66 protein-coding genes, 1 riboswitch and 1 other annotated feature (2 of these 68 running past the window's edge) are annotated in these 56712 nt (G+C 42.1%); of the genes, 59 read left to right on the forward strand and 7 right to left on the reverse strand.

Going from position 1 to position 56712, the window contains the following annotated elements; translation table 11 throughout:
• The 3 genes from spo0A to H9647_RS07795 all read left to right on the forward strand — a co-directional run.
• Positions 1-342: the end of a sporulation transcription factor Spo0A gene (gene spo0A, locus H9647_RS07785; RefSeq protein ID WP_191799171.1), read on the forward strand. Its footprint begins 468 nt before the window's first position; 342 of the gene's 810 nt are visible here — the last part of the coding sequence; its start codon lies beyond the left edge, outside the window; it ends in the stop codon at positions 340-342.
• Between the two features lie 122 nt (positions 343-464).
• Positions 465-743 carry a hypothetical protein gene (locus H9647_RS07790; RefSeq protein ID WP_191799172.1) on the forward strand — a complete coding sequence of 93 codons (279 nt, stop codon included), beginning with the start codon at positions 465-467 and terminating at the stop codon, positions 741-743.
• A 111-nt stretch (positions 744-854) separates the two neighbouring features.
• Positions 855-1334 (forward strand): hypothetical protein, encoded by a 480-nt coding sequence (locus tag H9647_RS07795; RefSeq protein WP_160033417.1) that lies wholly within the window; start codon positions 855-857, stop codon positions 1332-1334.
• A 93-nt stretch (positions 1335-1427) separates the two neighbouring features.
• Here H9647_RS07795 and H9647_RS07800 read toward each other — a convergent pair whose 3' ends face one another.
• Positions 1428-2024, reverse strand: coding sequence for a thymidine kinase (locus tag H9647_RS07800; RefSeq protein WP_191799173.1), 597 nt, complete (start codon positions 2022-2024; stop codon positions 1428-1430).
• Positions 2025-2175: 151 nt separating this feature from the next.
• Here H9647_RS07800 and H9647_RS07805 point away from each other — a divergent pair, with 151 nt between their 5' ends.
• Entirely contained in the window at positions 2176-2421 is a 246-nt protein-coding gene (locus H9647_RS07805; RefSeq protein WP_191799174.1) for a hypothetical protein, read from the forward strand.
• A gap of 47 nt (positions 2422-2468) precedes the next feature.
• Here the strand turns inward: H9647_RS07805 and H9647_RS07810 are convergent, their stop codons facing one another.
• Together H9647_RS07810 and H9647_RS07815 are read right to left on the reverse strand one after the other, a co-directional pair.
• A complete protein-coding gene (locus H9647_RS07810; RefSeq protein ID WP_191799175.1) occupies positions 2469-2843 on the reverse strand; it encodes a potassium channel family protein in 375 nt (124 codons plus the stop codon).
• 93 nt (positions 2844-2936) lie between these two features.
• Positions 2937-3221 (reverse strand): DUF2627 domain-containing protein, encoded by a 285-nt coding sequence (locus tag H9647_RS07815; RefSeq protein ID WP_191799176.1) that lies wholly within the window; start codon positions 3219-3221, stop codon positions 2937-2939.
• A gap of 161 nt (positions 3222-3382) precedes the next feature.
• On the opposite strand from H9647_RS07815, the gene lpdA reads away from it, so the two are divergent.
• The 5 genes from lpdA (at position 3383) to lipB (ending at position 9166) form a co-directional block, all read left to right on the forward strand.
• Complete coding sequence (gene lpdA, locus H9647_RS07820; protein ID WP_191799177.1) at positions 3383-4804, forward strand: dihydrolipoyl dehydrogenase; 1422 nt, start codon at positions 3383-3385, stop codon at positions 4802-4804.
• A gap of 205 nt (positions 4805-5009) precedes the next feature.
• Entirely contained in the window at positions 5010-6026 is a 1017-nt protein-coding gene (locus tag H9647_RS07825; protein ID WP_191799457.1) for a thiamine pyrophosphate-dependent dehydrogenase E1 component subunit alpha, read from the forward strand.
• Positions 6026-7012, forward strand: coding sequence for an alpha-ketoacid dehydrogenase subunit beta (locus H9647_RS07830; RefSeq protein WP_191799178.1), 987 nt, complete (start codon positions 6026-6028; stop codon positions 7010-7012). The genes H9647_RS07825 and H9647_RS07830 overlap by 1 nt, the downstream gene beginning before the upstream one ends.
• A gap of 47 nt (positions 7013-7059) precedes the next feature.
• Positions 7060-8421, forward strand: a complete 1362-nt coding sequence (locus H9647_RS07835) for a dihydrolipoamide acetyltransferase family protein (protein WP_191799179.1) — start codon at positions 7060-7062, stop codon at positions 8419-8421.
• A 46-nt stretch (positions 8422-8467) separates the two neighbouring features.
• Positions 8468-9166, forward strand: a complete 699-nt coding sequence (gene lipB, locus H9647_RS07840) for a lipoyl(octanoyl) transferase LipB (protein WP_191799180.1) — start codon at positions 8468-8470, stop codon at positions 9164-9166.
• 93 nt (positions 9167-9259) lie between these two features.
• On the opposite strand, the gene prli42 is transcribed toward lipB, so the two are convergent.
• Positions 9260-9361, reverse strand: coding sequence for a stressosome-associated protein Prli42 (prli42, locus tag H9647_RS07845; RefSeq protein ID WP_160033399.1), 102 nt, complete (start codon positions 9359-9361; stop codon positions 9260-9262).
• A gap of 86 nt (positions 9362-9447) precedes the next feature.
• Here prli42 and H9647_RS07850 point away from each other — a divergent pair, with 86 nt between their 5' ends.
• Positions 9448-10575: a M20/M25/M40 family metallo-hydrolase gene (locus H9647_RS07850; protein WP_404822595.1), complete on the forward strand. Its 1128-nt coding sequence runs from the start codon at positions 9448-9450 to the stop codon at positions 10573-10575.
• A gap of 82 nt (positions 10576-10657) precedes the next feature.
• Here H9647_RS07850 and H9647_RS07855 read toward each other — a convergent pair whose 3' ends face one another.
• Positions 10658-10822 (reverse strand): Z-ring formation inhibitor MciZ, encoded by a 165-nt coding sequence (locus H9647_RS07855; RefSeq protein WP_191799182.1) that lies wholly within the window; start codon positions 10820-10822, stop codon positions 10658-10660.
• Positions 10823-10920: 98 nt separating this feature from the next.
• On the opposite strand from H9647_RS07855, the gene H9647_RS07860 reads away from it, so the two are divergent.
• From H9647_RS07860 to H9647_RS07905, 10 genes are all read left to right on the forward strand, one after another.
• Complete coding sequence (locus tag H9647_RS07860) at positions 10921-11520, forward strand: NUDIX domain-containing protein (protein ID WP_191799183.1); 600 nt, start codon at positions 10921-10923, stop codon at positions 11518-11520.
• A 1-nt stretch (position 11521) separates the two neighbouring features.
• Positions 11522-12730 (forward strand): endonuclease Q family protein, encoded by a 1209-nt coding sequence (locus tag H9647_RS07865; protein ID WP_191799184.1) that lies wholly within the window; start codon positions 11522-11524, stop codon positions 12728-12730.
• A gap of 77 nt (positions 12731-12807) precedes the next feature.
• Entirely contained in the window at positions 12808-13434 is a 627-nt protein-coding gene (spoIIM, locus tag H9647_RS07870; RefSeq protein WP_191799185.1) for a stage II sporulation protein M, read from the forward strand.
• A 119-nt stretch (positions 13435-13553) separates the two neighbouring features.
• A complete protein-coding gene (gene fur, locus H9647_RS07875; RefSeq protein WP_160033389.1) occupies positions 13554-14015 on the forward strand; it encodes a ferric iron uptake transcriptional regulator in 462 nt (153 codons plus the stop codon).
• Positions 14016-14265: 250 nt separating this feature from the next.
• Positions 14266-14508: a DUF4227 family protein gene (locus H9647_RS07880; RefSeq protein ID WP_191799186.1), complete on the forward strand. Its 243-nt coding sequence runs from the start codon at positions 14266-14268 to the stop codon at positions 14506-14508.
• 54 nt (positions 14509-14562) lie between these two features.
• Complete coding sequence (gene xerD, locus H9647_RS07885) at positions 14563-15468, forward strand: site-specific tyrosine recombinase XerD (protein WP_191799187.1); 906 nt, start codon at positions 14563-14565, stop codon at positions 15466-15468.
• A gap of 63 nt (positions 15469-15531) precedes the next feature.
• Positions 15532-16725, forward strand: coding sequence for a phosphopentomutase (deoB, locus tag H9647_RS07890; RefSeq protein WP_191799188.1), 1194 nt, complete (start codon positions 15532-15534; stop codon positions 16723-16725).
• Positions 16726-16742: 17 nt separating this feature from the next.
• Positions 16743-17567, forward strand: a complete 825-nt coding sequence (locus H9647_RS07895; protein ID WP_191799189.1) for a purine-nucleoside phosphorylase — start codon at positions 16743-16745, stop codon at positions 17565-17567.
• A gap of 51 nt (positions 17568-17618) precedes the next feature.
• Complete coding sequence (locus H9647_RS07900) at positions 17619-18485, forward strand: purine-nucleoside phosphorylase (RefSeq protein ID WP_191799190.1); 867 nt, start codon at positions 17619-17621, stop codon at positions 18483-18485.
• A gap of 53 nt (positions 18486-18538) precedes the next feature.
• On the forward strand, positions 18539-19873 hold the full coding sequence (locus H9647_RS07905; RefSeq protein WP_191799191.1) for a pyrimidine-nucleoside phosphorylase: 1335 nt from the start codon (positions 18539-18541) through the stop codon (positions 19871-19873).
• Between the two features lie 86 nt (positions 19874-19959).
• Here H9647_RS07905 and H9647_RS07910 read toward each other — a convergent pair whose 3' ends face one another.
• A complete protein-coding gene (locus H9647_RS07910) occupies positions 19960-20958 on the reverse strand; it encodes a cation diffusion facilitator family transporter (RefSeq protein ID WP_191799192.1) in 999 nt (332 codons plus the stop codon).
• 240 nt (positions 20959-21198) lie between these two features.
• Between H9647_RS07910 and H9647_RS07915 the strand changes: the two genes are divergently transcribed.
• The 27 genes from H9647_RS07915 to H9647_RS08045 all read left to right on the forward strand — a co-directional run bounded on the left by H9647_RS07915 (position 21199) and on the right by H9647_RS08045 (position 45869).
• Positions 21199-22383: a D-alanyl-D-alanine carboxypeptidase family protein gene (locus tag H9647_RS07915; protein ID WP_191799193.1), complete on the forward strand. Its 1185-nt coding sequence runs from the start codon at positions 21199-21201 to the stop codon at positions 22381-22383.
• A 113-nt stretch (positions 22384-22496) separates the two neighbouring features.
• Positions 22497-22850, forward strand: coding sequence for an anti-sigma F factor antagonist (spoIIAA, locus tag H9647_RS07920; protein WP_191799194.1), 354 nt, complete (start codon positions 22497-22499; stop codon positions 22848-22850).
• Positions 22847-23299, forward strand: coding sequence for an anti-sigma F factor (gene spoIIAB, locus H9647_RS07925; RefSeq protein ID WP_191799195.1), 453 nt, complete (start codon positions 22847-22849; stop codon positions 23297-23299). Before spoIIAA ends, spoIIAB begins: the two co-directional genes overlap by 4 nt.
• 11 nt (positions 23300-23310) lie before the next feature.
• Complete coding sequence (gene sigF, locus H9647_RS07930; protein WP_191799196.1) at positions 23311-24066, forward strand: RNA polymerase sporulation sigma factor SigF; 756 nt, start codon at positions 23311-23313, stop codon at positions 24064-24066.
• Between the two features lie 220 nt (positions 24067-24286).
• Positions 24287-24946: a stage V sporulation protein AA gene (locus tag H9647_RS07935; protein WP_191799197.1), complete on the forward strand. Its 660-nt coding sequence runs from the start codon at positions 24287-24289 to the stop codon at positions 24944-24946.
• Positions 24943-25365 (forward strand): stage V sporulation protein AB, encoded by a 423-nt coding sequence (locus H9647_RS07940; RefSeq protein WP_191799198.1) that lies wholly within the window; start codon positions 24943-24945, stop codon positions 25363-25365. Before H9647_RS07935 ends, H9647_RS07940 begins: the two co-directional genes overlap by 4 nt.
• Before the next feature lie 14 nt (positions 25366-25379).
• Positions 25380-26960, forward strand: a complete 1581-nt coding sequence (locus H9647_RS07945) for a spore germination protein (protein ID WP_191799199.1) — start codon at positions 25380-25382, stop codon at positions 26958-26960.
• A 127-nt stretch (positions 26961-27087) separates the two neighbouring features.
• Complete coding sequence (gene lysA / locus H9647_RS07950; RefSeq protein WP_191799200.1) at positions 27088-28419, forward strand: diaminopimelate decarboxylase; 1332 nt, start codon at positions 27088-27090, stop codon at positions 28417-28419.
• A 145-nt stretch (positions 28420-28564) separates the two neighbouring features.
• Positions 28565-29056, forward strand: a complete 492-nt coding sequence (locus tag H9647_RS07955; protein ID WP_225229126.1) for a nucleoside 2-deoxyribosyltransferase — start codon at positions 28565-28567, stop codon at positions 29054-29056.
• A 123-nt stretch (positions 29057-29179) separates the two neighbouring features.
• Positions 29180-29620: a peptidylprolyl isomerase gene (locus tag H9647_RS07960; protein WP_191799201.1), complete on the forward strand. Its 441-nt coding sequence runs from the start codon at positions 29180-29182 to the stop codon at positions 29618-29620.
• Positions 29621-29748: 128 nt separating this feature from the next.
• Positions 29749-29914: riboswitch (FMN riboswitch) on the forward strand.
• A gap of 246 nt (positions 29915-30160) precedes the next feature.
• Positions 30161-31276, forward strand: a complete 1116-nt coding sequence (gene ribD / locus H9647_RS07965) for a bifunctional diaminohydroxyphosphoribosylaminopyrimidine deaminase/5-amino-6-(5-phosphoribosylamino)uracil reductase RibD (RefSeq protein WP_191799202.1) — start codon at positions 30161-30163, stop codon at positions 31274-31276.
• A gap of 6 nt (positions 31277-31282) precedes the next feature.
• Entirely contained in the window at positions 31283-31951 is a 669-nt protein-coding gene (gene ribE, locus H9647_RS07970; RefSeq protein ID WP_191799203.1) for a riboflavin synthase, read from the forward strand.
• A 54-nt stretch (positions 31952-32005) separates the two neighbouring features.
• A complete protein-coding gene (locus H9647_RS07975) occupies positions 32006-33247 on the forward strand; it encodes a bifunctional 3,4-dihydroxy-2-butanone-4-phosphate synthase/GTP cyclohydrolase II (RefSeq protein WP_191799204.1) in 1242 nt (413 codons plus the stop codon).
• 25 nt (positions 33248-33272) lie between these two features.
• On the forward strand, positions 33273-33740 hold the full coding sequence (gene ribH / locus H9647_RS07980) for a 6,7-dimethyl-8-ribityllumazine synthase (protein ID WP_191799205.1): 468 nt from the start codon (positions 33273-33275) through the stop codon (positions 33738-33740).
• A gap of 95 nt (positions 33741-33835) precedes the next feature.
• Positions 33836-34645 carry a segregation and condensation protein A gene (locus tag H9647_RS07985; RefSeq protein ID WP_191799206.1) on the forward strand — a complete coding sequence of 270 codons (810 nt, stop codon included), beginning with the start codon at positions 33836-33838 and terminating at the stop codon, positions 34643-34645.
• Positions 34614-35219, forward strand: coding sequence for an SMC-Scp complex subunit ScpB (scpB, locus tag H9647_RS07990; RefSeq protein ID WP_191799207.1), 606 nt, complete (start codon positions 34614-34616; stop codon positions 35217-35219). The genes H9647_RS07985 and scpB overlap by 32 nt, the downstream gene beginning before the upstream one ends.
• Positions 35220-35356: 137 nt before the next feature.
• On the forward strand, positions 35357-36040 hold the full coding sequence (locus H9647_RS26125; RefSeq protein WP_191799208.1) for a DUF2953 domain-containing protein: 684 nt from the start codon (positions 35357-35359) through the stop codon (positions 36038-36040).
• 105 nt (positions 36041-36145) lie between these two features.
• Complete coding sequence (gene ytfJ, locus H9647_RS08000) at positions 36146-36583, forward strand: GerW family sporulation protein (RefSeq protein ID WP_191799209.1); 438 nt, start codon at positions 36146-36148, stop codon at positions 36581-36583.
• A 147-nt stretch (positions 36584-36730) separates the two neighbouring features.
• Positions 36731-37930: a D-alanyl-D-alanine carboxypeptidase family protein gene (locus tag H9647_RS08005; protein ID WP_191799210.1), complete on the forward strand. Its 1200-nt coding sequence runs from the start codon at positions 36731-36733 to the stop codon at positions 37928-37930.
• Between the two features lie 27 nt (positions 37931-37957).
• Positions 37958-38599 (forward strand): nucleoside recognition domain-containing protein, encoded by a 642-nt coding sequence (locus H9647_RS08010; RefSeq protein WP_191799211.1) that lies wholly within the window; start codon positions 37958-37960, stop codon positions 38597-38599.
• Between the two features lie 4 nt (positions 38600-38603).
• Positions 38604-39137 carry a spore maturation protein gene (locus H9647_RS08015; protein ID WP_191799212.1) on the forward strand — a complete coding sequence of 178 codons (534 nt, stop codon included), beginning with the start codon at positions 38604-38606 and terminating at the stop codon, positions 39135-39137.
• Between the two features lie 118 nt (positions 39138-39255).
• Entirely contained in the window at positions 39256-40002 is a 747-nt protein-coding gene (locus H9647_RS08020) for a pseudouridine synthase (RefSeq protein ID WP_191799213.1), read from the forward strand.
• A gap of 115 nt (positions 40003-40117) precedes the next feature.
• A complete protein-coding gene (locus tag H9647_RS08025) occupies positions 40118-40645 on the forward strand; it encodes a redoxin domain-containing protein (protein ID WP_191799214.1) in 528 nt (175 codons plus the stop codon).
• Between the two features lie 23 nt (positions 40646-40668).
• The gene (resB, locus tag H9647_RS08030) at positions 40669-42345 is read left to right on the forward strand and encodes a cytochrome c biogenesis protein ResB (protein ID WP_191799215.1); all 1677 of its coding nucleotides are present in this window, start codon (positions 40669-40671) and stop codon (positions 42343-42345) included.
• A gap of 2 nt (positions 42346-42347) precedes the next feature.
• Positions 42348-43607 (forward strand): cytochrome c biogenesis protein CcsA, encoded by a 1260-nt coding sequence (ccsA, locus tag H9647_RS08035; RefSeq protein ID WP_225229186.1) that lies wholly within the window; start codon positions 42348-42350, stop codon positions 43605-43607.
• Between the two features lie 79 nt (positions 43608-43686).
• Positions 43687-44403, forward strand: a complete 717-nt coding sequence (locus tag H9647_RS08040; protein WP_191799217.1) for a response regulator transcription factor — start codon at positions 43687-43689, stop codon at positions 44401-44403.
• Positions 44403-45869 (forward strand): ATP-binding protein, encoded by a 1467-nt coding sequence (locus tag H9647_RS08045; RefSeq protein ID WP_191799218.1) that lies wholly within the window; start codon positions 44403-44405, stop codon positions 45867-45869. The genes H9647_RS08040 and H9647_RS08045 overlap by 1 nt, the downstream gene beginning before the upstream one ends.
• Positions 45870-46045: 176 nt before the next feature.
• Here the strand turns inward: H9647_RS08045 and serA are convergent, their stop codons facing one another.
• Positions 46046-47641: a phosphoglycerate dehydrogenase gene (gene serA / locus H9647_RS08050; protein WP_191799219.1), complete on the reverse strand. Its 1596-nt coding sequence runs from the start codon at positions 47639-47641 to the stop codon at positions 46046-46048.
• Between the two features lie 201 nt (positions 47642-47842).
• Positions 47843-48077, reverse strand: a binding site (T-box leader).
• 230 nt (positions 48078-48307) lie between these two features.
• Between serA and H9647_RS08055 the strand changes: the two genes are divergently transcribed.
• The 12 genes from H9647_RS08055 to rpsA form a co-directional block, all read left to right on the forward strand.
• A complete protein-coding gene (locus H9647_RS08055) occupies positions 48308-48901 on the forward strand; it encodes a CPBP family intramembrane glutamic endopeptidase (protein ID WP_191799220.1) in 594 nt (197 codons plus the stop codon).
• Complete coding sequence (locus tag H9647_RS08060; protein ID WP_191799221.1) at positions 48898-49320, forward strand: hypothetical protein; 423 nt, start codon at positions 48898-48900, stop codon at positions 49318-49320. The genes H9647_RS08055 and H9647_RS08060 overlap by 4 nt, the downstream gene beginning before the upstream one ends.
• Positions 49321-49440: 120 nt before the next feature.
• Positions 49441-49800, forward strand: a complete 360-nt coding sequence (locus H9647_RS08065) for a hypothetical protein (RefSeq protein ID WP_191799222.1) — start codon at positions 49441-49443, stop codon at positions 49798-49800.
• Between the two features lie 193 nt (positions 49801-49993).
• Positions 49994-50611, forward strand: a complete 618-nt coding sequence (locus H9647_RS08070; protein ID WP_191799223.1) for a genetic competence negative regulator — start codon at positions 49994-49996, stop codon at positions 50609-50611.
• 47 nt (positions 50612-50658) lie between these two features.
• On the forward strand, positions 50659-51363 hold the full coding sequence (gene prsW, locus H9647_RS08075) for a glutamic-type intramembrane protease PrsW (RefSeq protein WP_191799224.1): 705 nt from the start codon (positions 50659-50661) through the stop codon (positions 51361-51363).
• Positions 51364-51471: 108 nt separating this feature from the next.
• Positions 51472-51621, forward strand: a complete 150-nt coding sequence (locus tag H9647_RS08080) for a hypothetical protein (RefSeq protein ID WP_191799225.1) — start codon at positions 51472-51474, stop codon at positions 51619-51621.
• Between the two features lie 80 nt (positions 51622-51701).
• Positions 51702-53057: a germination protein YpeB gene (gene ypeB / locus H9647_RS08085; RefSeq protein ID WP_191799226.1), complete on the forward strand. Its 1356-nt coding sequence runs from the start codon at positions 51702-51704 to the stop codon at positions 53055-53057.
• Between the two features lie 129 nt (positions 53058-53186).
• Positions 53187-53843, forward strand: coding sequence for a flagellar brake protein (locus tag H9647_RS08090; RefSeq protein WP_191799227.1), 657 nt, complete (start codon positions 53187-53189; stop codon positions 53841-53843).
• Positions 53844-53930: 87 nt separating this feature from the next.
• A complete protein-coding gene (locus tag H9647_RS08095) occupies positions 53931-54164 on the forward strand; it encodes a DUF5359 family protein (protein ID WP_191799228.1) in 234 nt (77 codons plus the stop codon).
• 97 nt (positions 54165-54261) lie between these two features.
• A complete protein-coding gene (cmk, locus tag H9647_RS08100; protein ID WP_404822596.1) occupies positions 54262-54966 on the forward strand; it encodes a (d)CMP kinase in 705 nt (234 codons plus the stop codon).
• The gene (locus H9647_RS08105) at positions 54963-55553 is read left to right on the forward strand and encodes a lysophospholipid acyltransferase family protein (protein ID WP_191799229.1); all 591 of its coding nucleotides are present in this window, start codon (positions 54963-54965) and stop codon (positions 55551-55553) included. Before cmk ends, H9647_RS08105 begins: the two co-directional genes overlap by 4 nt.
• A 118-nt stretch (positions 55554-55671) precedes the next feature.
• Positions 55672-56712 carry the 5' portion of a 30S ribosomal protein S1 gene (rpsA, locus tag H9647_RS08110; protein ID WP_191799230.1) on the forward strand. Its footprint extends 189 nt past the window's final position, so 1041 of the gene's 1230 nt are visible here — the first part of the coding sequence; it begins with the start codon at positions 55672-55674; the stop codon falls past the right edge of the window.

Genomic DNA, 56712 nt, shown 5'->3' on the forward strand with positions numbered 1-56712 from the left:
GCAAGTATTACTTCCATTATTCACGAAATTGGTGTACCTGCCCATATTAAGGGGTACCAATATCTGCGTGAAGCGATCACTATGGTATACAACAACATCGAAATACTCGGAGCTATTACCAAAACATTATATCCGGCCATCGCGGAGAAGTTCAAAACAACTCCATCAAGGGTTGAACGTGCGATTCGCCATGCTATTGAAGTTGCTTGGACTCGGGGTAATATCGATTCGATCAGTCATTTGTTTGGATACACGATTAACATCAGCAAATCAAAACCTACAAATAGTGAGTTTATTGCTATGGTTGCAGATAAGTTGCGGATCGAAAATAAAGTATCCTAATGATGAATTGGAATTGGTCTGTTAACACGTATGGACAAAGCCCTTCGAACCTTATAAAAAAATGCGCTTACCGGAAGAGAAGGTAGGCGCTTTTTCGGGAATGATGAAAGGGGAAGAGACCTATGTTATGGTTAGCGATCATAGGTATTGTAGCTTTATTCTTTATTTGGTTGACTTATAAACGATTTCGCATAGGTAAAGCAGAAAAAACTTCCAATGTGGTCTATTTGGATCATTATCGCAAAATGAATCAAAATAAGACGATGAAAAAAGTCCAGAAGTGTGAAAAATGCAATAAGTATAAAAGACTTCATTTTTATGCAAGTCCTTCTGGAAAAATTACAGGTTTATGCAAAGAATGTGAAGTTAATAATAAAAGTAATCAGATGCTTAGAATATAACCAAAATCCATAGTTTACGACAAGTCCCACTTTTGGTGATAATTACATGCGAATAGCCTTTGCTTTCGTTAAAGAGTTGTAGTACATTAGCAGAGAATAAGGAGGTTTCTAATGTACTCAAGCAAACAAGACGACACACTATATATTATGACATACACACTGAACAGTGGTGTTAAGGGGACAGTTCCATTGTCCAATAAACAGATTCAGGAATGGATCCATTGTTACAGGAACGATACGAAGTTTATTGCAGAGATCGGTAAAGAATTCTTTGGATTAAATCCTTCACTTGTCTCTGACTTTAAAGTTCAAAATCAGTTCTCTGACTATCAGAATGTAATCGTGCCTGTTCAACAACAAGATAATATGGATCGTCTATCAACCGCATATCGTGCCAATGAAATTTTAATGAAAATTGATTGCAAATGTGGAACTGCTTATGTTACCGAGTCTCCGTATAAACGAACAAAGTGGTATTGCACCAAGTGCAAGGAAATTGTATTCTTGGACCCGAAAAAAGGAATGGTAGAGACATCCCGCGGTGATGCTTACTATATGACTAATAAGTATTTTGTTACACGGGAACAATAATGAATAGAATGATGTGCACAGCTACCGCTTTGTCGACAGCTGAAAAATAAAGGAGTGCCGGGTGTATACCGGACACTCCTTTATTTAATTTCCTTAATCACATTTCACTTTGTGAGGAGGAACAAAACATTTGCGGCATCTTGGTTCGTATGCCTCTGAGTCTCCGATCATAACGACAGGACCTAGGGTGACCGGCTCCCCATTGACGATACGCTGGGTAAATGCTGCATCAGGGCTTCCGCATACAGCGCAGAAGGCAGATAGTTTTTCAATATCATCGGACATGGCAAGCAAACCGCCAACAAAACCGAATTCTTTACCGCGGTAATCCATATTTAAACCATCGACGATGACGTGTTTCCCGCAATAAGCGAGTTCTTCGGCAATATCCATAATTTCTCTGCTGAAGAACTGTACTTCATCGAAAGCAACAACATCTGCATCTTTTGTTTGTTCAAGAATTTGTTCCACAATTTGCGGAGTAAGTTGTTTTGGAATGGGGATTGCAGGTAATTTGTAACCGATCCGACTAACGATTTCGTCGATTTCAAATCGGTCATCTTCAACAGGTTTATAGGCAACGACCTTCCGGCGTCCATATTTCATTAATTTTTGACAGCGTCTGATCAGTTCCCCTGATTTTTCACTGAACATGGGTCCGGTAATAACAGTAATACGACCTTTTGACACAGCGATATCTTCCTCTCTTTAGCACAATCCGCTCTAAAACTTTTGGTTTCCCCAAAAGAGCCATTATAGAGTAACATAAATAAAAGCACAGAAGCCACTATTTTGTTAGATCATGGAGTGTAAAATTATGCACAATTTCTTCTAACATGATATGGTTGATAATGATGAGGTGATAATGATGAATAATGATGAAAAATATAGTGCTTGGCAAAAGAAGTTTGAGTTACTGCAAGAAAAGGGAACACTTAGTCCAGATGCAGAAAAATTCATATCTGATTTACTAGCTGAATTCTCCGCTGTACAAGCACAGAATCAACGGTTGAAAAAACAAATATTGCAAAAAGCAACAGGGGATTCGAGAATGTCAACGAAACTTAGAGATGCCCTGTATGAATAAGCAGAAAATAAAAAGCCTTCTTAATTGTTAAGAAGGCATAAGATTTATTATTGTTCAAATTGGTCTACAGATACTGCTTCTTTAGGTCTTTCATCGCTTAACTTTTCCGGAAAAACGATCCCGAGTGTAATTCTAGCGATCATGGCAATCGTAATACCAATCCCTGCAAACATGTAAATGATCGTAAACAATTTGCCAAAAGTCGTAACTGGAGCGAGCGTAGGATGACCGATGGTTGTTAAAGTAACTGCAGAAAAGTAGAGTGCATCAATATAACTCATATTCTCTACACTGGAATAAAAAAGAGTTCCTGAGAGCAGGGTAGCTAAGGTCAAGGTTAAAAGAGCAAGAAATCTCTTATCTTTAAAACCATGGAATAATCCTTTGAGTAATCGTTTGAGTGTAAGTAAAAATGAAATCATGGTCAGAAGCCCCTATCTTCGAAAAAGATATATAAGAGTAACATTATATTGAATCCAGCCGTAAAGGTAAAGTTTCTCATAAGGGGCGTCTGGCTATGCATCCATATCTGGTTTTTGTTTGAAACGAGGTCCGACATAATTACGTTTTCGATCACGAAACAGAATCCAGCCGCCAAGGAAAGCCATGCACGTGGCGAATAGAAGAATGCCTAAGCTGAAGTGAAGCCATTCAAAGCGCGGGACGGTTACAAGATCATCACCATGAGCAGCATAATAATGAAACAACGAATCTTTGATCATTAAAAAACCTTTCATGGCTCCAAGACCAGGAATAACGAGGATGACAATGGCAAGAAAGCGGGAAAGCATAAGCTTCATCGTGCAAAAACCCCTTCTCATACGCATGTAGTATTTCTATATGATACCTTGTCTTCTAGTTACTGTCTATTAGATGGGCTTGTTTTGTGATTCCAGAGAAGTGAGAGTACAATAGAACATAAATTAATAACAACGTGGAAGAATTGGGGGAATGATTTTTTATGGCAATAGAATGTGATGTTGCAATCTTGGGCGGGGGAACAGGTGGCTATGTGGCTGCGATCCGGGCTGCGCAATTAGGTAAATCTGTCGTTATTGTAGAAAAAGATAAACTTGGCGGAACGTGTCTTCACCGCGGTTGTATTCCAAGCAAGGCACTGCTTCGAAGTGCAGAAGTATATGCAGATATTAAAGATAGCGTAAGTTACGGTATTGAAACTTCGGGGGCGACGTTAGTATTCCCTAAAGTTCAAGAAAGAAAAGAAGCCATCGTTGAGCAGCTCCATCAGGGTGTTCAGTATTTGATGCGTAAAAATAAGATCACCGTTTTGCATGGAAAAGGAAGAGTCATTGGTCCTTCGATTTTTTCTCCAAAAAGCGGAGCTCTTGCTGTAGAACTTGATAATGGAGAGATGGAAAATGTAGTGTCGGCAAATCTGATTATTGCTACAGGAACTCGTCCTAGAACGCTGCCTGGACTCGAACCTGAAGGCGATAAGATTATGACAAGCGACGAGGCTCTTCGAATGGACGACCTGCCGGATTCCATCATTATTGTTGGCGGCGGAGTTATTGGAGTAGAATGGGCATCCATGCTATCTGATTTTAATGTAAAAGTGACTCTTGTTGAGGCAGCAGATCACATTCTTCCCCAAGAAGATCAAGAGATTGCTGCTGAAATGAAACGATTGCTTGTCAAACGAGGAGTAGAGGTAAGAACAGGTTCCCAGGTCATGACGGATACATATATAGACCATGGTGATTCACTTTCGATTGATATACAGTCGAGTGCGGGAAGCGAAACTTTATCCGCTTCGAAAATATTAATCTCGGTCGGTCGAGTAGCAAATGTCGAGAATATTGGCATTGAGAACACGGATATAAAATTATCAAATGGATTCATTGAGGTGAATAAGCAGTTACAGACCGCTGTTCCTCATATTTATGCGATCGGCGATTGTATCGGAGGCCTCCAGCTTGCCCATGTTGCTTCCCATGAAGGAATCCGTGCCGTACATCATATGTCAGGCGAAACCGTACATGCGACTCCGGATCAATTTATTCCAAGAGCCATCTATTCTAGACCTGAAGCAGCGAGTGTTGGATATACAGAAAAGCAAGCTAGAGAACTTGGTTATAAGGTGAAGATTGGGAAGTTTCCTTTTCAAGCGATTGGCAAAGCCTTGGTACACGGACATCAAGAAGGCTTTGTGAAAGTAATTGCGGATGAGGACACCAATGATATTTTGGGAGTTCATATGATTGGAACTCATGTTACAGATCTGATCAGTGAAGCAGCGCTTGCTCAGCTATTAGATGCAACTCCTTGGGAAATAGGACAGCTTGTGCATCCTCATCCCTCTTTATCGGAGATTATGGGAGAAGCAATGCTTGCCGTAGACGGTAATGCAATCGGAATGTAAATGCCTGCTTTACCCGTTATCTAGTAAGTGGATATGAAACATGACACTTATCATGAATGTGGTTTATCTCTTTTCTTTTTGCAAATAAAACGAGTATAATGAGCTTAAGCCAAGTCTTAGTACCAGGTTATAAGACAAGACAACAATACCTAAGACGCTTGAGCTACTCTAAAAGGAGGGTTCGCTAGTTTTGAACTTAAATAATATGACTTCTAAACAGTACAAACATAATGAGCTTGGTCTATCTGATGGTCAGGTTATTGATATGTACAAATATATGCTCCTGGCCCGTAAATTTGATGAACGCTGTATGCTTTTACAAAGAGCGGGAAAAATCAATTTCCACGTTTCCGGTATCGGTCAAGAGACAGCTCAGGTAGCTGCTGCTTTTGCGCTTGATCGTGAAAAGGATTATTTCCTGCCTTATTATCGAGATTATGGATTTGTTATGGCCGTAGGAATGACGCCGCGTGAACTCATGCTGTCCGCTTTTGCGAAAGCAGAAGACCCGAATAGTGGAGGGCGCCAAATGCCTGGTCATTTTGGAAGCAAACGACTTCGCATTGTAACAGGTTCAAGTCCTGTAACTACGCAGGTACCTCATGCAGTCGGCTTTGCACTTGCAGCGAAAATGCAAAAGAAAGATTTTGTATCTTTCGTTACTTTTGGCGAAGGTTCGAGTAATCAGGGGGACTTCCATGAAGGAAGTAACTTTGCGGGCGTTCATAAACTTCCAGTTATTATCATGGTTGAAAATAATCAGTATGCCATCTCTGTGCCTGTTCACAAACAGCTTAGCGGAAAAGTAAGTGATCGTGCTTTGGGATATGGCTTCCCGGGAATCCGTGTAGATGGTAATGATGCTCTTGCTGTGTACGCTGCTGTAAAAGAAGCACGCGAACGTGCCGTAGCGGGAGAAGGTCCGACACTAATTGAGGCGATGATGTACCGGTTGTCTCCACATTCAACTTCAGATAATGATCTCGCTTATCGAACAAAAGAAGAAGTAGAAGAGAACTGGAAAAAAGACGGCCTTGCCAAAATGAAACAATACTTGATTGACTGTGGTTTATGGGATGAAGAGCGAGATGCAGATCTGGCTGCACAGCTTAGTATGGAACTGAAAGAAGCGACGGAATATGCAGACAATGCTCCATTTCCGAAGCCGGAAGATACCCTGCTGCATGTGTATGCCGATGATGAGTCAGGAGGGAAACAATAATGGCTGAAATGGAGTATATTGATGCGATTAGACTCGCGATGAAAGAAGAAATGGAGCGCGATGAGACCGTATTTGTGCTTGGCGAAGACGTAGGGGTGAAAGGCGGCGTATTCACTACAACCAAAGGACTTATGGATCAGTTTGGTGAAATGCGCGTGATGGATACACCTTTATCGGAGTCGGCTATTGCAGGGGTAGCTATTGGTGCTGCCATGTATGGAATGAAGCCGATTGCGGAGATGCAATATTCTGATTTCATGCTTCCAGCAACCAATCAAATCATTAGTGAAGCTGCTAAAATTAGATACAGATCGAACAATGATTGGAGTTGCCCTGTTGTTATTCGTGCGCCAATCGGCGGCGGTATTTTTGGTGGTCTATACCATTCTCAGTGTCCGGAATCCATTTTCTTTGGAACCCCGGGGCTTAAAATTGTAGCACCTTACACCGCATATGATGCGAAGGGGCTTCTCAAAGCAGCAGTGCGTGATCCAGACCCAGTACTTTTCTTTGAAAATAAAAAAATGTATCGTCTCTCGAAGGAAGAAGTGCCTGAAGAGGATTACATCGTACCGATTGGCAAGGCTAACTTACTTCGTGAAGGTGACGATATTACAGTGATCGCTTATTCACAGCCGCTGCATTTTGTAATGCAAGCCGCTGAGGAACTGGAAAAAGAACAAGGAATAACTTCGCATGTTCTTGATCTGCGTACACTGCAACCACTGGATAAAGAAGCGATTATCGCTGCTGCAAAACAAACGGGAAAAGTCCTTATCATCCATGAAGATAACAAAACAGGCGGAGTAGGTGCAGAAGTATCTGCAATTATTAATGAAGAATGTCTGTTTGATCTGGATGCTCCGATTGAACGTCTTTGCGGTCCTGATGTGCCTGCAATGCCAATCAGTCCGCCAATGGAAAGATTTTATATGCTAAGTAAAGATAAAGTGAAAGATGCAATGCTTAAGCTTGCAATGTATTAATGAATAGGTCTCCTCAGGTATGAGGTTGAAGAATTGGAGTGACAAACATGGCAGGACAAAAGAAGTTGATTGAAGTGGTTATGCCGCAACTTGCGGAATCACTCGTATCTGCGACGATCGCCAAGTGGCTAAAAAAACCGGGAGATCGGGTAGACCAATATGAACCTATCTGTGAAGTGATTACGGATAAAGTAAATGCAGAGATTCCTTCTACGGTAGAAGGAATTATGGGTGAACTTACGGCAGAAGAAGGTCAAACGGTTGGAGTAGGTGAGCTGATCTGTCGTATGGAAGTCCATGCTGCAGCAGGAACCGGAATTGTGGGAGAAACTTCTGACACAAGTACTTCAGATCATATCGCTCAAAAGGCGGTTACAGCGAGTGCTATGGAAGGTTCCATGCGCAATCGATATTCACCAGCCGTTCAGAGTCTTGCAGCGGAGCATGGTATTGATCTTAGTCAAGTGCCAGGAACAGGAATGAATGGCCGAATTACGCGTAAAGATGTACTTCGTTATGTAGAAGGCGGAAATACACAGCAGCAAACGTCGGGACTAGTGCAGGAAGAACGTAAACAAACACCGCGTCATACGTCTTCTGAACCACAGAATTTATCGATGGACCCGTCTATTTCTGTTCGTCATTCTGGCATTCATTTATCAGAGACACCAAAATTGCCGAAGATTGAAGTCGATGGATATACACAAGGAAGAGCAGAGCAGTACATCGATATTACGCCGGTTCGTAATGCGATCGCTAGAAATATGCGTCAGAGTGTATCGGAGATACCGCATGCTTGGACGATGATCGAAGTGGATGTGACGAATCTCGTTACTTTACGTAATAAACTGAAAGATGAGTTTAAGCGTAAAGAAGGGATTAATTTAACTTATTTAGCTTTCCTTTTAAAAGCAGTGGTTAATGCGATCAAAGATTATCCGATCATGAACTCGGTATGGGCTGTTGATAAAATCATCGTAAAACGTGACATTAATATTTCTTTAGCGGTAGGAACAGAAGATTCGGTCATGACTCCCGTTATTCAGCGAGCAGACACCAAAAATATTGCTGGACTCGCTCATGAGATTGAAGATCTTGCGAGAAGAACTAGAGAAGGTACATTGAAGCTGGATGATATGCAAGGAGGAACATTCACCGTAAATAATACGGGTTCGTTTGGTTCTATTTTGTCTTATCCTATTATTAACTATCCACAAGCGGCTATTCTTACGTTTGAATCTATTGTGAAAAAGCCGGTCGTTATTAATGACATGATCGCCGTAAGGTCAATGGCTAATTTATGTTTGTCCTTGGATCATCGTATTTTGGACGGTGTCATCTCAGGAAGATTCCTGCAACGAGTAAAAGAGAATTTAGAAAGTTATTCTTTAGACACGAAGCTATACTAAAACATCTGTGGTATGTGGTGAGTTAATCATGGGGAGGTATATTCTTATGAATAGACCGCTTGTTGTAAGCTATACCGATATGATGGATTACGGTGAAGCATGGGATCTACAGAAAAAATTGGTCCATGACATCGATGCCGGAGAGCAGCAGGAACACCTGCTGCTTTTGCAGCATCCACCTACATATACAATCGGTACGCAGCGACATCCGGAACATCTGCTGATTAGTGAGGAAGATCGGAAGAAAAAAGGCATTTCAGTCTATCAGATCGATCGAGGCGGTGACATTACCTATCACGGACCCGGTCAGCTAGTTGCATACCCCATCATGTTTTTGGGCCGAGGTAAAGAAATTGACTTACATGCTCATTTAAGGAATGTGGAAGAAGTAATTATTACGTATTTACGCTCCTATGGTATTGAAGCAGGCCGCAAAGAGCAGTATACAGGAGTATGGGTAGGGAACTTCAAAATTTGTGCCATAGGCATTAAGTTTAATCGCAGTACTTCGCAGCGAAGAGACTTTATTACGAGTCACGGATTTGCATTTAATATCAAATCAGGATTGCAGAGCGAAGGATTTGGTGGGATTGTCCCTTGCGGAATCGAAGAGTTTGGGGTAACCACTTTGGAAGATTGTACAGGGCTTGTTCACACTCCGGAACAGGTAGCACAGGAACTGGTCCCTATTTTTGCAAAACAATTTGGTTTTGATCCAATCTGGGCCGCAAAAGTATACGTGTGAAATCACAGTAGAAATGAAAATGCCCTCTCAGTTCTTCTAAAGAGAGAAGCATAGAGAGGGCCAAGCTTGTCCTATTCATTTCGTCAAATCTGCTTATCCAAAGAGCAGTGGTTCAATAACAATTAACAACGTTGAGGCAATCATCGCAATTAACATCAGATAGATTACAACTTTAAACCATTTTTTCTGTTGCATCAGTAAGCTCCTTTTATACCATAATTATAATCTATTGTAACGTATCCATAGCATAGTGAAAAGTCTAACTAGAAGGGATGATAACCATGATTAATCAAGAACGGATAACAAAGGAATTTATGGATCTTGTTAAGATCGATAGTGTAACCCAATATGAACAGCAAATTTCTGAAGTACTTAAAACAAAGTTTACGGAGCTTGGACTCGAAGTCAAGGAAGATGATACAAAAGAAGAAACAGGACACGGCGCAGGCAACTTGATTGTCACATGGAAAGCACAAGGTGCGGATCAGGCTCCAAAACTGTTCTTTACTTGTCATATGGATACCGTCGCTCCAGGCGAAGGAATCAAACCTCAGATCTCTGAAGATGGATTTATTCGTAGTGATGGTACAACGATTTTAGGTGCGGATGACAAAGCAGGTATCGCTGCTCTTTTTGAAGCCATCCGTGTAATAGAGGAGAATAACATTCCTCATGGTCAGATTCAGTTTGTAATTACTGTAGGTGAAGAATCGGGACTAATTGGGGCAAGAGCGATGAAGGCAGAGGATATTGACGCAGAATTCGGGTTTGCACTTGATTCTAACGGTGAAGTTGGTGGAATCTGTGTTGCGGCTCCAGCGAGAGCGCAAATTACAATGAAAATTACGGGTAAATCGGCTCATGCTGGCGTGAATCCGGAAGATGGAATCAGCGCCATTCAAGTCGCTGCCAAAGCAATTGCGGCTATGAAACTGGGACGTGTTGACCACGAAACAACAGCGAACATTGGAAGTTTCTCCGGAGCAGGTCCACTGAACGTCGTTTGTGACTATGCTGAAATTTTGGCTGAAGCACGGAGTATTGTTCAAAGTAAAGTGGAAAATCAAGTTGATCACATGAGAAATGCACTGCAGTCTACTTGCGAGCAGTATGGGGCAAAAGCTGAATTTGAAAGTGATATCGCTTATCCTGCTTTTAAATTAACGGACGAAGATGAGGTTGTGAAACTCGCAGCACGCGCGATCACAAGTGCGGGTCTAACACCAAAAACATTCCCTTCCGGCGGCGGAAGCGATGCGAATATATTCAATGGTTTTGGCATTCCGACGGTGAACCTTGCTCTCGGGTATGAAGATATTCATACGACAAATGAGCGAATCAAAGTAAGCAGTCTGGTAGATGCGGCGCGTGTCGTTGTATCGATCGTGAAAGAATCTGCAAAATCGTAATATAAAAAACAGCATATAAGAAGGTCTGGGCATGAGTTCGCACCAGACCTTTTTTGCAAATGAAAAATTGAAACCCGTTTTTTTATTTACTATTTCGAATTAAGGGTAATACGTTATGAGACTTTCGAATGAGGTCGATGACCTGCATATCTGGACCGTAATCTGACAACCAATGTCTAAGCGTATTCATAATCTGGTGTGCCTGTCCGGTCATATATAGAGATTCATGGGTTTTATAGCTTTTCATCAGAGCTCACTCCTAAATAAAGTCGTATAATACACCGTATGCCCATGAAGTCTAATTTAATACTTATTGTTTGCTTACATTTATGAGGAGGTTTAACTATGAAGGAATCTATTGTTCGTCAAAAGCATCCAAAACTTAAGCATCCGGATTCGAATCCGGCATTAGTGGAAACAACCGTATCCACAGAGTCTATATTTGAGGGGAAAGTGGTTTCTCTTCACTTGGATACCGTAACCTTACCGAATGGACAGACTGGTAAAAGAGAAATTATAAGACACCCGGGTGCGGTTGCTGTTCTGGCAGTTCGAGGAGATCGTATGCTGGTTGTGGATCAGTATAGACAGGCATTAGGAAGAACCGAGCTAGAAATTCCGGCAGGTAAGCTGGACCCAGGCGAAGACCCTGAGGAAGCAGCAAAAAGAGAACTCAGAGAAGAAACGGGGTTCCGCGCTAAATCCCTTGTTCCACTCCCTGCTTTTTACACCTCCCCTGGTTTTGCTGATGAGGTTATCTATCTATACATGGCTGAAGAGCTCGAGGCAGGCGAGATGGAACTAGATGAAGATGAGTTTCTCGAAGTATCGGAGATCACTTTGGATGAAGCTTATTTACTGATTAAAGAAGGACGGATCAGCGATGCCAAGACGATTCTTGCAGTCTACGCATGGCACTTATATCAGCTGACAGGGAAGCTGTAAAATGAATCAGCAAGTTTCTGAAAGTGCTCCATCGCTTCGTACGTTCTATGCAGATCTCCATATTCATATTGGCAGAACAAACAGAGGAGAAGCGGTGAAAATAAGCGGCAGCCGGGATTTAACTTTTCTTAACATTGCTAAAGAAGCGGCAACCCGCAAAGGAATCGAACTTATCGGTATTATTGATGCCCACGCTCCTGTGGTACAGCGTGATATTAGAGAAGCACTTGAATCTGGTGAGATGAGAGAAATACCGGGCGGAGGCATCGCGTATCAGAATACGGTGATTTTACTCGGGACAGAGCTTGAAGTGAGGGAACCTGGACGAAAGGAATTCCATTTTCTTGCTTACTTTAGAACGTTATCGGATATAGAGTCCTTTACGGCCTGGATTACCCCTTTTATGAAAAATGTGAATCTTAGTTCGCAGCGAGTGTATGTCCCTGTACAAGAACTTCAAAGGGAAATTATACGCCGTGGTGGACTGTTTATCCCTGCTCATGTGTTTACACCCCATAAAGGTATTTATGGAAGCAGTGTATACCGGATGGAGGAAATTCTAGATGTAGCTGACATATCAGCCATCGAACTTGGACTTAGTGCGGATTCAGAAATGGCAGGTTATATTAGCGAACTGGACAACATTCCTTTTTTGACGAATTCGGATGCGCATTCCCTTGGTAAAATCGGGAGAGAGTACAATAGTCTTCGGTTGTCAGAGCCTTCATTTGATGAGTTTTGTTATGCTTTACAAAATAAAGACGGCCGCCGGATTGAAGCGAATTATGGCTTGAATCCGCTGCTTGGTAAATATCACCGTACTTACTGCGCAGCATGTAACAGTATTCTCGATGAAGCCAAGGTCACTGGAGAGCGATGCCCTTATTGTGGAAGCACCAAATTGATTCAAGGTGTACTTGATCGAATTTTAACAATTGCGGATCGTGACAAGTCTTATATTCCACCTGGGCGGCCTGCTTATCAATACCAAGTACCACTGGAATTTATTCCGGGGCTTGGCAAAGTGAAACTACGTTTATTACTTGAAGCTTTCGGAAGTGAAATGGCAATCCTGCATCGTACGGAAGAAGACGATTTACGTAATGTTGTTGGAGATGAACTTGCGAGGTACATTATTATGGCCAGAAGCGGTGAACTGCTGCTGAACTCTGGCGGCGGAGGAACCTACGGCAAAGTTTCGAGAACATGAATTCAGGTTCGGGTCATAGAATGAGAGAGAAATTCATAGAGTAGGGTATGTAACCAGAAAGGGGACGACCTCTCGCCATGCCATTTCTCAAACATACATTTAGAGACCAAACTCCACTTTATATTTTTGTTGCTGTATTATTTCTGGTCGGGGTTATTTTCGGTGCATTAATGGTAGGAGCACTAACCCTGGATCAGCAGCAGGATCTTGCGGGTTATTTGGATAATTTTTTTGTAAGTATGCATCAAGGAAATGTAGATGAAGCTCATTCTTTTTTTGACATTACCATGCTTCATTTGAAGTGGATTGGACTTATTTTCATTCTTGGCTTATCTGTCATCGGTCTTCCAGGTATTTTAGTTTTGGACTTTCTAAAAGGGGTGCTGATCGGTTTTTCTGTTGGATATTTGGTTGCTCAGTATTCCTGGAAAGGGTTGCTGCTCGCTTTGCTGTCTATTGCTCCTCATAATCTATTTTTAATTCCTGTCCTGATGATTAGCAGTGTGGCCGCAATTACCTTTTCACTTCATATGATACGCAGCCGGTTTTTTATGCAGCGAAACCAAAGTCTAAAAAGACCACTTACCAGTTACATTACTTTAACCCTGGCAATGGCCTTGCTTATGGTCGGAATCTCTTCCTTTGAGACCTTTGTGACTCCTGTGTTAATGCAGTGGGTAACCCCATTATTTATTAAGGTTTAAACCTAGGACCCAATCTCTCTTAAAACCCTGATACTGTTGACTTTATTTCGTAAGTGACCCTATAATAAACAAGTGGGTTTACGTACACGATGCAGTGATTTCCGAGGGGGAGGGATAATATGGAAGCACGGATCGACAAGATAAAACAACAGTTACAATCTCAAGGCTACAAACTAACGCCCCAACGGGAAGCGACAGTTCGAGTCTTGCTAGAAAATGAAGAAGACCATTTGAGTGCAGAAGATGTGTTCATGTTGGTTAAGGAAAAAGCTCCCGAAATCGGTCTTGCAACCGTATATCGAACCCTGGAACTGCTCAGTGAGCTGCATGTCGTTGAGAAGATTAATTTTGGTGACGGAGTAGCCCGCTATGATTTGCGCGGTGACACAAGCAAGCACCATCATCACCATTTGATATGCGTTCAATGCGGCAGTATGGACGAAATACGAGAAGATTGGCTTGGGCCGCTTGAAGAAAGATTAGAGCGTGAGTTTAATTTTACGGTTCTAGATCACAGACTTGATTTTCAAGGAATCTGTCATCGTTGCAAGGACAAGAACGATCAGAAACCGAAGAACTGATATAAAGACAAGCATGAGCAAGCTCTCACCGAGTCAAGTTCGGGGGAGCTTTTTTAGCATGTACACGTAGAGGTAATGACTTGTAAAATATAGAATGAATTCGATAACTTCCTCTTTTCGCCAGCCTAAAGGTGGTCATAGTCGGGTTGACAGTTTCATAGGCTGAATCATAGCCGAATTGTCATCGGGGAATACTACCCAAACCCTTCATAGGGCGACATTATAACTTTAGGAAAGGCGGAAGAAACTCATGGTATTTTCACTTCGCAAATGGCTTCGCATGGTTCGTTTGTTTATCATATTTGCTGCCCTTGTTTATATGTTTTATAATGTGTTCGATTTATTCTCAAACTGGATCACTCCTGTGGATCATTACAAGATCCCTGAGGGTAATGCACTGAAAGTATTTCATCCCGAAGAAGGAATTCAGCTTGCAGCCGAGAAAACAAACTTAATGAATCGTCTTCGTTTTTTCTATTGGTATGGTGAATAGAAGTGTGGACTTGTTAACATAAAAATTCAAAGGTAAGGAGCTGTAAGGAAAACGATGAGGAAGTATGTGCAGCCCTACATGGATTATTTGCAGGAGGATAAAGGGTCTTCTGTCAGTACGCTTGAGTCGTACAAACGTGATATTGAACAGTTTATTGGGTATATGAATAGAGAACAGCATATGGATGCGGATGTGGAAGCGTCTGAGATTACACGTACACATATTGTACTGTATTTATCCTATCTTAAAAAAGAAGGGAAGGCGGCTTCAACCATTGCGCGAAATGTCGTTTCCCTTCGTTCTTTTTTTCATTATCTTATGTTTAAAGGCTTGGTTTCAAAAGATCCGACCTATCATCTGGATTCACCTAAAACAGAGAAAAACCCGCCCAAAATCCTTTCCATTTCAGAAGTGGACAGGCTTCTCAGTATCCCAGATCCTTCTGTGCCTTCTGGCCTTAGGGACAAGGCCATGCTAGAGCTTTTATATGCGACGGGAATTAAAGTTTCAGAGCTTGTTCATCTAAATGTAGAAGACCTGAATACCCAGCTCAAGTATGTTCGGACGGGAAGAGACAGTGCGAAAGAAAGGGTAATACCTGTGACGGGGATAGCGGCCAGGGCAACGACTGAATATCTGGAGTCTGCTCGCAGCAAACTATTAAGGGAACATATCGATGAACAAGCTTTGTTTGTAAATACGAATGGAAGCCGGTTAACACGGCAAGGCATATGGAAAATGATAAAAAAGTACGCAGAAGAAGCGGGTCTCGCTGGCGAAGGAATCACACCGCATACGCTTAGACATTCTTTTGCTGCCCATTTGCTAGAGAATGGTGCTGATTTAAGATCAGTGCAGGAAATGATGGGGCATGCCGATATCTCGACTACTCAAATTTACAATCAAGTGGTCAAACGTAATATGAAAGATGTCTATGATCATTATCATCCCCGTGCCTGATGGATTTCCAACACCATATGTATATTCAGATAAATTTTTGAACCAGGGAAGGGGCAATACATCATGACGAACAGAGAATCACGCTTTAAACGTATTTGTTTCATTGTGCTGGATAGTGTAGGAATTGGAGAACAACCAGATGCTCCTGAGTTTGGTGATGCAGGTGCTCATACACTAGGTCATATTTTGGAACGTGTTCCGGGTACAAAGCTTCCTAACATGCAAAAATTAGGGCTTGGAAATATTGCTTCTATTCCGCCTCTGTCTCCTGCTGAAGCACCTGCAGGATACTATGGAAAGATGAAAGAAGTATCTGCAGGTAAAGATACAATGACGGGACACTGGGAACTAATGGGGCTCAAAATTGAAACTCCATTTAATACATATCCTGCCGGCTTCCCGCAAGATTTAATTACTGAATTCGAAAAACAGACAGGCCGTAAGGTCCTCTGTAATAAACCGGCTTCCGGTACCGAAGTGCTTGAAGAGTACGGTGAAGAGCAAATGAAGACAGGCTCTTGGATCGTATACACATCCGCAGACAGTGTATTCCAAATTGCTGCGCATGAAGACATTATTCCGGTAGAGGAGTTATTTAAAGCTTGTAGGATTGCTCGTAAACTTACGCTAGCTCCTGAACATTCTGTAGGACGTGTAATTGCCCGTCCTTATATAGGACAACCAGGTTCTTTCAAAAGAACGCCTAACCGGCACGATTACGCAGTAAAACCGCCAGAGCCAACAGTAATGAACTCTCTGCAAACCTCGGGCTATGATGTGATCGCAGTAGGAAAGATTAATGACATTTTCGATGGAGAAGGGGTAACCGCATCTTATCCGTCTAAGAGCAATGAACATGGCATTGAACTAACCATTGAGCAACTAGGCAAGGATTTTAACGGACTTTTGTTTACCAATTTAGTAGACTTTGATTCCTTGTACGGTCACCGTAGAGACCCGGAAGGCTATGCAGGTGCTCTTGAAGTGTTTGATAAGGCTTTGCCAGAGATTATGGAGCGCATCGGTCCTGATGATCTGCTGATCATCTCTGCTGACCACGGTAATGATCCTGTACATGCGGGGACGGATCATACGAGAGAGTATGTACCGGTGCTGATCTACAGCCCGTCTTTACAAACACCAGGAAAAAGCATTGGCGTAAGAGATACGTATTCCGATCTCGGTGCGACGATTGCTGATAATTTTGGTACTACAGCTCCACTGCACGGGGAGAGTTTTTTAAGGGAACTTATTTAAGGGGGACAACCAAGTTTATGACACAGCTAGCGCAGAACAGCGTAGGGGAAGCAGCAACTTATATCCAATCAAAAACGAACATTATTCCTGAAATCGGGCTTATTCTTGGCTCAGGACTCGGCATTCTTGCTGAACTGATTGAAGATGCCATCGCAATTCCTTATGAAGAGATTCCTCATTTTCCGGCTTCTACTGTAGAAGGTCATGTTGGGGAATTATTGATTGGAACCATTCAGGGGCGTCCTGTAGTGATGATGAAAGGCCGTTTCCATATGTATGAAGGTTATGGTCCTGAAGTAACCGCGTTTCCGGTACGTGTTATGAAAGCGATCGGTGTTCAAAAGATGCTTGTAACGAACGCAGCAGGAGGCGTTAACACGTCTTATACGCCTGGAGATCTGATGATTATATCAGATCATCTTAATATGACAGGCCGCAATCCGCTGATCGGACCCAATCATGATGATTTTGGTGTGCGTTTCCCAGATATGTCTGAAGCGTATAGCCTTAGACTCCGTAAGCTTGCGAAAGAAACGGCGGAGAAACAAGGTTTTGCGATGAAGGAAGGCGTATATGCTGGTCTTCTTGGTCCTAACTATGAGACACCGGCTGAAATCGTTATGTTACGGACACTAGGCGCGGATGCAGTAGGAATGTCTACGGTGGCTGAAGTCATTGTAGCTCGTCATGCAGGAATTGAAGTGCTCGGTATCTCTTGCATTACAAATATGGCTGCAGGTATTCTTGAGCAGCCGTTATCTCATGAAGAAGTCATGGAAACAGCTGAAATGGTAAAAGAAAAATTCTTGAACCTGGTCATGTCACTTATTCCACAAATGTAGATATGATACGGATCATAGCAACATAATTTTGACTAAAGGGGAATGACATATATGTCTCAAACTACAAGTGATCTGACAAAAGATTACGGTGCTCGCATTGAAGAAGCTGCAGCTTATATCAAGCAAAAATTAGGCAAGTATGCTCCTAAGATAGGCCTGGTTTTAGGTTCCGGTCTCGGTGACTTGGGTGACCAGATTGAAGATGCAGTCTATATTCCGTATAACGAAGTTCCTCATTTTCCTGAATCGACCGTTGCAGGACATGCGGGCCGGTTTGTTATTGGACAGCTTGAAGGTAAAGATGTGGTGATTATGCAAGGGCGTTTTCATTACTATGAAGGTTATGATATGCGCACTGTTGTTCTTCCTGTTTATGTGATGGCACAGATCGGTGTAGAAACGCTGATGCTGACGAATGCAGCAGGCGGTATGAATCGTGGATTTAGAGCAGGAGATCTAATGTTAATTACAGATCACCTCAATATGACGGGAGCGAATCCCTTGATTGGTCCCAATGATTCGAAACTTGGTGTTCGATTCCCTGATATGTCTGCTGCCTATGATCCAGAATATCGTGCTCTCGCCAAAAAACTTTCGAAAGAAATTAAAGGTGAGGACGGTACGCATTTGGAACTGCAGGAAGGGGTATACTGCGGCATCAGTGGCCCTACGTATTCAACACCAAAAGAATCAACCATGTTTGCTCTTCTTGGCGGAGATGCAATTGGGATGTCTACCGTAGGTGAAGTGATTGCGGCAAGACATGCGGGTTTACGTGTACTGGGCATTTCCTGTATTACGGATATGGCAATTGGAGAAGAACTTGAACCACTAACTCATGAACAAGTAGTTGCTGTCGCAAATCGTACCAAACCGAAATTTATCGGTCTTGTACGTGCTTTCGTTCGTGAAGTGTAAGTAACGGTTCATTGAGCTTTTATTAAATACGGTAATAAGGTGTGGTCAAGCATATGAGAGCTGTCGATATAATACAGAAGAAGCGCGATGGACATGAGTTGTCAGCAGAAGAAATTACGTTTCTAATCCAGGGTTACAGCCGCGGTGAAATACCGGATTATCAGATGTCTGCTTGGGCTATGGCAGTTTATTTCCAGGGGATGACGGCACAAGAGACAGGTCATCTTACGATGGAAATGGCGAAGTCAGGAGATCAAGTGGATCTATCCCCGATTCAGGGCATCAAAGTAGACAAACATTCTACGGGGGGAGTAGGAGACAAAACAACGATTGTACTTGCTCCGCTTGTTGCCGCGGCAGGTGTTCCTGTAGCTAAGATGTCAGGCCGGGGATTAGGTCATACCGGTGGTACCCTAGACAAGTTAGAGTCGATCTCAGGCTTTACCATTGAGCTCACTAGAGACGAGTTTCTGAGTCAAGTGAATGAAGTGGGAGCAGCTGTTATTGGTCAGAGTGGAAATATGGCCCCCGCAGACAAAAAGTTATACGCTCTCCGGGATGTCACCTCGACGGTTAACTCCATTCCACTGATTGCAAGTTCAGTCATGAGCAAGAAGATTGCCGCAGGCGCTGATGCGATTGTACTGGACGTGAAGACAGGCAGTGGAGCTTTTATGAAAACACTGGATGATTCGATTCGTCTTGCAGAAGCGATGGTTGATATCGGAACTCATGTTGGTCGTGATACGGTTGCTGTAATCAGCGATATGGATCAGCCGCTTGGTTTTGGCATTGGTAATGCGCTGGAGATCAAGGAAGCAGTTGAAACCTTACAAGGAAACGGACCGGAAGATCTTCAGGAAGTCAGTCTTATTTTGGCATCACATATGTTGGTACTGGGCGGAAAAGCAAAGACCGTAGAAGAAGCACGTGTTGTGCTTGAAGAACTGCTGAGAAGCGGAGCGGCTTTTGATAAATTGAAACAAATGGTTGCTGCTCAGCATGGAGATGTAGGACAAATAGAAGATCTAAGCAAACTTCCTGGAGCGAGTCGCACACTCGAGGTAAAAGCAGATACAAGTGGTTATGTGGCGAGTATCGAAGCAGAAGCGATCGGTATTGCAGCTATGCTGCTCGGTGCAGGGCGCGAGACAAAGGAATCTGTTATAGATTATGGAGTCGGCGTTACCCTTGTAAAGAAAGTCAGCGATGAAGTAAAAGCAGGAGATACTCTTGCCGTTATGCACATCAATGAAGCGAGTGAATCTAAGGTGCAGGAGGCGGAGAGTAAGCTGAAACAGGCTTACAGCATTACAGATGCTGCCGTACCTAAACAACCATTAATTTATGCACTTGTTACAAAACATGGCGTAGAGCGATTTGTATAGCTTCTGTAAGGCCATATAGATCGCTATAAGAAACAAAAAGAAGCAGAAGTCCGTAAAAGGATATCTGCTTCTTTTTTGTTTCGTTTTTAATTACAAGGCTTTTCTAAGGGCAGTTTTTCACTTTCCATTTGAATCGTGGAGTGGGAGATATGAAACTTTTGTTCTAGCAATGATTTTACTTCGATCAGCAGTTCATCTCGGTTCGCCTCTCCAGAGACTACTAAATGTACGGTAAGGGCCGGAAAGTCAGAAGTAATAGACCAGCTATGAAGGTCATGAAGGCCTAGAACCGAAGGGAGTCTTAAAAGTTCTTCACGAACATCGTCAAGGTTAATAAAATCAGGTTTTCCTTCCATCAGAACATGAACAGCGTCTTTAGTAATTCGGTACCCGCTGATTAAAATCAGAACGGCAACGATTAAGCTTGCGATTGGGTCAGCAATAGACCATCCAAAAAACAGAATGAGCAGACCGGCTATAATGGCTCCAATCGAGCCAAGCAGATCGCCTATGACATGCAGGAAAGCACCTCGTAAATTCAAATTTCCTTTCACATCGCCACCCGACATTAGAATAAAAGCTACAACAATATTGATGATCAGACCGATGACCGCTACAGCTAACATACCGCTACTGGCTACTTCCGGCGGAGCAGAGAATCGCTGAACTGCTTCCCATACAATCGTAATGGAAATGATCAGCAAGGTTAAGCCATTTAGAAAAGCAGCCAAGATCTCAAAGCGTTTATAGCCATATGTTTTGGATGAGTTGGCAGCTTTTTCTCCGATTTTAAATGCAAATAAGGCAAGTCCCATTGCGATCGCATCGCTAAGCATATGTCCTGCGTCTGCAAGAAGAGCCAAACTGCCCGTATACAGACCGCCGATGACTTCGACAATCATAAATGCCGTAATCAGTAAAAAGGAAAGGAAGAGCGCCTTTTTATTATTTGTATGGATGTGAGTATGACCTCCACCGCCGCCATGAGAATGTCCGTGGTCATGTTGGTGATGTTGGTGCTGGTGGTCTCCATGACGATGGGAATGATTATTTTTATGATCTTGTGTATGCTGGTGTTCTTTCATTTTTCCATTCCTCCATGTGATAACAAAGATGAGTCTAGAATTTTGCCACATTCTATGTAACAAGATAAGTCACTTGATATTACCCCATACTAACCTCCAATGAAGCCCGCTTCAATAAAGAGGTCATAATTATCTTGAATATTGGAATAATTTCCATTCAATGTGACGAGAATGTATAGCAGTATGACGCCACACATCAGTTAACTCAGGGATAGACCGAAGAGGAGGATACGGGTACTTATGAAGAAAAGATTAAAATTACTAACCGCTCTTTTGTTGACATGCGCCATTATTGTTCCAGGTACCGCAACAGCCGAGGAGCCGATTAAGAAACAAAATAATGTAATACCTCCCGTTGAACTTGCAGAAAATGCAGTATCGGCAGTGCTGCTTGACGCAGACACAGGGACCATTATCTATGAAAAAAATGGACATGAGAAACTTCCTCCAGCGAGTATTACCAAAATCATGACGATGTTATTGGTTGTTGAAGCGATTGATTCTGGGAAATTAAAATGGACCGATAAAGTTCGTACAAGTGAATATGCTGCATCGATGGGCGGGTCACAAATCTTTCTTGAAGCCGGAGAAGAAATGACGGTAGATGATATGCTCAAAGGAATCGCTATGGCTTCAGGTAATGATGCCTCCGTGGCCATGGCAGAGAAGTTGGCAGGGACGGAAGCTGCATTTGTTGAAATGATGAATAAACGTGCTAAGGAACTTGGGATGAACGACACCAATTTTGCTAACTGTAACGGGCTTCCCGTCGATAATCACTATTCATCTGCACATGATATTGCGATCATGAGCAGGGAATTGTTGAAACATAAAGACGTTACGAAATATACAGGAGCCTATCAAGATCACTTACGTAAAGATTCCGAAAAACCATTTTGGCTGGTAAATACAAATAAATTAGTACGATTCTATCCGGGGGCCGATGGTCTCAAGACAGGTTATACATCAGAAGCTAAATTCTGTTTGTCTGCGACCGCTGTAAAAGACGGCATGCGGGTGGTAGCGGTGGTACTTGGCGAACCGAATACAAAAACAAGAAACAGTGAAGTTTCTAACATGCTGGATTACGCATTTTCTCAGTATATGATGAAAACCATCTATAAAAAAGGTGACGTTATAGGCAAAGTGCAGATAGAAAAAGGGAACATCAAAGAGATTGAAATCATTGCCGACACACCTTACAGCGTCCTTATGAAAAGGGGAGCATCGGATGAAACGACTCAGCAATTGACCATTCCAGCAGAGATTAAAGCTCCTATTGCCAAAGGTCAGGTTTTAGGAAAATTGATCGTTTCACAAGATAATAAAGTTTTGAAAGAATTTGAGATTAAAGCAGCGGTAGATGTGGAAAAAGCAGGTTTCTGGAAACTGTTTAAACGGACTACCTCTGATCTTTTTCGCTAAAAAAAATACTTTTGTAGATTCATGAGAGTTTTCTTCTAGTTTTGTCGGGGGGCAGGAATCCATTTTACAGATGTAGAAATGGTTGGCTATGACAGGGAGGAGAGTGAGCAAGCATGAATTTGCAAGTGAACATGGAGCACGATCGCGGGGTACTCATTGTCCGGCTTACAGGAGAGCTAGATCATCACACGGCAGATGGCGTTCGTATGCAGATGGATGAAGCGATTCAGAAGCAACAGTGCAAGCATCTCGTACTTAGTTTAAAAGATCTTCAGTTTATGGACAGTTCGGGTCTCGGTGTAATTCTAGGACGCTATAAACTGATCCATCATAAAGGCGGGAAAATGGTGATTTCGGGCGCTAATCCAGCGGTTCACCGTTTGCTTGATATGTCGGGCTTGTTCAAAATAATGCCGGTTTTTGATAATGAGGGAAGTGCCCTCTCGGGTCTGGAGGTAGTTTCATGAAATCAGGACAATCGAATTTTATGAACTTGCAGTTCTCTGCAAAGTCGGAAAATGAATCTTTTGCTCGTGTGGCAGTTGCTGCCTTTATTTCACAACTTGATCCAACGATGGATGAACTGAGTGATCTGAAGACAGTGGTATCGGAAGCGGTAACCAATAGTATTATCCATGGTTATCACAGTGATGAAAGCGGTGTGGTTACGATTAAGGCTGAGATTCTTAACGATACCATTACCCTGGTTATTGAAGATAACGGACACGGAATAGAAGATCTCGAAATGGCGAAGCAGCCGCTTTATACTTCTAAACCGGAGTTGGAACGTTCGGGTATGGGCTTTACGATTATGGAAAACTTCATGGACGAATTTGAAGTGTCAAGCGAGCTTGGACGCGGGACTTCAATCCTCATGAAGAAGAGAATAGAATCCAAGAAAGCACTGTATAATTAGGGGTTGGACCTATGGAAGCAGAAACGAAACATAAAACACACACGTATCTAGAAGATGCGGAAGTCAAACGCCTCATTGCTCTCTCCCAAAGCGGGGACAATGTGGCTAGAGACACGCTTGTCAATTGTAACATACGTCTTGTGTGGTCCGTCGTACAGCGGTTTATGAACCGTGGATACGAGCCTGAGGATCTGTTTCAGATCGGCTGCATCGGGCTGCTGAAATCAGTAGATAAATTTGATCTCAGCTACGACGTCAAGTTCTCTACGTATGCAGTGCCAATGATCATTGGTGAAATTCAAAGGTTCCTAAGAGATGACGGAACAATCAAGGTAAGCCGGTCACTTAAGGAGACAGCGAACAAAGTTCGTAAGAAGAAAGACGAGCTCTCTAAATATTTAGACCGGTTGCCGACAATTAAGGAAGTAGCAGAGGCCTTGGGGATTACACCTGAGGAAGTAGTTTTTGCTCAGGAGGCAAACAAGCCTCCGACTTCCATTCATGAGACGGTATTTGAGAACGATGGGGATCCGATTACCTTAATGGATCAGATTGCTGACGAATCTCAGGAGCGCTGGTTTGATAAACTTGCGCTGAACGAAGCGATTGGGAACTTGTCAGAGCGAGAACGCTTAATTGTGTACCTCAGATATTATCGAGATCAGACCCAGTCCGAAGTAGCCACAAGACTCGGTATTTCTCAAGTGCAAGTATCCAGATTAGAGAAGAAAATCCTTCAGGTCATTCGTGATCAGATTGCGCAGTAAACTGGCGCAAGAAGATACTGGATTTGTGTACGTAAGCAAATAAGTAATTCGTGTAACAACGATAATAAGTAAATTAGATAAGACCCTATCCTATGTCTAGGATGGGTCTTTTTGCTGTGTGATTTTCTATGAACCGAATTACATTCCTGATTGATGGAATAAATAAGAGCCTAAATCTCCATACTATGTCTAATTTCGCAGTATAAGGAGTGACGTCAGGATGAATGAAACATCCACTCCTGTAGTGTACGTTCGGCTGCACAGCCGAATTAAAATAAAAATGGGTAGTACACTCCAAATTAAGCATGTTGCTAATATTTTGAGTGATCCGCCAGAGTATGAAAATAAATTACGGGAAACCGTTCTGGTGCATACGGAAAAGAAGGATGGGACATTGTTACTTATCGATGTGCTTCCTCTTATTGCGCGGATTAAACAAGTTGTTCCGAGGGCTCAGGTGGAGACGCTTGGGAGCAGTCATACCTTAGTAGAATTGCTGCCCCATGAGCGGCCGCCTTCCAAATCTCTTTTCATCTTGGTATGGCTTTTGCTGTTTTTTGGATCAGCACTGACGATTATGAATTTTCACGCGGACGTCAATATGAAAGAGGTTCATGTTCGTGTTGTTGAGATGCTTACTGGATATAGGGATGAGAATCCTTATATGTTTCAGATTGCTTACTCCATCGGGATCGGCTTTGGTATGGCTGTGTTTTTTAACCACTTATTCAAGAAAAAGTGGAACGATGAGCCTACCCCGCTTGAAGTGGAAATGTATCTATACCAACAGAATGTAGATCAATTCGCGATCAGTGAGGAATACGAACGAATTAAATCCTCGATCAGCGCAGATAACTTTAGCGGCAGGGATTCGCCATGACTGTACTTGATGGCGTCATAATTATGTTTATTGGTGTCGCCAGTGGTATTGCGGTCGGGAGTGGTGTAATTGCCCTGTTTATCGTTCTGGATATTATTCCGCGGCTCGCACAGTTGACTCGTTCATACGACAAGGCGCATGCATATGAAGTTGCAATGATATCTGGCTCTCTGATCGGAACGGTAGCTGATTTTTGGCATTTGAAAATAAAATTATTGCCGATTGCAGCTATTTTTGTGGGGTTACTATGCGGTGTATTTATTGGTCTGCTTGCAGCTGCATTAACCGAAGTGCTCAATGTACTTCCTGTATTAGCGAAAAGGCTGGGAATGAAACCGTACCTATTCGGATTACTCATGGCTATGGTTTTTGGAAAAGTAGCAGGTTCATTATTTGATTGGTTTGTCTTTGATAAATAAAGGAGGACCTGATTATGCCGGAGAAAGAAAAAGAAAAAGAAAAAGAAAAAATGAGAGAAGCCGAACTTAAAGAGAAAAAGCACAGTGAACAGTCAGATTCGATCGAGGAGTCCGTTATTTACTGGCAGGGCAAAGATACAGTGCTTCCTGAATTTGATAAGCTCAAGGAAACGTTTAAGTATGTCATGGGACTTGGAGAAAGTTTTGATATTAACTTCCGGGAGATGACTTTCGGCGGAAGACATACGGGATTATTATTCGTTACAGGTCTTTCAAAAGACGTTGTTCTAACGGAAATATTAGAGAGGTTATCCTATGTCAATCCAAGAGGAATGAACGTGGATGCAGCAGAAGATTTTTTTGAGTATTACATTCCTCATATCCAAGTAACAAAATATACAGAGCTTAGTAAAATCTTTATTCAGGTTATGAGCGGAATGAGTGCATTCTTTATTGAGGGGGAAGAAACAGCACTCGTCATCGATACTCGAAGTTATCCGGCTCGTAATCCCGAGGAACCGTCACTAGAAAAAGTGGTCCGCGGATCAAGAGATGGATTTACAGAAACGCTTCTTACTAACATTGCTCTCGTCCGCAGGAGACTGCGTGACCCAGGACTCAAGCTAGAACTGCTCCAAGTTGGTCGCAGGACGAAAACAGATGTATGTATTGCCTACATTGATGACATTGTTGATAAAGTTCAGGTAGACAGTATTCGTAAAAAGATTGAAAAGGTAGACATTGACGGTATTCCGCTAGCAGATAAACAGCTAGAAGAAGCCATTATTAATAAAGGATGGAATCCCTATCCCTTAGTTCGATACTCGGAACGGCCTGATACGGTATCTTCTCACTTGCTGGAGGGCAGGGTTGTCGTTTTCGTAGATACATCTCCGAGCGTTATGATTATGCCTACGACCTACTTTGATCTATGTCAGCACGCCGAAGAGAACAGACAAACTCCATTTATGGGAACCTATTTGCGGTTAGTTCGTTTTTTAGGGATCTTTGCTTCTTTATTCTTGCTTCCTCTATGGATGTTATTTGTTATTGAGCCCAGTTTGAAACCAGAGGGAATGGAGTTTATTGGTCCCCAAGAAAATGTGAAACTGCCGATCATTATGCAATTTTTGATTGTTGAACTAGGGATCGATCTGATGCGGATGGCAGCTGTACATACTCCTACTCCGCTAGCCTCAGCGATGGGGCTGATTGCTGCAATTCTCATTGGAGACGTAGCGGTGAAAACAGGTCTTTTTGTTAATGAAGTCCTACTTTACATGGCAGTTGCAGCTATAGGGATGTTTGCTACACCAAGTTATGAACTCGGTCTTGCAAACCGAATGATCAGGCTGATTTTACTTGTTCTCGTTGCTGCATTCAAAGTTCCGGGACTCATTATAGGGACAACGGTCATTATTTTGATGCTTGTCCTCCATCGTTCTTATAATTCAGCGTATCTGTGGCCATTTATACCTTTTAATGCAAAGGCTATGATGGAAACATTTATACGTTCGCCGCTGCTCACATCTAAAAAGAGACCATCATTCAATAAGCCGCGAGATAATACACGGCAACCGGTGAAGAAAAAGTAAGGTTGAGCAGAGTGAATTAAAATACAAATGATGTGCCGATTAATCCATATATACGTAAAGCCAAATTCTGCTATACTGATGTAAAATTAGATGGAATCATTCCAGGAAAAGCGAGGAATTGCCAATAATGTATTTACACGGTACTAGCAAAATTAATGCTTTAGGTCATCTTGAAATCGGTGGCTGCGATACGGTTGAACTAAAAAAAGAATATGGAACACCGCTATACATCGTAGATGAGCAATTGATTCGTCAGCGTGCAAGAGAATATATGGATGCATTCAAAGCATCAGGACTCACCTTTCAAGTAGCCTATGCAAGCAAAGCTTTCAGTGTAAAAGCAATGTGCACTCTTGTGGAACAGGAAGGTCTTTCCCTGGATGTGGTTTCAGATGGAGAACTTTATACCGCAATGCAAGCGGGTTTCCCTGTAGAACGTATTCATTTCCATGGAAACAATAAAACACCTGACGAAATTGAAATGGCACTGGATGCAAAGATTGGTTGTTTTGTGGTAGATAACTTTACTGAGATTCATCTCTTGCAAGCCATGGCAGCAGAGAAGAATCAAACCGTGAAAATTTTGCTCCGAATCACTCCTGGTGTTGAAGCACATACACATGAATATATTTCTACAGGACAAACGGATTCAAAATTTGGATTTGATATCGGTAATGGATCTGCTTTCGAAGCCATTGAAGTGGCAAGTAAGCAGTCTCAATTACAGCTCCTTGGAGTACATTCTCATATTGGTTCGCAGATTTTTGAGGTGGAAGGTTTCCAGATGGCAGTAGAGCGTGTCGCTGCGTTTGCTAGAGAAGTAAAAGAGAAGCTCGGGCTTACATTCCAGGTAGTGAATCTTGGCGGTGGATTTGGGATTCGTTATGTAGAAGGAGATACACCTCTTGAAGTATCACAATACGTTAAAGCGATAACGGATGGTGTGAAAAAACATTTTGCGGGTATTGGTGAAGAACTCCCTGAGATCTGGGTTGAACCAGGTCGCAGTCTTGTCGGGGAAGCAGGAACTACACTGTATACAGTAGGTACAAGTAAAGATATTCCTGGTGTTCGTAAATATGTTGCTGTCGATGGCGGAATGTCAGATAACCCTCGTCCTGCATTATATGAATCCCAGTATGAAGCTATGCTTGCTAACCGTGCGAACGAACCCGTAGCTGAGACAGTATCCATTGCAGGGAAAGCTTGTGAGAGTGGAGATATGCTGATATGGGATTTGGCGCTGCCAAAAGTTGAGACAGGGGACCTCTTAGCTGTAGCTTGTACGGGGGCCTATAACTATTCAATGGCAAGCAATTATAACAGGATTCGCCGACCCGCTGTTGTCTTTGTACAGGATGGACAAAGCGATTTGGTTGTTCGTAGAGAGAGTCACGAAGATATCGTTCGGAATGATCTGATTCCCGCACGTATGAATAAGCAAACGGTGAATTCATAGTTCAGGTAGATCACGTTTTAACATAGACAGCAGATTAGAGAGAGCTGAAAAGCTCTCTTTTTCTGTTTTTATGTACCTGCCACAATGGTATTGATTTGGGTATAATAACAAACTAAAATAATGACTATAACAGAGGAGATTGATAATGATGACGAAACAAGAAATGAATAAGGTTAAAGTATACCTTGCTAGTCCGTTTTTTAGTGAGGAGCAAGTAGACAGAGTGCAGAGAGTGGAGAAAGCACTGGAGAATAATCCTTATGTAGGAGAATTTTTCTCTCCAAGACTTGAACAGCTAACACATCTAACCATGTATACAGCAGAGTGGGCAGATGCAGTTTACCGTAATGATGTTAAGCATGTTGATTGGGCTGATGTTGTAGTAGCAGTGATTGACTATGAAGGAGAGACTGAGCTACATGGGGCAAGACATGGACATGTGGACAGTGGTACAGCCTTTGAGATTGGATATGCAATTGCTAAAGGTAAGCCTGTTATTATTATTCATGAAAAATCAGGTATTGTTAATTTGATGATTAGCCAAAGTTGTCATGCTTACCTGGAATCTGCTGAGGCAGTTGCGGATTATCACTTTATCAACATGCCTAAAATGCCTTTCACTGGAGATGTGATGTAAAACAACTTTAAACCTGTCTTTGCAACGCTCTTTCTTTTTTAATATATGGACTATCAAAGTTGCTTTACAGTGTTTACTCATAGTATGCTATTGGAGGCAATTTATTTTGTAGGAGGAATTACAATGGCTAAAAAAGGATATATTGTTATGGAAAACGGGGAAAAAATGGAACTTGAATTTTACCCAAATGAAGCTCCTAACACAGTAGCAAACTTCGAGAAATTGGCTAATGAAGGATTTTATGATGGAGTTATCTTCCACAGAGTAATCCCAGGTTTTGTTAGTCAAGGTGGAGACCCTACAGGTACTGGTATGGGAGGTAGTGGAACTACGATCAAATGTGAGACTGCAGGAAATCCTCATAAACATGAGGCAGGTTCTCTGTCTATGGCTCATGCAGGTAGAGATACTGGCTCCAGTCAGTTTTTCATTGTACATGAACCACAACCACATTTAGATGGTGTTCACACTGTATTTGGTAAAGTAACTTCAGGTCTTGAAACAGCCCTTAACATGAAAAATGGGGACAAGATGGTAGAGGTTAAAGTATTTGATGTTGAATAGGATCTAACCCGTAAACACCCCTGATCAGGGGTGTTTTTTTATTTATGGGTTGAATTATTTATAGATCCTGTTGATTTTTGTAGAATAGGGTGCTACTATTTCATTAAGCTTTTTACAATTTTATATCGATTTTCCTTCGGGGCAGGGCGAAATTCCCTACCGGCGGTGATGACCTCCATGGTACGTAATTGTAATTTGGATCAGTCTAAGTCCGTGACCCGTTAAGCGTATGCTTACGGTGGATCTGGTGAAACTCCGGAACCGACAGTATAGTCTGGATGAGAGAAGGAATAGAAAGTACATAGACGTTATCTGTTTATATACTGGCTTTCAAATCAGTTGAGTTAGCAGAAGTTTTTCTATTTGTTATGCCCATTTATTTGGCATACCTATAATGAAGAGCTGCTTATTAGCGATTTTGATTTGTTAGGCTTTTATTCGTTGTTCTCTCAGGGCCCCCGTCCGATATTATTTTATCGGTTGAGGGTCTTTTTTGTTTTCTATTGTATGTAAGATTCGCAGTGAAATGAGGTGATAAGTATGGATGTAATGAATGATGAATTCTACATGACACTTGCACTCGAAATGGCAGAAAGGGCACAGGGGCAGACAGGAATTAATCCGGTTGTAGGTTGTGTTATTGTCAAAAACGGCCGAATGGTTGGGCTCGGTACTCATCTGCAAAGAGGTAAGGGCCATGCGGAAGTACATGCTCTTGAGATGGCTGGAACGGAAGCGGAGGGAAGTACCGTTTACGTTACCTTAGAACCTTGCTCTCATTACGGCAAAACACCTCCATGCAGTGAAAAGCTGATCAGAGCCAAGGTAAAAAAAGTGATCGTTGCTTGCGAGGATCCGAATCATGAGGTTGCGGGTAAAGGAATCTCTATGCTTCGGGAGCAAGGAATTGAAGTAGAGGTGGGATTGCTTCAAGATCGTGCGAGATATCTTAACGAAAAGTTTTTTAAGTATATTACGACAGGACTTCCTTTTGTAACGCTCAAAACTGCTTCCACTCTAGATGGGAAAATAGCTGCCAAAAGCGGAGATAGTAAGTGGATTTCGAATGAAAAAGCGAGAGAGAATGTTCACTTGCTCCGGCATCGCCATCAAGGAATTATGGTCGGGGTAGGGACAGTAATAGCAGACAATCCCGAGTTAACAACCCGGTTAGATGTGGATGGAGTGAATCCAGTGCGGATCATTATTGATTCACAGCTTCGAACCCCTAGGGCCGCGAAAGTAGTGAAAGACGGCCTTGCACCCACCATTCTGATTACAACGGAGGGAGCGGATAAGGAACACGCTGATTATTTTGAAAAACAAGGTGTTCAGGTCATTCGCTGTGGTACAGGACCAAGGGTTGATCTCTTGACTGCACTTCGTAAACTTAGTGAACTTGAAATTGGTTCTATCCTGCTGGAAGGTGGAGGTACATTAAACGGAGCTATGCTTGAGAATAAGCTGGTGGATCGGCTCGTTATGTTCATGGCTCCCAAAATTGTCGGTGGATATAACAATCTCGGCAGCTTCCGTTTTGAAGGAGTAGAACGCATGAGTGAAGCGATTACGCTGAGGAATCTTGAGGTAGAGATGCTGGATGATAATATCCGTATTTCAGGTGTGCCCGTCTGGCGGAAAGTAGATAAGGAGTGATGTATCTTGTTTACCGGCTTAGTTGAAGAAGTAGGAAAAATACGGAGTATAGGCCGGAAGGGAGAAGCGATGGTGCTTGGTATTTCAGCCAAGCGAGTAACGGAGGACCTAAACATTGGTGACAGTGTAGCTGTAAATGGAGTATGTCTGACCGCTACGTCGATCGAAGCTTCCGGATTTCTAGTCGATGTGATGCCTGAGACTTATAGACATACGAATCTGAAATTACTGGCAAATGGAAGTCCGGTTAACCTCGAAAGGGCCATGTCTGCACAAGGTCGATTTGGGGGACACATTGTGCAAGGTCATGTTGATGGTACAGCCCATATTACTTCTATTAAAAGAGACCAAAATGCGGTTGTATTTGAAATCGCTCCGGTGAGTACAGAAGTCTTTCGCTATATCATTCCCAAAGGATCAATCACTGTGGAAGGAATCAGCTTAACCGTTGTGGATGTTACGGGAAGTGCTTTTACAGTCTCTATCATTCCGCATACGTTAGATCAGACGGTGCTGGCTTATCGAAATACGGGTGATCTTGTCAATATTGAATGTGATGTCATCGGAAAATATGTGAACCATTTACTCGGATTTCATCAAAATAACGGATCCTCACAGAAGGGTCAATCTGCTGCACTCAGTTATGAGTTTTTAAGCAATCATGGTTTTTCATAAATTAAAAAGTTCATACATCATTACAAGACTATCAAGTGAAAGCAGGTAATCACGATGGAAAATACATTTCATTTTCATACAGTAGAAGAAGCAATTCAGGATCTACAAAAAGGAAAGGTCGTTATCGTCGTTGATGATGAAGACCGTGAGAATGAAGGGGACTTTGTTGCCCTAGCCGAACTTGCTACGCCAGAAGTCATTAATTTTATGATTACTGAGGGCCGTGGCCTTGTATGTGTTCCGATTACACAAGAACGAGCAAATGAGTTGGATTTAAAACCAATGGTTCAGCATAATACAGATTTTCATGGTACAGCCTTTACGGTATCTGTAGATCATAAGCTGACAACGACAGGAATTTCAGCGCAAGAACGTTCAATGACGGTGAAGTCGCTTATTGACCCTGAGGCTGTAGGGGAAGATTTCAGAAAACCAGGGCACATGTTTCCTTTAATTGCGAAAAAAGGCGGGGTATTAAGACGAGCTGGACACACGGAAGCCGCTGTAGATCTTGCGCGAATGAGCGGTGCTTATCCAGCTGGTGTGATATGTGAAATTATCAAAGAAGATGGATCGATGGCACGTCTGCCTGATCTATTTGAAATGGCTGAAAAACATGATCTAAAACTGATTACTATTAAAGATATGATTGCTTATCGCAACTCGCAAGAAAGACTCGTAACAAGGGAAGTTAGCGTTCGGATGCCTACCGATTTTGGAGTGTTCCAGGCCATCGCCTATACCAATGAAGTAGATAACAAAGAGCATATCGCCCTTGTCAAAGGGGAGCTAAATACAGATGAACCTGTACTGGTGCGTGTCCACTCCGAATGTCTGACAGGCGATGTTTTCCACTCTCACAGATGTGACTGTGGTCCACAATTTGAAGCAGCTCTTCGGCAAATTCACGACAATGGAAGCGGCGTTCTACTCTATATGAGACAAGAAGGACGAGGAATTGGACTTATTAATAAATTAAAAGCTTATAAGCTTCAGGAACAGGGACTCGATACCGTTGATGCAAACTTAAAACTTGGTTTTCCAGCCGATCTAAGGGATTACGGCATAGGCGCTCAAATTCTAAAAGACCTTGGAATTAGTAAAATTAGGCTCCTTACCAATAACCCGCGTAAAATCAAAGGTCTGGAAGGATACGGACTCGAAGTTGTGGAACGTGTTTCCATTCAAATTGCAGAGAACGTAGAAAATACTTCCTATCTCCATACGAAGCAGGCAAAGCTCGGTCATATGTTAACGTTTGATGATATTGAACAGAACGAGAATAAAAAGTTGTAAACGACACGAAAGGGAGATGTAGATTATGGCAAATGTTTTTGAGGGAAACTTAGTATCTGAGGGATTACGATATGGAGTCGTGGTAGCACGGTTTAACGAATTTTTAACAAGTAAGTTATTATCCGCTTCACTCGATGCTTTCAAACGCCACGGAGTAAAAGATGATGAAGTCGATGTGGCATGGGTTCCTGGTGCTTTTGAAATTCCGCTTGTAGCACAAAAAATGGCGGAGAGCGGCAAATATGACGCAGTTGTCACGCTGGCTACCGTCATCCGAGGTTCAACAACCCACTATGATTATGTATGTAATGAAATGTCTAAGGGGGTTGCGGCAATTAACCTGAAAACTGGAGTTCCTACCATCTTCGGACTGGTTTCAACAGAGAACATAGAACAAGCGATTGAGCGTTCTGGAACCAAGGCAGGTAACAAAGGTTGGGACGCTGCAGTAGCTGCGATTGAAATGGCAAACTTGACGAAACAGCTAAAATAGTGCTTATTTAATGTAGTGCCCTGTACTCGCATCTTTTGTTACAATACAAAAGATGCGGGGGCAGGGTTCTTGTATTTTGTAACTGTAGCGGGAGGATGCGTCCATTGACGGTTGTAACCTATAAGCTTGAAACGTTTGAAGGACCTTTGGACCTTTTATTGCACTTGATTGACAAACATGAAATTGACATCCAAGATATTCCGATCAGTCATATTACAGATCAATATATGGACTACATTCATTCCATGCAGGAACTAGAACTTGATATTACAAGTGAATTTCTTGTCATGGCGGCAACCTTGCTTGCGATTAAATCCAAAATACTTCTTCCCAAACCACCAGTGTTTGCGGATTATGAAATCTATGATGACTACATGGAAGAGGAAATGTATGATCCTCGTGCAGAACTTGTACAGCGACTCATGGAATACCGTAAATTCAAAGGAATTGCCCGTCATCTGCATGAGAGGGAATCGGAGAGAAGCTTGATTTTCTCAAAGGAACCGGAAGACTTGACTCCATATGTTCAAGTAGAACCAAGTAATCCGGTACAGGGACTGCATACCTCGGATTTAATAGCGGCTTTTCAAAAAGCGCTGAGCAGATCTTCTAGGCAGCCAGCCGTGGCTAAAATTAAACGGGATGAAATATCGGTCAAAGATCGGATTCGTGATGTGGCAGGAGCACTTCAGGCCAAAGGATATGGCGGGAAGATGCTTTTTTCCAAGCTGTTTCATGAAGAAATGATTCGTCAAGAAATTGTAGTAACGTTTTTAGCGATTTTGGAGTTGATGAAAATGAAAAAAATTGTATGTTACCAGGAACGATTGTTTGAAGATATCGTGATGGAATGGAGAGGGGAAAAACAGATCGATGGACTTGCGAACATTGAAATCGATTATTGAGGGACTTTTGTTTTTAGCGGGAGAGGAAGGGCTGGGCGTCAAGCAGCTCTCGGAAATCGTTAACGAGTCTCAAGATATCGTGGCTGGTGCCCTCGAGGAGCTAAGACAAGAATACACAGAACAGCAGAGAGGTCTACAAATTCTGAAGATTGCCGGCAATTTTCAAATGGGTACACTTCCTGATCATGCTCCGTATTTTGAAAAACTAGCCTATTCGCCGTCACGTTCTTCTCTTTCCCAGGCAGCACTTGAAACGCTGTCAATCATTGCTTATCGTCAACCGATCACAAGAATTGAGATCGAAGAAATTCGTGGAGTCAAATCGGAACGAGCGATTCATACGCTGGTTAACAAAGATTTGATACACGAAGTAGGAAGAGCGGAAGCCATTGGCAGACCGATTCTCTATGGGACAACGAAAGCATTCCTTGATTATTTTGGTCTTGGAACAATCAAGGATCTGCCAGAACCTAATTTATTTGAGGAAGCTGATCCGCAAGAAGAAGAATCACAGCTTTTGTTCACTAAGCTTGAACAGAATATGCTGGAGGAAGACAACCAACAAAATAGTTAAAATGAGAAACCGATGCTCTTTTATAGAGTATCGGTTTCTTTTTGTTCAGTAGCAGAATGCTTTCCAATTTTTATGAACATACTAGACTAATGTATGCACGCAAGTAAGCAGAGACTTATAAAACAGGAGGAAACCGTGTGTGGATTTGGATTGGATTGATATTTTTAGCTGTTATTATTCTACTCCTCATCTTGGTCTTGTTATCCAATATACATATTGAAGCTAGTATAAAGACGCGAGACACCCAAGCAGAAATGGAATTTCGGGTGAAGTTGATATACGGTGCTGTCCGTTTTCATTACGAACTTCCAGCTGAGCGTTTTGAAGAGTTGAAGAGACAGCTCGCTCAAGTTGTAACAGAGAAATTATCAGAAAAAAAGGGTAAGGATGGATCTCAAGATGCTCCTTCCACAAATAAGCGAGGCAAAAGAGGATTCAATTATCAAATCAAGGACTTTGTGAAAAGCGCTTATGGACTCCGTATATGGGAGACAAATGACTTTTCGATGCTCCGCATAACGAAGTTCACTTGGCAAACCAGGCTTGGCACAGAGGATGTGGTAACCACTTCTATACTGACTGGTTTGTTATGGGGAATTAAAAATACCATGCTCGGTTGGCTGTCGTACAAAGTGAAATTTACAGATGGACCTGACCTAAAAGTGAATGCGATCTGGGAAGAACAGTGGACTCTCGATACCCTTCTAGAGTTTCGGGCTTATATTCGATTTTTCAGGTTGATGAAAATCTTCCGTACCATTAGCCGCGGTATCGTGAATGCGCATGGCGGAATTTGGGCTTGGCGCCGTGAGTTAAGCTAGTAGAGAATAGCAGGAATCTTTTTTCTTCAATTTACACATAGCAAGACGGAAAGTTGGGAAACCTATATTATGTCAAACTATTGATAAGCAGGAGGTATGTATTCTATGTCAGATCATCCGATTCAAGGTCTAATGAAAACAGCCATGGAAAATATTAAAGCGATGGTTGATGTAAATACCATTGTAGGCGATGCAGTAGAAACACCGGACGGTACCGTTATTTTACCGATCAGCCGTGTTGGTTTTGGTTTTGCTGCAGGAGGCAGTGATTTTCATCTAGATACAGAACAGCAGTATGACCGCAGTGGCGCACATTCATCATCATCAGTTCCTTTTGGCGGTGGTAGCGGGGGCGGTGTATCCATACATCCAATTGCCTTTCTCGTCGTAGGAAAAGATGGAGTTAAAATTGTCCCTCTAGATAACAATACACATCTGTTCGAGAAGATTATTGATCAAGCGCCTAAATTAATGGATCAAATGCAGCAACTTTTAAAAAATAATCAAACAAACACAACAACGACTACATCTTCTTCCCAGTAGCAATGAATAACAAATTCCCTTCCAGTCTTGTGATGGAAGGGAATTTGTTTTTGGTAACGACAAGCAGATTGTCCTAACGAGGACATACTTCGATGGACAAGGACATAGTATAGTACAAGATTCTGCAAAGGACCCGGAGGAGAACTTATGAAACTATTGAAAAAATGTAGTGTGTTGCCGCTAGTAGTAACACTTATGTTATCACCTCTTACTGCTTATGCCGATCATAAACCAGACCATAAGGAACCCCCAGCACTTCATACAAATGCAGAGACGGCTTCGCTCATTGATGTGAGTTCTGGGCGCATTCTGTACAGCAAAGACGGAGATAAGGAAATGAGAATTGCAAGTCTAACTAAAATCATGACAGCTCTAGTTGCAGTAGAAAAAACGGACTTGAAAAGCATGGTAACCGTAAGTAAGAATGCAGCTGGCAAGGAAGGCTCCTCTTTGTATTTGAAATTAGGAGAGAAAATGTCTCTGGAGAATATGTTGTATGGACTTATGCTCCGCTCAGGAAATGACGCGGCAACCGCTATTGCGGAACACGTTGGAGGATCAGAGGAAGGCTTCGTCCACTTAATGAATCTGAAAGCTGAGGAAATCGGGCTCAGCCACACTCAGTTTAAGAACCCCCACGGGCTTGATGCCGAAGGTCACTATTCTACAGCCAATGATATGGCCAAGCTAACCGCGTACGCACTTCATAATGCGGATTTCAAAAGCATTGTTGGTACGCAGCAGAAAAAAGCACCCAATCCGAATGAAACCTGGGATTATAATTGGCTGAATAAAAACAAAATGCTACGGCTTTATGAAGGAGCTGACGGAGTAAAAACCGGGTACACCAAGATGGCATTTCGGTGTCTTGTAAGTTCTGCAACTCGCGAAGGGCAACAACTCGCAGCGGTAACTTTAAATGACGGGGATGACTGGAACGATCACGCTAAAATGTTGAACTATGGATTTGAGCACTATCCACTTGTTGATCTCGCAAAAAAAGGTCAGTCGATACAAAAATATCAATATGTCACGGGTAACTCATTTAAATATCCTTTACTAGTATCCGAAGCGGAGAATATCAAAACAAAGCTGATTCTTTATGATCAGCAACTGGAAGAAGCTAAAAAAATTGTGGATAAGGATGCAGACTTTGGACTTAAAGGACGGGTAGAATTTTTGCTGAATGGAGTGAAAATCGGTCATATCCCTGTGTATAAAAAGGGAAGCTTTATTCCGAAAGATACTTCAGCCGAAACTTCCGTCTTCTCTTATAATCTGGTCCATAAGAGTACATTTTTAAGTTCGATCCGAGAAGTCCTCGGCCAAATATTCACAAGAGAATAAAGGAATCCGAAGCGGGAGGGGTTCACGATGATCAACGTCATTTGGCTTGCCATGATAGTGATAGGATTTTGTTTCGCAGCGGCAAAAGGGAACATTGAAGTGGTTACTCAGTCAGCTTTTGATGGTGCGGCTACCGGCGTAACCGTTTGTTTTGGACTCATTAGTGTTCTTGTCTTCTGGATGGGAATGATGAAGATGGCGGAAGATGCCGGTCTGCTGTCTAAGATCGCCAAACTTTTAGGACCCGTTGTTGGTTATTTATTTCCTGATGTTCCTAAAAATCATCCTGCCATGGGATATATTCTCTCGAATATGAGTGCCAACTTACTTGGGCTTGGAAATGCGGCTACTCCAATGGGGATTAAAGCAATGCAGCAGCTTCAGGAACTGAATCCGGATAAACAAGTAGCAAGTCCTGCGATGTGCACATTGCTAGCTTTAAACACAGCGAGCATTACGCTGATCCCGACCACACTGATTGCGATCCGGCTGAATTATAATTCTGCCAATCCCGCTGAAATTGTGGGAACTACCCTTGTTGCTACTGCCTTTGCAACAGCGGCAGCCATTATTTTGGATCGGTTTTACCGAAGTAGATTGCCGAGGACACCTGAACGCAAAATAAATAGAAAACATCCACCGCAGGCGGAAACCAGTGTGAAAGGGTGAGCACATGTTATCTTTTATTAACCTAATCTCTACATGGGCCATTCCGATCATTATCGCTTTTGTTCCATTATATGCCTATTATCGTAAGGTCCTTGTTTATGAATCCTTTGTAGAAGGAGCTAAGGAAGGCTTTGGAACTGCGATTTCTATCATTCCTCAACTCGTGGCTATGATGGTGGCAATCAGCGTATTTCGCGCTTCGGGGGCACTAGATTTCTTTATGAGTTTCTTTACTCCCTTGTTTCAGTGGATGGGGGTTCCTTCTGAAATATTACCTCTCGGTATACTTCGGCCGCTGACAGGGACGGGTTCTCTTGCTTTTACAACAGATTTAATTGGGACATATGGTCCAGACTCCATGATCGGAAGAATCGCTTCAACGGTGCAAGGAAGCACAGATACGACGCTATATGTGCTTACTGTTTATTTTGGGGCTGTCGGTATTAGAAACGGCAGATATGCACTTAAAGTAGGTCTTTTTTCTGATCTTGTCGGTTTTGTAGCAGCTATTTTTATATGTCTTCTTGTATTTGGTTAAACCCCGTTTACGCTGACATCAAGCCCTTGGAGAGTGCTCTGAGGGTTATTTCCTTTTCATAACCTTGTTATTTCTCCTTTTGATGGGTATCATTAATTCCTGAGGTGACTTATTGAATATGGAGAGATTACAAAAAATTATTGCACAAGCAGGGATTGCTTCCAGACGTAAAAGCGAAGAGCTTATTTTGTCCGGTAAGGTTGAAGTCAACGGAGAAGTAGTGACCGAGCTTGGTACGAAAGCAAATCCCGATGAGGATATCATTACGGTAAACGGTAGACCGATTCGTAGTGAGAAGAAAATTTATGTCATGCTGAATAAACCAAAAGGAGTCATCACAAGTGCTTCTGACCCAGAAGGCAGAAAAATTGTGTCAGACTATCTGAAAGGGATCAAAGAAAGAGTCTATCCGGTAGGAAGACTGGACTATGATACCGAAGGACTGCTTTTGCTAACGAATGATGGTGAATTTGCACATCTGCTAACGCATCCAAAACATCACGTACCTAAGACTTATCTGGCTACAGTAAAAGGAGTTCCGCACGGAACTGCACTGGATCAGCTGAGAAAAGGGATTATGCTGGACGATGGAATGACACATCCTGCAGAAGTTGAGTATAAGGATGTAGATACCGACAAGAAAGAAGCGGTCATTAGTATTACGATTCATGAAGGTCGTAACCGTCAGGTTCGACGTATGTTCGAAGCAATCAATCATCCGGTAACCAGACTGAAACGGATATCTTTTGGCGGACTTCTCCTTCAAAACTTAAAACGGGGATTATATCGCCACTTGACGAAAGAAGAAATCAATAACTTGATGCAATCTGCTCAATCCGCAGCAGAGAAGAGTAGCAAAAAATAAATCCGTAAGGACACATAATTTTCAAAAAACAGACGAAGTTTTGTGACATTTTTCGTTATAATTATCCATAGGCTGGATAATTGGACATAATTGTCATAAAAGGAGCGCATTAACGATGGGGAAATCAAAAAGAACCGTTCAGGTTATTATTTTGATATTCATTGTCATCTTGGGTGCCTACGCCATTGGCTCGTCTGTTTTTGGTTCGGATGAAAAACCCGGTGTCGGTGATCGTGTGCCTGATTTTGAACTGCTTGGAATGGATGGTAAAGTTCATACCCTTGCAGAATACAAGGATAAAGTCATGGTTATCAATTTTTGGGGGACTTGGTGCGAGCCATGTGTCGATGAAATGCCCGCCTTGCAGAAACAATGGGACAAATGGAAAGAGCAGGGCGTGGTATTCATCGGCGTAAATGTAGGGGAAGATCAGATGACGGTGGATCAGTTTGTTCGCGGAGTCGGTGTAGATTTTCCAATTATGTATGACAAGGGAAGAAAAGTGACGGGTGAGTTTGGTATTTCACCGATGCCTTCTACTTTTTTTGTATCTAAAGACGGAAAAATCTCCGAGAAATTTGAAGGTCAGCTGAATTTGGACACGTTGGAGTACAAAATCAAGCAGCTAGTCAATTCAAATTGAGGGAATAGGAGGTTAACGTCACCATGATTCAAAACACAAAGTGTGAATGCGGCCACCAGAATCCAGTGGGTACCGTATTGTGTGAAGCCTGCGGTAAACCGCAAGACGAAAAAGATCTTGTGTCCACTGAACTGCTTGAAATGCGTTATGACGGCAGGGCGAGGCGTTCACAGCGAAGTAATCCAAATGCGATTGACCGAGTGTGGAATTTCTTTTCATCTGTTAAAGTGGCGATCTATCTGATCGTCTTTACTTTGGTTGGAGCCATGCTTGGAACGATTTATCCTCAGGAGAATGCTTTTGTTAATCTAGATCCTTCTGTCTACTACAAAGAAACGTATGGTCTACCAGGAAACATCTATTACATATTAGGACTTTCACATACATACGAATCCTGGTGGTTTATTTTACTGCTCGTTATGATCGGTGCTTCCCTTGTTATTTGCAGCATAGATCGGGTGTTACCTCTTTACAAGGCACTCAACAAGCAACGTATTCCTAAACATATGCAGTTCCTAACAAGACAAAGAATTACCTACCAGACAGAAATGCCTGAAGAGCAAGCAAAAGAGTGGATTGCGAAAGCGGTTACCCCACTCAAGAAAAAAGGATACCGTGTAAAAACAGACGAATCTGCACTGCTCGCAGAAAAGTATCGTTTTAGCCGGTGGGGTCCCTATGTTATACATATTGGACTGATTATCTTCTTGCTGGCGGTATTGGCAAGAGGACTGCCTGGCCTGCATATGGACAAGCATGTTGCTTTTCCGCAAGGTGAAATTGTGAATTTACCGGATACTACGTTTTATCTCGAAAATGTAAATTTTCGGGTGGAATATTACAGTGAGGAAGAAACGCCGGAAGAGTTTAAGAATGTAGGAAGAATTGTTCCTAAGCTGTTTGAGACAGAAGCTAAGCTGTATGAATGTACAGCCGATTGTACAGATCTATCGAAAGAGCCGCAGCTGAAACAAGTAGATCATCATTTTATTCAAGTGAATGACCCATTAGATTACAAAGGACTCAAAGCATACCAGTATGATTATGATTTGACGCCTATTCTCAGAGCTGTATCGCCAGAAGTGATAGATACGGAAACGGGCGAATCTTATGGAACGATTGAGCTTAGTATGAACAATCCACAGCTTGAGTATGAAGCTGGACCTTATCATTTGAAACTTACTAGCAAATTTATGGATTTTGGCTTAAATGACCGGGGAGAACCGGTATCCAAAACTCCGAGTCCCAATGCGCCTGCCTTTTTATTTACAGTTACAGGCAAGGATCTGCCAGCAGATGGGGTGAAGTATCTTTATTTCCCTAAGGAAATAGATAAGGAACGTTTTCAGCAGGATTTGATTAATGAAAGACTAAGTGAAGGAATTATGCCGCTTAGGCTTGATGTGAATGGTATGGATAATGTCGACATCATAAATTCCACTACTTATCTTAATATTCGTGTAGATAAAGCCATGCCGTTTGTTTGGCTGGGAGCCGCGATTGTTATGCTTGGTCTTATCATGGGTTTTTATTGGCAGCATCGCAGAATTTGGATACGTATTGACCATGGAACTCTGACCTTAGGTGCCCATACCAATAAAAACTGGATAGGTCTTAGGCGAGAAGTGGCTGATGTGTTGAAAAAAGGTAATCTAATAGTGGATGAAAAGTCACTGGACAACGGAGGGAATAAAGCGTGAACATGCTTAACGTAAGCAGTAATGCATTTATGATTGCCTTTTTCTTATATTGTGGAGCTTTTATCGTACATGCAATCGCCGTTATGGGTCGTAAGTTCAGTAATCGAGAGCCAGAAGCCCATGTTAAAAAATGGGGAAGATTTGGGTTGGTCCTCACTTTAATCGGTCTAGGATCACAGCTCGTTTATTTTTTTACTAGATGGGCAGGGTCAGGACATATTCCGGTATCTAATATGTATGAATTTATGACCTTCTTGTCTATGATGGTCATTGTTGCTTTTGCTATACTTTACATGATATATAAGACATCACTTCTCGGACTCTTTGCATTGCCTATTACAATTATACTAATGGCATATGCAGCTGTCTTTCCACAGGAGGTACAACCTCTAGTTCCATCCCTGAAATCGATTTGGCTGAATATCCACGTCACGCTTGCTGCTCTTGGTGAATCTTTCTTTGCAGTGGGCTTTGCAGCAGGTCTGATGTATTTACTTCGAACTGTTAAATTTGATAGTTCTGCGAAAGTGGATAAAAGACAGCAAAAGTGGCTTGAATTTACGTTAGTTGTTATTATTATTGTTATAGGATTTATAGGTACCGTATTTGCCTTTCGTGCAAGCGGATACGAAGCGGTATTTGTTCAACAGCAGGTGACTGACGTTGACACCGGGGGGACAAATAATAGTAAAATAGAGAAAGTCATTTATCACATGCCGCCTCTTGTAGCACCACACAATAGTGATACAGAAAGCTATACTTCATTCCTTGGAATGAAAGAACCTTTATTTGAAGCACCTTCATGGATGAATGGTGTAAATGCAGGTCGCAAACTGAATACAGTGGTATGGTCTGTTATTTCGGGTCTGTTGTTATATGGGGTGCTTCGATTAATCATTAGGAAACCACTTAGCCGGGCGTTGAGTCCCTATCTGGCAGATATTGATCCTGATGATTTGGATGAAATCAGTTACCGTGCAATTGCGATAGGGTTTCCCATCTTCACCTTAGGTGCACTTATATTTGCCATGATTTGGGCAGAGATCGCCTGGGGACGGTTTTGGGGATGGGATCCCAAGGAAGTATGGGCACTTATTACTTGGCTCTATTACAGTGCTTATTTGCATCTGCGTTTGTCTAAAGGTTGGCAGGGACGTAATTCCGCATGGCTTGCTGTACTGGGCTTCCTGATCGTGATGTTTACACTGGTTGGCGTGAACTTGATTATCGCTGGACTTCATTCCTATGCTGGAACAGAATAACTGGAAATGAAGTTTATGTTTTTATTCAAATAGAGCATACTATGAGAACTGGTTTAAGAAAGTGAGGCGAATCGTACGAATGGCAGATCATGAGAACCGGATACTGGTCGTCGATGATGAAGAAAGGATTCGGCGTTTGTTGAAGATGTATCTGGAAAAAGAAGGCTATGACATCGACGAGGCGGAGGATGGTGAATCCGCACTCAGTAAAGCGACATCAGAAGATTATGGCTTGATCTTGCTGGACGTAATGTTGCCGGGTATGGATGGTATTGAAGTATGTACTAGGCTGCGTCAAGTGAAATCAACTCCTGTGCTGATGCTTACAGCCAAAGGGGAAGAGATCAATCGCGTACAGGGTTTTGAAGTTGGAGCAGATGATTATGTAGTTAAGCCTTTCAGCCCTCGTGAAGTAATCTACCGAGTTAAAGCTATCTTACGTAGAGCTTCTGCAACCGCTTATCTATCTAAAGAAAGCAATTCAAGCAATAATATAGTTTTTCCTCACTTACTTATTGAGCATGATGCTCATCGGGTTACAGCAAATGGGGAGGAAGTAAGTCTTACTCCAAAAGAGTACGAGCTATTGCATTATCTCGCTGTGTCGCCGGACAAGGTCTTCTCCAGGGAAGATTTACTCAAAGACGTGTGGAATTATGAGTTTTTTGGTGACTTACGTACGGTAGATACTCATGTGAAACGTCTACGTGAGAAGTTGAATAAAGTTTCTCCAGAAGCGGCCTCGATGATTACAACGGTATGGGGAGTTGGATATAAACTGGAGGTTCCGAAGTAGTGAAGTTCTGGAAATCACTAGTTGGCAAGCTGTGGTACACCATCATATTATTAGTTGCCTGTATCCTCATGACATTGGGAGTATTTCTACTCCCATATATTGATATCAATTTCTCGGCTGATGAGTCCGGGGAAATTAAAAAGATGTTTGTGCTTGTCTGTATTGTTGGATTTAGTTTAACTACTTTTTTTGCACTCTTTCTTCTAAGTAAAATAACACAACCGATGCAGAAGCTGATCCAAGCGACAAATGAGATTCGTAAAGGGAATTATGATACGAGACTCTCTCTTGTTACAAGCGATGAGATCGGTGAGCTTGCAAGTACTTTTAATCATATGGCGGGAGAACTAGAAGATACCATTCGGAACTTGAACCATGAGAAAGAACGTGTCGCAAGTGTCCTACGCAGTATGAGGGATGCGGTTGTCTCTTTTGATAGTGAAGGGAAGATCATTTCTACGAACCCGCAAGGAACGAAATTAATGTCAGCTTGGCAAGGGATTGAATGGAACAAGATCGATGTGAGATACTCTCCTCAGGAACAGAACGAGGATGCCGGTAATGATGTCCCTGAACCGCTGAGACCATTGTTTAAAGCAGTTGTAAGCCATGGGGAAGACCAAAGTGCAGAAGTACATGTGAAACAGAGTGTATGGTCCGTACAGATGGCTCCTTTGCATACAGAACCAGGGAACCGAGGGGCAGTAGCTGTCCTGAGGGATGTGACGGAGGAAGCACACCTAGAGAAGATGCGCAGTGATTTTATAGCCAACATTTCTCATGAGATCAGAACCCCATTATCGATGATTCAAGGGTATAGTGAGGCGCTGCTTGATGGGATGGCGGCTTCTCCAAAAGAAAGCGAAGAACTCATACAAGTTATTCATGATGAGTCCCTGCGGATGGGCAGATTAGTTAAGGATCTGCTGGATCTTGCTCGGATGGAAGCAGGGCATATTGATGTCACCCTCGACAGAGTGGATGTGAACCAGTTGCTTGATCGTGTATACCGCAAGTTTAGTGTGGCTGCTAAAGATCAGGGTTTACTCTTAGAGTATAAGCATCAAGATGGACCTTTGATACTAGAAGCTGCCGACGAGGACAAGCTGGAACAGGTATTTACCAACTTACTTGATAATGCATTCAGACACACTCCATCAGGGAAACATATTTATATTATCACTTCTATGAAAAATGAGGATGAACTGGAGATTCGTATTCAAGACGAAGGTAAAGGAATTCCTAGGGAAGATCTACCTTTTATCTTTGAAAGGTTCTATAAGGCAGATAAAGCGAGAGTTCGTGACGTAGGCCGTGGGACTGGTCTTGGGCTTGCCATTGTTAAGCACATCATTGATGCGCACAAAGGGACAATCGAAGTAGACAGTACTCATGGGAAAGGTACAGAGTTTACGGTTCTACTTCCTATAAAACAACACAAATCGGATAAATCAAAGCTTACTTGATCTTTTCTACGAAAAAGCACCTTACTGAGGGTGCTTTTTTTGTTGAACAGTACCGATTAATCTTGTTCAACGTGGAACAATTTTGGTGCGTTAGAGTGGGTAGGGAAAGATAGATCTCTTAGTAAAACGAAACAAAAAAAGCTAGCCACAAAGGCCAGCTTTTTTACGTTTAATAATTATTTTTGAAGTACAATTTCTTGTGCTGTATTCAGTTCAGGCAATTCAATAAGTTTTTGGAGCACTTCTTTTGGTACTTCTTTATCTACAGTCAGAATCATAATAGCAGCACCGCCGATAATCTTACGTCCTACTTGCATGGAGGCAATATTGACATCATTTTCACCAAGAAGTGTACCTACCCGGCCGATAATCCCTGGTTTATCGTTATGAGAGATGAAAATTTGGTGATCTTCAGGAGCAAAGTCTACTGGGAAATGATCGAGTCTTACAATACGTTCACCATATCCAGCGAGAAGTGTTCCTGCAATACGTCTTTCTTGCTCATGTTGGTTTTTAAGCGTCACGGTAATCAAGTTGGTGAAACCTTTTGTACGTGGAGCTTGAGATACGACCACGTTGATTTCACGGATTTTTGCTAAATGCAGGGAGTTTACGATATTAGCTTCACTGCCAAGATGTCTTTCAAGTATGCCTTTCAGAACATAACGAGTCAGCTGCTGGGTATCAACTTCCGACAAGTCGCCAGAGTAGTCAATATGAATTTCCTGGATTGCTTCATTTGCCATCTGTGCTGCGAAGCTTCCTAGGGTTTCGCCAAGTTTGAAATAAGGTTGAATAATATTCATAACACTTGGAGCCACGGGAGGCATATTAACCGCATTTTTAAAAGGTTCGTTCCGTAAGATATGAAGCACTTGCTCAGACACGTCAATCGCTACGTTCTCTTGTGCTTCCACTGTGGATGCACCAAGGTGAGGGGTAACGATAATATTCGCATGACTTAAGAATGGATGATCCGCTGCAGGAGGTTCACTTTCAAATACGTCAAAGGCAGCACCTGCTACGATCCCTTCATCAATAGCCTCAATTAGGGCCATCTCATCAATAATTCCGCCACGTGCACAGTTGATGATTCTCATGCCTTTTTTCATGACTTCGAATTGTGGCCGAGCAATCATGTGTTTTGTTTCTGGAGTCAGTGGTGTGTGAACCGTCATGAAATCCGCATTACGAATAATGTCGTCAACGGAAGCAAGAGTGACACCCATTTTTTCGGCACGTTCTTTAGTTAAGAATGGATCGTAGCCGAGAATGTTCATACCAAACGCTTTGGCTCTTTTTGCTACTTCACTGCCGATTCTACCCATACCAAGGACACCAAGTGTCTTGTTGCGAAGTTCTACGCCCAGGAACGTCTTGCGGTCCCATGTACCGTTTATCGTCTTAGCATAAGCCTGAGGAATATGTCTCGCTAGAGCCATCATCATCGCAAATGTATGTTCACAAGTTGTAATTGTATTACCGTCTGGTGCGTTAATAACGATAATACCTCTTTCAGTAGCTGCTTCGAGATTGATATTGTCAACACCAACTCCGGCACGACCAACAACTTTGAGGCGTGTGCCAGCTTTCATAATGGCAGGCGTTACACGGGTTTGACTACGTACAAGAAGTGCATCATAATCTCCAATAATTTGAATAAGTTCATCTTCCGAAAGACCCGTCTTCTTGTCGACTACAACATCCTCAGCATCCATAAGTTGCTGAATTCCCAAATCGCTGATTGGATCAGATACCAAAACTTTTAACATTGATCATCGTCCTCCTTGATTTTGAACAACATGTATAGAATAAGAAGCGGCATTCACGTATAAAGCTAAGCCATTTCCTTAAACTCGGTAAAAAATTAATGCGTTGAAGTGGCATAGTGCGGCCTTGTAACAAAATAAACCGTTCCTAAAACCTGAAGGGATGAACGCAAAAAAACTCTCAATCCGCATACTACTACCGTAGTAAGGGACGAGAGTTGTCGTGGTGCCACCCTAATTCGCTATCGCTCTTGGAAGAGCAACGGCCTTAATGGTCTACAATAGACCAGATTCATAACGTGAATCACGCGACTATATCTACTTTAGATTCGATATAGTAACTCGGGAGCGCTAAAGAATACTGTATGATTACTGATTCTCACCAACCATCAGTTCTCTGAACAATCGGTACAGTTCTTTTCTCCGTCATCGCTGTTTAGATATTGTTGAATAACAATTTTTTCATAATGTATCATGTGTAACATCACCATGTCAATAGTTGTATCTACTAAAAAGAGGAAGAAAACCCAAATCCACCTCCTAAATTTTCCCTACATATATCGAAGGTTCTTGAATCTCTTAAGTATTTTGGATATCATTTAAATATTCCCTTTATTTACAACAAAGATAGAGACATCATTTACAGAATAGGAGTAAGAATAGGCGAGAATGAAAAAACAACAGTGGAAGAAATTAAAATTTCAAAAAATTGAGCCTCATCAGCTGACGGATCGCCTTCTTCTTATCAACCTTTATTTAACACAAGCATTAACATTAATTATAGGTATTGTCTGGATTCTTTTTCAAAAGAGAAATCCGCTGGAGCTACTGAGTTTACCCCAAGGCTGGCAATTTGTAATGTATGGCCTTGGACTAGCTGCACTCATGCTCGTAGTTGATTTCTTGTTATCCGCGGTTATGCCTGAAGATAGTATGGACGATGGCGGTATTAACCGTATGTTATTTCGCAAAAGACCTATATGGCATATCATAATCATTGCTGCCGTTGTGTCCGTTTGCGAAGAGCTTCTATTTAGAGGTGCCATTCAGCATTCCATTGGTCCTTATTGGACAAGTATCATTTTTGCTTTAATTCATTTTAGATATTTGAATCATTGGCTTCCTACAGGCTGGGTTTTTGTATCCAGTTACGGCTTAGGATATATTTATGAGCAATCCGGAACGTTATGGGCTCCCATACTGTGTCATTTTCTAATTGATTTAATATCCGGACTCGCCATTCGTTTTCGGAGGGAAACATGAACCAACAACTAAGTAGATCACAAAAGTATGGTCATCATGGTCGTCGTAAAGAGGGAAAAGAAATAAAACCTTCTAAGTCATTTGATAAGATCGCCGAGGATAGTAAACCAAAAAATAAAACAGTTGCGAATAAGCCAGTATACAAAAAGCCAGTGAGAAAAACTCAGCCCGTTCCTGAGTTATCGAGAATGCAGCGCAAACTCCAGGCTGAACAAAAACAAAAGCAAAATAAGGAAGCAAGCGGTCGCATTCAAGAAGCAGAAACACTTCCCACAAGGGCAGAACTGTTTCCATCTCGAAGAGTAAGACTCAGCAAGTGGTTCATCAACTCACTTATTTGCATTTTTATTTTTCTAACTGGATTTCTAGTATATTGGGGGATTATAGGAGCTCCTCCACTGAATACATTGGTTCCTTAGCAATCCTAGATCTATCACGAAATACGGTCCACCTGAAACTTTCTTGTATGACTCACGCATGACTTTTCTTATTTACGTGAATAATAAGGAATGCATCCTATCATACAAGGAGGTTTATCAATGAGAACTTCTTCGTTTCTAATGGGCTTAACTGTTGGTGCTGTAGCTTGTTCTGTCCTTTCTCAAAAAGGAAGTATGCCTACGGCAAAACAAGCGAAAAAATATCTGCATGATGCCAAAGAAAAGGTGATGGACATAACCTTTCCTGGAATGGATAGCATGCTGAGTAAAGCATTGACAGATGAGAACACAACGAATGCGGGATCAAATTCTAAATCTTCGGCAAATAAATTATCGACACCAGAACAAAAAGCCGAAAATTTAGATTTGATTAAATCTTTTATTCGTTCGAATCCGGACGTGAAAAAAGAAGTAGAAAAAGTACTGGCGGAATCTCATACAGCGATTCCTGGGTTGTAATGAAATAAGGATTTGAAGAAAGAATCATTTGCAGATCCTTAATGGACTGTAAATGATTCTTTTTTATCGTTTTTATTACGTGCATTTGTGGGTATAAAATGATAACATACTTACATAATCCATTTTGAGCACATACTCACAGAATACAACATAATCTGTTTATAACACATGCTTAATAAAGGGGAGATCCTGTATGAAAATAGAACGCTTAAGCAATGACAAGATACGGATTTTCCTGACTTTTGATGATTTAAGCGAGCGTGGTATCCAGAAAGAAGATATGTGGCAGGAAGAACCTAAAGTTCATGAACTGTTTACGGAAATGATGGACCAGGCCTACAGCGAACTTGGATTTGATGCTACTGGCCCATTGGCCGTTGAGGTCTTCGCGTTACCAGCTCAAGGAATGGTCGTTATTGTCACAAGAGGCAAATATGATCGTGAACGATATGGTGCATTACACGAAGATGATATAGCAGACGAAATATACGAAATGGAAGTAACACTCGAGCAGAGTGATTCTGTGATGTATGTATTTAAGGATTTTGAAGTGTTGATTGAGGCAGCCCACATGCTGAAAGCTAAAGTAACGGAAGCTGGACGTTTGTATCATTATAAGGACAAATGGTTCTTGCATCTTGAACCGGACGAAGTCGACACTGAACAGCACGGAGCGCTCATTGCCCTTCTTGCTGAATTTGGCGAGGGAAGTTCTGTTACCAGTGCCGTACTCGGAGAATATGGCAAGCTCGTTATGGCAGAAAATGCAATCGGAACGATTTGTGACCACTTCAAACGTCATGATTCTTAAATTTTAATGAGTAAGTATGTGAAACCATTAAGTTGGAGGGATGTTCGGTGCTTTTGTTCTCGGTCTTGACGGCAGCAATTGCGCCGGGGCTTTCCCTGCTTACGTATTTTTATCTCAAAGACCGTTACGATGCCGAACCTCTCCATATGGTTATTCGAATGTTTTTTTTCGGACTACTTATTGTATTTCCAGTTATGTTCCTGCAACGAGGGTTGATGCTCTTTCTCGGAGATCTGGGAAATCAACCATTTTTGCATGCATCCGTAGTTTCTGCTGGGATTGAGGAAATACTCAAATGGCTTGTTTTATTTTTCGTTATTTATCATCACACTGAATTTGATGAGCCCTATGACGGAATATTATATGCGGTAGCCATCTCGCTTGGTTTTGCTACAGTGGAGAATTTATTATATGCATGGGCAGGAAATGCTTCAATGAGTTTCATGCTTTATAGAGCGTTACTCCCTGTTTCGGGTCATGCGATGTTTGGTGTTATTATGGGATATTATATGGGCAGGGCTAAATTTAGCGACAAAAAGAACTTGCAGCGCAAGTTTCTTGTCATGTCGATTCTTCTTCCGATTTTCTGGCACGGACTTTACGATCTGATTCTCGGTGTGGAACAGGCTTGGTATTGGTTTATCGTACCTGTTATGCTCATACTTTGGTATGGAGGTATGGGGAAAGTTTACCGTGCTAACAATCGTTCTCCATTTCGTTTCGTGAAACGTGAGGAAGAGGTTAACCTGTAATTGATTTGGATACACTTGTTTCTAGTTGGCAGTATTTTCTGCCTATTAGAGATAAGTGTTTTTTTTGTGTTTATGACCAAAATCAACCAGGGAGTGAGGGTTTGAATCATGAGAGTAAAAGTGAAGATTCGCTGCAAACAATGCGGCGAAAGGTTTGTCTTGCGCGGTAAAAAAGAACGGGGAAGAATTGAAACAGGATTCAAGCAGTGTCTCTGTGATAATAGGGACATGTTTGATATTGAGGAAGAAAGCTTCTAATTTTGCGATCATTCATGTATAACCTTCCTTTCTTCTTGTCACAATAAGGTCATCGTACCTGAAGAAAGGAGCAACACAAGATGTATAGAAGGTTAAGCTCGGTGTTATTCCCAATTGTATCAATACTGCTCATTGGTTCTTTGATCTGGGGGTATCAACAATATCAACAACGTAATGCAGTTGCTTTAAAGTCAGAAAATCAATATCAACGATCATTTCATGATCTCTCGTACCACATGGACCGGATCCATTCAGAGCTAGGGAATACGCTTGCGGTTAGCAGTGCATCAGATGGAATGCATAAAAAAGGGCTTATGAATGTATGGATGCTCGCGAGTCAAGCACAGAGTGAACTTAATGATCTTCCACTCACATCGCTTCCCGTTAACAAAACAGAAGAGCTTTTGTCTCGCATCTCTAAATTTGCGTATCAAACATCGCTAAGAGATCTTCATGAGAAACCGTTAACAGCTCAAGAAAAAGAGAATCTTAGAACGTTGTACAAGAATTCAGCTGAAATCAATAAAGATTTGGATCAAGTACAGTTATCTGTACTCTCTGACAACCTGAAGTGGGGTGACGCAGAGGCAGCTTTAACCGCTCAAGGAAATAAGCAGCAACGAAATGTAATTGTAGACGGTCTTCGAGCGGTAGATCAAAAAGTCGGTAACTACCCACCTATGGATTGGGGACCATCCGTTTCGAGTCTTTATGAGCAGCGCGCTGTCCGTAAACTAGGCGGAGTACCGGTTACTACGGAAGACATTAAACGAAAAGCACAAAAGTTCACAGATATAGACAATCCCGAAATTCAGGTTATTCAGAACGGGAAAGGAACAGATTACAGGTCCTATACCGCAAACCTTACTGCACCAGACGGTCATTTGATTCGTATGGATTTTACGGTGGATGGCGGCCTGCTGATTTCATATAACGATGAAAGAGAAGTAGGTCCAAAACAAGTGAATCGAGATACAGCAATGTCTAAAGCCGATCGTTTCCTTGAGCACAAAGGATATCGTGATATGAAAGCTGTTGCTTACAATGAATATGATAATCTAGGTAACTTCACTTATGTAAGAGAACATGATGATGTGCTCGTTTATCCTGAAAAAATCACGGTCCGTGTAGGTCTGGATAACGGAGAGGTAATTGGGATCCAAGCATCTGAATTCCTTAACGAGCATAAGGATGACCGTGTATTCGCGGAGCCGAAAATTAAGCTGAAAGATGCGAGAGCACAGCTGAATCCTGATTTTAAAGTATCCTTTACGCGGAAAGCGTTAATTAAAAATGAATTTAGTGAAGAAGTGCTATGCTATCAATTTGGCGGGAAAATTAACGATACCATGTACCGGATTTACATTAATACAGAGACTGGTGTTGAAGAAGCAGTAGAAGAAATCCCTGCACCAACCGCAGGATCCAAAATGTAGATGGAAAGCTTCTCCTTTGGGGAAGCTTTTTCTTTTTGCATTTTTCTGAATGTAATTTCACAAACGCATGGTATAATATTCCTGTTATATTTCATGGATGTGCGACTATAGACAGGGAGTGAATGAGGTTTGTATCCGAAAGTAAATGATGTGTTGTTCATACAGTTACCCTCAGAAGGTGAGAAAGAAGCGAATTACGAATTTCGTTCAAGAATTGCCGAAACAGATGAAGATGATATCTATATGGAAGTTCCGATTCGTGAAGGAAGCGGCCAGCTGAAGAAACTTCATATGGGCGATGAGTTGTCAATTTACTTTCTAACAGAAGGTGGAGTAAAGCATTACTTTAATACATACGTGACTGGTTTCAAAGAAGATGTAATAAGAATGGTGAAGTTTCGCAAGCCATCTGCAGAAGAAATTTTTCAAATACAGCGGCGCAATTTTTTAAGAGTCCAATCCGAATTAGAACTGGCTGTTAAGTTTAAACACGATTTTACCCGGTTTCTAACCTTTACTGATGATGTGGGCGGAGGAGGTATCTCTTTTTTAGGAGACGCAAAAAATGAAGTGAAAGAAGGACAGACTCTTTCTTGTTGGCTGTTGCTTCCTTATAAGAATGGAGAACTGGAACATGTTCCTTTTGAAGGAGTCGTGGTTCGATGTATTACCCTGGAAAGTGGCCGACAGAAAGCCATGCTTGAATTTACACAAATCTCTGACATGGAGCGTCAAAAAATAATAAAGTACTGTTTTGAACGCCAACTTGATTTTAGAGGAAGATAAATGAATTAATACGGAATTATTCATTAGTGAATGATTATTTATTTCTCAGGGCACAATGAACAAAATTGTTCTGCAGGAGAGATGAGAATGAAGCAGTCAGGTGAGGAAGCCCGCAGATATGAAGCTTTATTTATGAAGTTCAGTATTCAGGTTGAACGCAGATTAAAGAAATTGCTGCTATGTCTTTTTCTGTTACTTCTCGTTTTTCAGATTTTGCTTCATAACAGATACACAGCACCTTATATGTCGGGAGTGTTTCGGCTTGAGGGCACACCCTTGCCTGCTTCTTTCCAACCTTCACATATGCTGGATAAAGAGTGACCCTTTTTGCATCAGTGCTGGTTGTGTGGTATAATTTTCTCGTCGCAGGCAATGCCTGCTTTTTTCTTGAGGCTTAAGTTTGAGGAGGAATGCCCCGTTGACAGGCCAGAATACAGCAGAGAACGGGAAAATGAATGTGGCTATTGACGGTCCCGCAGGAGCGGGGAAAAGTACCGTTGCTAGACGCGTGGCGAGCAAACTGTCTTATGTGTACGTGGATACAGGCGCTATGTATCGTGCTGTAACCTATTATATGCTTCGCCATGAGATTAAACCGGAAGAGGTAGATACCGTACTTACGCACGTTAGAAGACTGGATATTGAACTAATACCAGCTGATGGCGGGCAGAAGGTATTCCTTAATGGGGAAGATGTATCAGGGCCGATCCGTTCGAGAGAAGTTACTGGAGTAGTATCCTTATATTCGCAAATTGAAGATTTGCGTCATCACCTTGTTGAAATGCAGAGAAAGATGGCACTTCGCAAGGGCGTTGTTATGGATGGAAGAGACATCGGAACGACGGTTTTACCAGATGCAGAAGTGAAAATTTTTATGACCGCAAGCGTTAGGGAACGTGCACTTCGCCGATTCAAGGAACTCGATAAGACTGAAGAGGTAACACTTGATCAGCTCGAAAGAGAGATTGCGGCTCGGGACAAGCTGGATCAGGAACGTGAAGTTTCGCCGCTGCGTCAAGCAGAAGATGCCATCGTTCTTGATACCACATCAATGAGTATTGATGAGGTTGTTGAACACATTGTAACGCGCTGTATGGAAGTCAGGGGAGAGGTTGGATTATGATTTATTCAATTGGTCGGTTTCTGTTAAACGTAATTTACACTGTTTTATTTCGTTTAGAGGCCATTGGGAGAGAGAATATTCCCCGCGAAGGCGGCGTGGTAATGTGTTGCAATCACATTAGTAACTTTGACCCGCCAACTCTTGGAATTAAGATTCACCGCAAGATTCGATTTATGGCAAAAAGCGAATTGTTTGAAGTTCCGGTGCTTGGTCCGATCTTAAGAGAACTCGGAGCGTTCCCTGTAAAACGGGGCGGTGTGAGCAAGGAATCAATCAAAACAGCGCTTAACATTCTTCGGGGTGGAGAAGTCTTGGGGATTTTTCCGCAAGGCAGTCGCCATAATGATGGTGGTATGGGAAAAAAGGGAGCTGCAAGTTTTGCACTGCGAAGCGGAGCTGCTGTAGTACCTGCTGCTGTAATCGGTGAATACAAGCCTTTCAGAAAAATGAAAATTGTTTACGGTGAACCCGTTAATCTGGATGAATTCAGAGATGATCCTTCAGGAGAGTCACTTGAACGGGCAACGGAAAAAATTATGTCTAAGATTGATGAAATGGCGAGAACTGGTGTACCATCGAAGCCATAATGCCAATGAATGACACACCATATTTTATGGTAAGCTAAGCATTACCAGGTTAATGTTTTGAACTCTGCTACGGCAGGTTTAAATAAATGGGGTTTTTGAATTGAGGAGGGTATTGATTATGTCGGAAGAAACTAAAAATCAAGAAGTAACAGAAGCAGCAACCCAAGATGAATTGGATTCATTCGTATCATTAAAAAAAGGCGATACTGTAAAAGGAACCATTGTCAAATTGGAAGATAACCAAGCTTATGTAAGTATTGGATATAAATATGACGGTGTAATTCCAGTTCGCGAACTTTCCTCTGTACAAGTGGATAATATCAGCGAAGCAGTAGAAGTTGGCCAAGAAGTGGAATGTAAAGTAGTTAGCATCGATGACGAGAAAGAGAAACTTGTTCTTTCTAAACGTGCAATCGACAGCGAAAATGCTTGGGAACAACTTGTTAAATACCAAGAGTCTGGTGAAGTATTTGAAGTTGTTGTTTCTGATGTCGTTAAAGGCGGCGTAGTAGCTGACGTTGGCATCCGTGGATTCATTCCTGCTTCTATGGTTGAGCGTCATTTTGTTGAAGATTTCAGTGATTACAAAGGCAAAACACTTCGCGTAAAAGTAAAAGAACTCGATCGTGAAGCAAACAAAGTAATCCTTTCTCAAAAAGATGTTCTGGATGCAGAACATGAAGTTAACAAACAAAAAGTGATTGCTGAACTTACAGAAGGACAACAAATTGAAGGTACTGTACAGCGCCTGACTCAATTTGGTGCTTTTGTTGATGTAGGCGGCGTTGACGGTCTTGTTCACGTATCCGAGATTGCTTGGAGCCATGTGGATAAACCATCTGACGTTCTTTCCGAAGGCGAAAAAGTGAATGTTAAAGTACTGAAAGTTGATCCTGAAAAAGGAAAAATCAGCCTAAGTATTAAAGCAGCACAACCAGGTCCTTGGGAAACTGCTACTGAGCAGTTTAAAACTGGCGATATCGTAACAGGTGTAGTAAAACGTCTGGTTCAATTTGGTGCTTTCGTAGAAATCGCTCCAGGTGTAGAAGGTCTGGTTCACATTTCCCAGATTTCTCACAAACACATCGGTACTCCGCATGAAGTACTGAAAGAAGGACAAGAAGTTCAAGTGAAAATTCTGGAACTGAACTCTGCTGAG

The sequence above is a fragment of the Paenibacillus gallinarum genome (assembly GCF_014836635.1).
Classification (GTDB): Bacteria; Bacillota; Bacilli; order Paenibacillales; family Paenibacillaceae; genus Paenibacillus; species Paenibacillus gallinarum.

Excerpts from the sequence above, each read along its gene's own strand:
- H9647_RS08025 (WP_191799214.1), top strand. The coding sequence starts at position 40,118 with ATGGGGAAATCAAAAAGAACCGTTCAGGTTATTATTTTGATATTCATT.
- H9647_RS07945 (WP_191799199.1), top strand. The coding sequence starts at position 25,380 with ATGCCGGAGAAAGAAAAAGAAAAAGAAAAAGAAAAAATGAGAGAAGCC.
- H9647_RS07795 (WP_160033417.1), top strand. The coding sequence starts at position 855 with ATGTACTCAAGCAAACAAGACGACACACTATATATTATGACATACACA.
- H9647_RS08105 (WP_191799229.1), top strand. The coding sequence starts at position 54,963 with ATGATTTATTCAATTGGTCGGTTTCTGTTAAACGTAATTTACACTGTT.
- H9647_RS07835 (WP_191799179.1), top strand. The coding sequence starts at position 7,060 with ATGGCAGGACAAAAGAAGTTGATTGAAGTGGTTATGCCGCAACTTGCG.
- xerD (WP_191799187.1), top strand. The coding sequence starts at position 14,563 with ATGAGGAAGTATGTGCAGCCCTACATGGATTATTTGCAGGAGGATAAA.
- H9647_RS08070 (WP_191799223.1), top strand. The coding sequence starts at position 49,994 with ATGAAAATAGAACGCTTAAGCAATGACAAGATACGGATTTTCCTGACT.
- lipB (WP_191799180.1), top strand. The coding sequence starts at position 8,468 with ATGAATAGACCGCTTGTTGTAAGCTATACCGATATGATGGATTACGGT.
- ribD (WP_191799202.1), top strand. The coding sequence starts at position 30,161 with ATGGATGTAATGAATGATGAATTCTACATGACACTTGCACTCGAAATG.
- H9647_RS07940 (WP_191799198.1), top strand. The coding sequence starts at position 24,943 with ATGACTGTACTTGATGGCGTCATAATTATGTTTATTGGTGTCGCCAGT.
- sigF (WP_191799196.1), top strand. The coding sequence starts at position 23,311 with ATGGAAGCAGAAACGAAACATAAAACACACACGTATCTAGAAGATGCG.
- spoIIAB (WP_191799195.1), top strand. The coding sequence starts at position 22,847 with ATGAAATCAGGACAATCGAATTTTATGAACTTGCAGTTCTCTGCAAAG.
- H9647_RS08020 (WP_191799213.1), top strand. The coding sequence starts at position 39,256 with ATGGAGAGATTACAAAAAATTATTGCACAAGCAGGGATTGCTTCCAGA.
- H9647_RS08015 (WP_191799212.1), top strand. The coding sequence starts at position 38,604 with ATGTTATCTTTTATTAACCTAATCTCTACATGGGCCATTCCGATCATT.
- H9647_RS08065 (WP_191799222.1), top strand. The coding sequence starts at position 49,441 with ATGAGAACTTCTTCGTTTCTAATGGGCTTAACTGTTGGTGCTGTAGCT.
- H9647_RS08040 (WP_191799217.1), top strand. The coding sequence starts at position 43,687 with ATGGCAGATCATGAGAACCGGATACTGGTCGTCGATGATGAAGAAAGG.
- H9647_RS07815 (WP_191799176.1), bottom strand. The coding sequence starts at position 3,221 with ATGAAGCTTATGCTTTCCCGCTTTCTTGCCATTGTCATCCTCGTTATT.
- H9647_RS07955 (WP_225229126.1), top strand. The coding sequence starts at position 28,565 with ATGATGACGAAACAAGAAATGAATAAGGTTAAAGTATACCTTGCTAGT.
- H9647_RS07855 (WP_191799182.1), bottom strand. The coding sequence starts at position 10,822 with ATGAAAAGCTATAAAACCCATGAATCTCTATATATGACCGGACAGGCA.
- H9647_RS08060 (WP_191799221.1), top strand. The coding sequence starts at position 48,898 with ATGAACCAACAACTAAGTAGATCACAAAAGTATGGTCATCATGGTCGT.
- resB (WP_191799215.1), top strand. The coding sequence starts at position 40,669 with ATGATTCAAAACACAAAGTGTGAATGCGGCCACCAGAATCCAGTGGGT.
- H9647_RS08005 (WP_191799210.1), top strand. The coding sequence starts at position 36,731 with ATGAAACTATTGAAAAAATGTAGTGTGTTGCCGCTAGTAGTAACACTT.
- ribH (WP_191799205.1), top strand. The coding sequence starts at position 33,273 with ATGGCAAATGTTTTTGAGGGAAACTTAGTATCTGAGGGATTACGATAT.
- H9647_RS07935 (WP_191799197.1), top strand. The coding sequence starts at position 24,287 with ATGAATGAAACATCCACTCCTGTAGTGTACGTTCGGCTGCACAGCCGA.
- H9647_RS08095 (WP_191799228.1), top strand. The coding sequence starts at position 53,931 with ATGAAGCAGTCAGGTGAGGAAGCCCGCAGATATGAAGCTTTATTTATG.
- H9647_RS07860 (WP_191799183.1), top strand. The coding sequence starts at position 10,921 with ATGAAGGAATCTATTGTTCGTCAAAAGCATCCAAAACTTAAGCATCCG.
- H9647_RS08080 (WP_191799225.1), top strand. The coding sequence starts at position 51,472 with ATGAGAGTAAAAGTGAAGATTCGCTGCAAACAATGCGGCGAAAGGTTT.
- spoIIM (WP_191799185.1), top strand. The coding sequence starts at position 12,808 with ATGCCATTTCTCAAACATACATTTAGAGACCAAACTCCACTTTATATT.
- prli42 (WP_160033399.1), bottom strand. The coding sequence starts at position 9,361 with ATGCAACAGAAAAAATGGTTTAAAGTTGTAATCTATCTGATGTTAATT.
- H9647_RS07865 (WP_191799184.1), top strand. The coding sequence starts at position 11,522 with ATGAATCAGCAAGTTTCTGAAAGTGCTCCATCGCTTCGTACGTTCTAT.
- H9647_RS07850 (WP_404822595.1), top strand. The coding sequence starts at position 9,448 with ATGATTAATCAAGAACGGATAACAAAGGAATTTATGGATCTTGTTAAG.
- H9647_RS07805 (WP_191799174.1), top strand. The coding sequence starts at position 2,176 with ATGGTTGATAATGATGAGGTGATAATGATGAATAATGATGAAAAATAT.
- serA (WP_191799219.1), bottom strand. The coding sequence starts at position 47,641 with ATGTTAAAAGTTTTGGTATCTGATCCAATCAGCGATTTGGGAATTCAG.
- H9647_RS07900 (WP_191799190.1), top strand. The coding sequence starts at position 17,619 with ATGTCTCAAACTACAAGTGATCTGACAAAAGATTACGGTGCTCGCATT.
- H9647_RS07810 (WP_191799175.1), bottom strand. The coding sequence starts at position 2,843 with ATGATTTCATTTTTACTTACACTCAAACGATTACTCAAAGGATTATTC.
- H9647_RS07915 (WP_191799193.1), top strand. The coding sequence starts at position 21,199 with ATGAAGAAAAGATTAAAATTACTAACCGCTCTTTTGTTGACATGCGCC.
- H9647_RS08010 (WP_191799211.1), top strand. The coding sequence starts at position 37,958 with ATGATCAACGTCATTTGGCTTGCCATGATAGTGATAGGATTTTGTTTC.
- lysA (WP_191799200.1), top strand. The coding sequence starts at position 27,088 with ATGTATTTACACGGTACTAGCAAAATTAATGCTTTAGGTCATCTTGAA.
- scpB (WP_191799207.1), top strand. The coding sequence starts at position 34,614 with ATGGACTTGCGAACATTGAAATCGATTATTGAGGGACTTTTGTTTTTA.
- H9647_RS07985 (WP_191799206.1), top strand. The coding sequence starts at position 33,836 with ATGCGTCCATTGACGGTTGTAACCTATAAGCTTGAAACGTTTGAAGGA.
- spoIIAA (WP_191799194.1), top strand. The coding sequence starts at position 22,497 with ATGAATTTGCAAGTGAACATGGAGCACGATCGCGGGGTACTCATTGTC.
- H9647_RS07895 (WP_191799189.1), top strand. The coding sequence starts at position 16,743 with ATGACACAGCTAGCGCAGAACAGCGTAGGGGAAGCAGCAACTTATATC.
- ccsA (WP_225229186.1), top strand. The coding sequence starts at position 42,348 with ATGCTTAACGTAAGCAGTAATGCATTTATGATTGCCTTTTTCTTATAT.
- ypeB (WP_191799226.1), top strand. The coding sequence starts at position 51,702 with ATGTATAGAAGGTTAAGCTCGGTGTTATTCCCAATTGTATCAATACTG.
- H9647_RS08055 (WP_191799220.1), top strand. The coding sequence starts at position 48,308 with ATGAAAAAACAACAGTGGAAGAAATTAAAATTTCAAAAAATTGAGCCT.
- ytfJ (WP_191799209.1), top strand. The coding sequence starts at position 36,146 with ATGTCAGATCATCCGATTCAAGGTCTAATGAAAACAGCCATGGAAAAT.
- H9647_RS07960 (WP_191799201.1), top strand. The coding sequence starts at position 29,180 with ATGGCTAAAAAAGGATATATTGTTATGGAAAACGGGGAAAAAATGGAA.
- H9647_RS07975 (WP_191799204.1), top strand. The coding sequence starts at position 32,006 with ATGGAAAATACATTTCATTTTCATACAGTAGAAGAAGCAATTCAGGAT.
- H9647_RS07905 (WP_191799191.1), top strand. The coding sequence starts at position 18,539 with ATGAGAGCTGTCGATATAATACAGAAGAAGCGCGATGGACATGAGTTG.
- fur (WP_160033389.1), top strand. The coding sequence starts at position 13,554 with ATGGAAGCACGGATCGACAAGATAAAACAACAGTTACAATCTCAAGGC.
- lpdA (WP_191799177.1), top strand. The coding sequence starts at position 3,383 with ATGGCAATAGAATGTGATGTTGCAATCTTGGGCGGGGGAACAGGTGGC.
- deoB (WP_191799188.1), top strand. The coding sequence starts at position 15,532 with ATGACGAACAGAGAATCACGCTTTAAACGTATTTGTTTCATTGTGCTG.
- H9647_RS07910 (WP_191799192.1), bottom strand. The coding sequence starts at position 20,958 with ATGAAAGAACACCAGCATACACAAGATCATAAAAATAATCATTCCCAT.
- H9647_RS07790 (WP_191799172.1), top strand. The coding sequence starts at position 465 with ATGTTATGGTTAGCGATCATAGGTATTGTAGCTTTATTCTTTATTTGG.
- H9647_RS07830 (WP_191799178.1), top strand. The coding sequence starts at position 6,026 with ATGGCTGAAATGGAGTATATTGATGCGATTAGACTCGCGATGAAAGAA.
- H9647_RS07880 (WP_191799186.1), top strand. The coding sequence starts at position 14,266 with ATGGTATTTTCACTTCGCAAATGGCTTCGCATGGTTCGTTTGTTTATC.
- H9647_RS07825 (WP_191799457.1), top strand. The coding sequence starts at position 5,010 with ATGACTTCTAAACAGTACAAACATAATGAGCTTGGTCTATCTGATGGT.